Below are 57,671 nucleotides of genomic sequence, written 5' to 3'. Positions count from 1 at the left end.
CCTTCGCGCAGTAGATAAATGATATTGCGAACTAACAATGCGGGCAGGTTAAAATAGGGCGTACAAATAGTGAGGCGTTCATCAGCGGAAGCCATTAAATGATGAATAGTTTTGTTGAGTTGACTTTTTTTACCTAGCCCAACTAACGGAGTGACCGCTAATTCATCATTGCCAGCTTGTGCTGGAAATTGATAACCGATATCTCGCAGTGATGATCGAAACTGCCGAGTTTCATTTTTGATCTCAGGATTGGTGGGGCGATCAATGCGATCGAGGCGCTGAACGGCACCTGCACTCAGAACTCGTTGCTTCACATAATCAACCATAATATCGGCTAATGATTGATTTGTGATTAATTGATAACGGTCATAACGATATTTGTCGTTTTGATAGAGATAGACATCATTGATGCTGGCACCACTGTAAATCACGGTGTCATCAATGATAAAACCTTTCAGATGCAATACACCAAGGGCTTCACGGGTATTCACCGGGACACCATAAACCGGAACACAGATATCCGGATGCTTGTTTGCCATCTCACAATACCAATCTGCATTAGTATTAACAGCGGCGGCCCCGATGCGGCCACGTTGGGCGCGATGCCAATCTACTAATACACAAATTTCCAGCTCAGTATGCCGCTGTTTGGCCTGATAGAGCGCGCTCATCACATCATGGCCTGCATCATCCTGCTCAAGGTAAAGCGCCACCAGATAGATACGTTTGGTCGCCTGGCCTATTAATTCCAGCAGAGTAGAGCGGAAAACCTTGGGGCAATAAAGCGTTTGGACATCATCAACTGACTGGGGGAGTTTGGGCAGTTGTGCAAGGTGTTGTTGATGTTTGCTACGTTTGAATTTTGACAACATCACAGTGCGCTTCTTCTCTTGTTATTTGATGGCAGAACCGCCATATCCAAAAAAAACACTAATCCATAGAGTCGGGCGATAATACCACTACTTTTCCGGATTGTGCGCAAGTTTTGCCAACCGTAGACTGAATCACTTATCTATGTGGCCTATATCACAGCGATTCAGGTGATTGAAATCAAAGTGTCAGCTCCAGATTAACGATGCCATCTTCCATTTGTACATCAATACTAAAACCCAGTTTTTTCGCCAACCCAATCATGCCTCGGTTATTGGGCATGGTGACCGCTGTTAGCCGAGTTAACCCGTGGCTGCGGGTGTACTGGATCATTTTCTCGAGCAACTCCCGCCCCAGCCCCAGCCCTTTTAAATCTGAGCGCACCAAGACGGCGAACTCTGCATCAATATTGTCAGGGTCAGATAGCGCGCGCGTGACACCAATAATTTCCGGGCCAGTTGTATTTTGACGGACTGCCACAAAGGCCATTTCCCGATCATAGTCAATCTGCGTCATGTTCGCCAAATCGTCGTGACTGAATTCGTTGATTTCACTGAAGTAGCGATAGTAGAGATCTTCTTTAGTGACTTGATCAATAAACAGTTTTAGCAGCGGCTCATCCTCTGGCAAGATAGGGCGGAATAAGCAATGAGAGCCGTCTTTTAGTATCACGGTTTGTTCCAATTCGTGCGGGTAAGGGCGGATAGCCAGCCGCGCTTGTGGGTCGCCAGTGACGGGGGCCAACTGCATTGATACATCCAGCAGCGTGAACTCACTGCCAGAAGCAAGCACAGGGTGAATATCTAAACGCGAGATTTCAGGGCAATCAAGAATCAGGTTGGAAACTTGTACTAGCAAACGGCTCAGACCAGGGATGTCGAGAGGTTGCAGTGAGCCGCGGCTGCGGATTTTTCCACCTTTGACCGCCTGGATTATCAGATAGCGGGCTAACGCCATATTGAGTGGTGGTAATGCAACTGCGGCCTGGGTTTCATGGTGCCATTCAATACCGCCTTCCCCTAGCATAATGAGTGGGCCAAAGATGGCATCTTGTTCCACAGCAATCCGTAGCTCCTGCGCTCCGGCGCGGTTTGCCATACTTTGCACCAATAAACCGTCAATACGGGCTTGGGGATAAGTGCGTTTCACGCGATCAAGAATATCGTCCGCTGCCCGTTGCACTTCCATTGCAGTACGCAGGTATAACATGACCCCCTGAACTTCGGATTTATGCGCAATATCTGGCGAGCGCAATTTGATGGCAACCGGATAACCCAACCGCTCAGCAATGTGTACTGCTTCAACACTGTCACTGGCAATCCAGGTTGGCAACATGCTGAGGCCATAGGCTTCAAGGATCGGCTGCACTTCATGGGTATCAAGTTGGGTCGTACCTTCTGCCAGGGCCTGGCGAATTAACTGGTGGACATGGGCGGTATTGGCAGTGAGGCCGACAGGCAAGGCCGGCGTTTCTTTTAACTGCTTTTGGTTGCGGCGATATTCAACCATGTGCATAAAGGCGGTTATCGCGCCTTCTGGCGTGCGATAAGTCGGGATACCGGCCTCGGTGAATAAACGGCGGGCATCTTGTGATGAATATTCACCGCACCAGTTAGTTAGCAAAGTAATGCGCTTGCCGCGCGGGTGCTGGCGGATAGCGGATATTAATAACTCAGCGGTTTTACTGCCCGGTGCCGCTGCGCTCGGTGAATGGATAAGCAACAGCGCGTCGTAATCGGTGCTGTCCAATAAGGGTTTAAGCGCTGCTAAATAGCGCTCAGCGCTGGCATCATCCCGCAGGTCAATCGGGTTTCGTAAGGAAACAAAAGGCGGTAGTGCCGCGCTCAGGGCGGATTGCGTGGTATCAGACAGTGTTGCCAGCTTGCCATTACGGCTAATCAACTCATCCAAGGCCATTGCCGCCGGGGCTGCACCATTGCTGACAATCAGTAACCGCTCTCCGCGCAATGGGTGCATATGGCTTAGTGTTTCGACTGCCGAAAATAGCTCGTGAGTATCTTGAACCCGCAACAGACCCGCGCGCTGAATGGCTGCATCATAGGCGGCATCTAACCCTTGCTGGCCATTGAGTAATTGTTGAGCTCGTTGGCTGCGGCCACTTTTGACCACCAGAATGGGTTTATTGCGCGAGGCACTGCGGGAGGCGGATAAGAAGCGACGCGCATCACTGATATGCTCGATATACAACATGATAGCGCTGGTTTTCCCGTCTCTGGCAAGGAAGTCGAGCAAGTCATCGACATCAATATCCAGGCTATCACCGAGAGCAATGAAGTAAGAGAATCCCACTTCGCGTTGCTGCGCCCAGTCCAAAATGGTGTTGGCGACAGCTGCTGACTGGGAGATAAACGCCAGCCGCCCTTTTTTGATAGGCACTGGCGAGAAGCTGGCATTTAACCCTTGCCACGGAGCCAGTAAACCCAGGCTGTTTGGGCCAAGTAGGCGCATATGGTGGCGCTGCGCACAAGCTTTCAGTTCAGGGAATTGTTCAGTTGCTGCCGACAGGATAATCACCGCCTTACAGCCACGAGTCCCTAAGTCTTCCAGCAGTGACAGGTTACGGCGGTCATGGGTGCACAAGATGGCCAGGTCGGGGGTAATGGGTAGGCTGGCGATGTTTGCATAAGCCAACACCCCACAAACGGCTTTATGAGTAGGAGTAACAGGTAGAATCGGGCCATTAAAGCCGCCATCGAGCAAATTGCGCATCATTAGAAAACCTGCGCGCTCCGGTTTTTCAGATGCGCCAATGACCGCAATAGACTTGGGGCGTAGTAGGGCTTCTAATCCACGTTGGCTCATATAATCCCCGTCATCTTTCAAGTTGCAGGTATGTTGATTGCTTCCGGTTACTCAGCCCATTCATGGGCCTCGGCTCTACGAGATTGCCGCAAACAGCGTTCAAATTTGCTCCCAGCAGATTTGTCACCCGAATCATTGACTGGTGTCAACTCATCGGGATTTTCTCAATTGCCGCTTTCCTGCCCCCCCTTAAATTTATTGGGGTAAGTCAAAAACATGGGGTAAGTCAACGACAGCTTTATTGATTTTATGCGATTTTTTCGGTATTTGCTGTGACTCGACCCACTGGATGGTGAGGTTTTCCTGCTAAATATTGTTGGCGGAAATAATGAAAATGGGCTGTTAATCCATCCGCTGCTTGAATATCACCAGCTTGCTGGAGTAGGGCTGCGGCAACTTCGACGGTGCAATGTTGTTCCGGGCGTGCTGCTTCTCGCAACATATAATCCGAGGTATTGCTGACATTCAGCGACAATAGCGGTAGTCCGGTAAGATACGGGCTTCTACGAAACATTTTTTTAGCTTCAGTCCAGGTACCGTCCAGCAGAATAAATAACGGTGGTTTATCGCTGACAGGTAATTGATTGAAGACTTGCCGCTCGGGGTCGGCATATTTTTCCGGGAAGACCACATAAGGTTGGCGCAGAGGGTCGCGTATCGCGGCTAACAGCTCAGGAGAAACTTCTGTCCGCGCCCAGAGAAAAGCTTGAGTGTTTGGCAGAATATCAGCAATTAAGCGGCCAGTATTACTGGGCTTAAGGGGTTCAGTATCAAACATAATCAGGCAAAATCGGCTGTTGGCCGGTTGTTGTTTGATGGTGTCACACAAGCAAAATCGCTCAGTTAACAGGCAGCCTTGGCAGCGAATGGCACGGCAACCACGGGCGCGATAAAGGCGAGTGGATGCGGATAACCGCTGCTGACGCAAACGCAGTACTGCATTTTCCGTCGTTATGACTGTTGGTAAAACATGTTCGGTGGTGGATGATCCAGTCACGACGGACTCCTGAAGAAATAGCGCTATTCTAATCAACCCAGGTGCCCAGTCATACCATAAAAGAAAAAACAACACCCCAACAGAAAACTGTCAGGGTGCTGTTTTGGATTATAACCAAACTTTATCGGGCACTTGAGTGGCCCCGAAGGGGGATAAATGAGTTAAACTAGCTTAGCGGGCGGCGGATTCCCCTGATAATTGCTCATTTAACCAATTATCAAAAGGTGCTTTTGGCAGTGCGCCGCTAAGCATGTCGACCATTTTGCCGTTCCGATACAGCATAATGGTGGGAATGCTGCGGATACGGAAACGCGTGCTGAGTGCGGGTTCTGCTTCAGTATTGACTTTAACGAAGCGAACTTTTCCGGCACGCTCTGCGGCAACATCTTCAAAAATGGGCGCGAAGCTGCGGCAAGGCCCACACCATGGTGCCCAGAAGTCTATAATCACCGGCAAGTCATCTTGCAGCAGTTTATCCAGTGTTTCGGCGGTGGCGTTAATGACTTCGCCATCAAATAAAGAGTGGCCGCAGCGCCCACATTTAGCGCCGTCATCAATACGTGCTTCCGGTAGGCGATTGGTCGCCATACAAGCTGTACATACCGTATTCATAAATTAGCCTTTATTGAGTATCTGAGTAGATTAAGGGAAACCATACAGTCAATGTGACCTGAATTGTTTCGTTGTTGTTATCTATTATGGATATAAATGAAGTCAGTGCCAAAATGGTTTATTCGATGAATACGATAGTTGCTAGCTTTTAGCGCTTGCTTATGGCTAACCGAGCAGACATCAGGTAATCTTCGCGCCCTGCGCGTTGGTGGAGAAGACAATGAACGATTCATTTAGTGGCAAAAACGGCAAAGTTAAAGTGATGTACGTCCGCAGTGACGAAAACAGCAGCGACGACCGTAGTAACAACAACCGTGGTAAAAACCCGCGTCCGGCAGGCAAAGGCCGCCCGGGTGATAGTGCCGGTCGCGGCAGCTCATCGCGTAATAATGACTCACGTCGTAATGATTCAGGCCGTAATGAACGCACGAGTCCTAGCCGTCCGGCGCGTTCTGACAGCAGTGGCCCTTACGATTCACCGTGGAAAACTGTGTCTCGCGCCCCCTCTGAAGAACCCGAGTTTGATCACGGCGGTATCAGCGGTAAAAGCCATGTAGACCCAGCGCAATTGCGCCGTCAGCGGGCTGAAGAAACACGAGTTTATGGCGAAAATGCTTGTAAAGCGCTGTTTGAAAGCCGCCCTGATGCTATTGTGCGCGCCTGGTTTGTGCAGTCAGTTACCCCACGTTTCCGTGAAGCGTTGAAATGGATGGCGGCTAACCGCAAGGCTTACCATGTGGTTGAAGAAGATGAGCTGGCGAAAGCCTCTGGCACTGAACACCATGGTGGCGTGTGCTTCCTGATTAAAAAACGTCAGGGTTTGGATGCAGAAACTTATCTGCAACAACAGACTCAGGCGAAAGATTGCGTGTTGGCACTGGAAGATGTGGGTAACCCACATAATCTGGGCGGCATTATGCGGACCTGTGCACATTTTGGTATCAATGGCGTGTTGCTGCAAGACCCCGCAGTGTTGGAGTCTGGTGCCGCTGTTCGTACAGCTGAAGGCGGTGCGGAGCATATCAAAGCAATCAATGCAGATGATTTCCTTTCTGTGTTGGATACTTTCCGTAAAGCGGGTTACACCATAGTGACCACCTCAAGCCATAAAGGTGTCAGTCTGGCGAAAGCTGAGCTACCAGCCAAAATGGTGTTGGTCTTAGGGCAAGAGAGTGATGGCCTGACTGACAGCGCTTGGCAGCAGGGCGATGTGAGTGTCTCTATTGGCGGTACTGGCAAAGTTGAAAGTTTGAATGTGTCAGTGGCGACCGGGATTTTGCTGGCAGAATGGTGGCGTCAAAATCACGCTTAATTCATTCGTCGTTGCAATAGCTAAAACATAAAGTAACAAGTTGATAAGCGGGGAAATGTGCCGAATGGGTCGTAACGGCGTAAGCCGCCGGAGCGCCCATCGGTGCAGTCGCCCTGCTAATCTCCGAACTATAAAATAGCTTTGTCAATAACCTCAAAGGACGCTGATGATAAGTCAGCGCCCTTTTTTTATGAGTCAGTTTTTGCTGCTAGTGCGTGCCACCGCCACCGCCTCCGCCGCCGGAGGTAAATGGCGGTTTAGCAAACCACACCAGTGCCAGTAGCAGTAGGAACACGCCCGCCGAGAGCCAGAAAATCTCATTAGCCGAGATAATCAGCCCTTGATTGGTAATTTCCCGTGCCAGATAAGCCGATGCTTGCTGCTGATTCATGCCCAGTTTCTCGAGATCCTGATACATTTGCGTGGCATTCGGGTTAAACGGGTTAACAAATTCCGTCAGCTGCGAATGGTGCATCGATTCTCTTTGCGTCCACAACGTGGTGGTGATTGAAGTACCAATCGACCCCGCCAGTGTTCGCAGGAAGTTAGACAAACTGGATGCCGCCGCCATACGCTCTGGCGGTAAGCCGGACAAAGTAATCGCCGTCAGTGGCATAAAGAAGCAGGCAATAGCAAAACCTTGCACAAACTGCGGCCATGCCGAGGCACCGAAGTCCATTCCCGGTTCGAATGTATATGCTCGCCAGTAGAAACAAACCGCATACATAATGAAGCTGAATGTGACTAACTGGCGCATATCAATTCGATGTGAGAAGCGCCCAATGATTGGCGACAGCAGCACCGGCAAGATACCTACCGGTGCTGATGCTAAGCCGGCCCAGGTGGCGGTATAGCCATACACCTCCTGTAATAGCTGCGGCAGCAAGACAATCGCACCGAAGTACAACATATAGGCCAGGCTGATACACAAACAACCAATGGTAAAGTTTCTCGATTTGAATAATGACAAATCGATCACCGGATGGTCGTCAGTTAGCTCCCACACTATCAGGAAGATAATGGCAATCACGGCAATAACCGTCAGGACGATTATCTCGGTCGAGTTAAACCAGTCCAGCTCCTTACCTTGGTCAAGCATGATTTGTAAGGCACCAATACCCACCACCAATAATACCAACCCCACGGTATCAATAGGTTTGATTTCGGTTTTGGTCTCTCGCCCTTTCAAGGTGCTGCCCGCGACTAAAATGACCACCACCCCGATAGGAATGTTGATAAAGAAAATCCAGCCCCAGTGATAGTTATCACTGATATAACCGCCAAGGATCGGCCCAAAGATTGGGGCGACAACAATCGTCATCGACCACAATGCCAGGGCCATACTTCGCTTCGCGGGCGGGTAGTTATTCAGTAGCAAGCTTTGTGACAACGGGATCAATGGGCCAGCGACCAGCCCTTGAATAACCCGGAAGAAGATAAGCATCCCCAAGCTATTTGACACGCCGCACAGCCATGAGGCCAGTGCGAATAACCCCGTCGACCACAGGAACAATCTGACTTCACCGATGCGTTTTGCCAACCAACCAGTGATAGGGATGGAAATTGCATTTGCCACACCGAATGAGGTGATAACCCATGTGCCTTGGGAGTTGGACGAGCCAAGATCCCCGGCAATAGTCGGAATAGCCACGTTAGCAATAGTGGAGTCCAGCACCTGCATGAAAGTCGCTAATGATAGCGCGACCGTCATCCAGGCAAGTTGGGCACCTTCAAGCGGTTTTTGTGCCACGGTGGCCCCCGGTGCGCTTAACTTGCATTTGCATCAATATTAACCCGCATTCGCATGAACAATATCGCTAATCATTTGATTAACCGGCGCTAAATCCAAGGACAGCGCGTTGGTGACAAATGCAGGTTCTTTGCGCACGTTTTGCGCTAACACTTGGCCTTCAACATCGGCGGTATCTACCCGCACTGTGGTCGATAAGCCAATGCGCAGCGGATGCTCAGCCAGCTGTTTGGCATCAAGCTGAATACGCACCGGCAAGCGCTGAACCACTTTGATCCAGTTACCAGTGGCATTTTGCGCAGGGAGCAGTGAGAAGGCGCTGCCCGTCCCCATATCCAGGCCAATAACTTTTCCTTGGAAAACCACATCATCGCCATAGAAATCAGTCACCACCGTGGCGGGTTGGCCGATACGCATATTGGCTAACTGGGTTTCTTTGAAGTTGGCGTCAATCCACATTTCGTTAGCTGGAATGACCGCCATCAGTGGCGCACCATTGGCAATTTCTGCGCCCACTTGCACACTGCGGCGTGACACAAAACCGGTGATTGGGCTAACCACTTTGGTGCGTTGCAGGGCAAGCCAGGCATCGCGCAACTTGGCAGCCGCTTGCTCGACGGCCGGTTGTTTCTCCAACGGAGTGTTCAGCACCAGCGCCTGATTGGCGTTATATTGTGCAATCGCCACGTCCAATGAAGCTTGTGCAGCATCCACGGCATCACGGGCGTGTTGCAATTCTTCGCGGCCAATGGCATCAACAGAACCCAGCACCACACGGCGTTTTAGGTCATTTTGTGCTTTACTTAGCTCGGTTTTTTTCAGCGCAATATTGGCTTGATATTGCTTGCTGTTAATCATGAGCTGGTGGGTTTGGCGCACACTGTTTGCCAGTGCGGTTTTTGCCTGCTCATAAGCTTGTTCGGCATCCGTTGGGTCAAGTGTCAGAAGAATATCGCCACTTTTGACCAAGTCAGTATTTTCAAAATTAACACTGACGACACTGCCGGGAACCTGCGACATTATCTGTACCTGATTGCCCGAAACATAGGCATTATCAGTCTCTTGGTGATGACGCAGCACCAGGAACCAATAAATAAAGTAAGCCACCCCGATAATAATAAAAATACCCGTCAGTAATAGCAGCACGCGTTTACGTTGCTTCTTTTTATTCTGCGGTTGTTGCGGCACTTGAGCTTCCGCGCTTGCACTCATGGTCTTCCCCACATTTTATATTGTTTTATTTTGTGAACCATCACTGGCGGGCGCTTGATAGCCACCGCCGAGTGAACGGATCAAACCAATCTTGGCCTGCAATAAATTGTTGCTGGCACTGAGTTCTGCTTGCTGCTGTTGTAGATATTGTGACTGGCTAATCAACAGTTCATCGCGCCCAATAACCCCAGCCTTGTAGCGGGCATCGGCGACGCTATAAACTTTCTGCATAGATTGCGATGCTGATATGGCTTGCTGTAATTGGCGTTGGCTGCTTTGTTGGATGGTGATGGCATCCGCAGTTTCCCGCACGGCATTGAGGATAGTCTGGTTGTAAGACTCAACTGCTTCGTCATAAAGGGCTGATTCTTCGCCTAACTTACTGCGCAACGCGCCAGCGTGGAAAATAGGCAGTGAAATTGCCGGAGCAAAATTCCATGCTTGGCTGGCGGCTTCCAACAGATTGGGGTTAGTGCCCTGGAAGTTCGTGGTAGAGAAACCGGCAAATCCAGTAATGGATAAGCTGGGATAAAACTCTTTGCGTGCTGCTTTAACTCGTTGGTCATAAGATTCAACCAGTTGGCGCTGGGCGGTGATATCTGGCCGCTGACCCAGTAAATCCGTGGTTAATTCGCCTTTGGGGGCCAGGCGAGTTAGCTCTGGCAAAGGAACCGGGCGCAAGTTTTGTGTGGTACTCGGGCCTTGGCCTGTCAGGGCTGCCAACTGATGTTTCAGTTGTTCGCCTTGTGATTGCAGTTGGATAATTTGCTGTTTGGCTGTATCCGCCTGAACTTGTGTTTGCTGTGGAACTTCAATGCTATAGATACCCGCCTGATATTGCCTGGTGCGCAGCTCAGCCAGGCTGTCATTATTATCGACTGCCTGTTGCAATACATTTTGCAGAGCAAAATTGCTCTGTAACTGGTAATAAACCGATGCCACTGAGCTGGTCAGTGTCAGTGTGGCCTGCTGCTGTTCTGCGCGGGCAGCATTAACCTGCGCATTGGCGGCATTGACCCGATTGCGATATTTACCCCACCAATCAAACTCGTAGCTAAGATTCAGGCCAAGAGTATTCGCGGTTTCATACAAAGGTTTGTCGGGATAAGACTGCAAAAAGGGTTGCAGTGTATTCTGCGAGATTTTTTCCCGATTACTGCTGCCGTAGAGATCCAAGTTTGGGCCATTAGCCGCATCGGCTTGGCCCATCACACTTTGTGCTTCACGTACCCGCGCCGCCGCCTGTTTTAGCGAAGGTGAGGTTTGCAAGCTTTGGGTCATCAAAGCATCAAGTTGGGGATCTTCCAGTACCCGCCACCACTGAGAACTTAGCGCCAACGAACTGACTTTAGGTTGCGCCAATTGGAGTTGTTGGTTATCCAGCATTTGAGACTGAGGCGCAATATTATCGCTTGAGGCACAGCCCGCCAGTACTAAAACGGCGAACAAGGGCGTGAGTCTCCAGCTATGTGGGGATAGCATATTATGTACCTGGATATACCCTTCATACTTCAAGCTGCATTGGCCGCTCTCTTCCTCATCATTGACTGGCGTCAAATCATCGGAATTTATTCGCTGCCGCCTTCCTGCAACTCGAATTATTTAGGGTGTAGATATATTGGAATTACTGTTCCGATATTTCCATTTGGTCTAAACGCGTCAGTAACTTGCGCGTCAGCGTTTCAAGCTGTTGCTGCTCGTCGGCGTCGAGTGTTGACCAAAGAAAATGCAGACACTTATGTTGTGGGGGCAGTAATTGATTTAAAAACTCAACGCCCGCTTCGGTGAGATGCAAATGCAAACAACGGCGGTCATTGTGGCTTTCACGGCGTTCAATCCAGCCTTTCTTTTCCAACTCGTCAGCAATGCGGGTGGCATTGGTACGTGAAGACCCCAATGCAGCACTTAATTCTGACGGCTGAATACTGTGGCTCGCTTGTGCTTCCAGCGTAATTAGCGCCATAAACAGGGTTTCGTTAATTCCTTGCGCTTTCAGCATTTTGTTGCGGTTTTCCAACAATTTACTGTGCATATGCATACATAATCGCGTCAGTAGGATTTCTTGATAAGGGAAATCTTTCTGGCGTTTGGCACGAGAATTAAGCATCTGTTCTATGGGACTAAAGGAACTTTCCATTATAAGGAGCCTCATTAATTTCAAGTGGTACAGTAACGGTAGTGACTAATAATGTAAACGGGTTAATAAGAGAAAAATTTAGCAATTAGTGTTATTCAGTCACTGTGTGTGAATCATTAGTCTTATTGATTGTAAGGATATTATGTTTCAGTTAAGAAATCAGGCAAATTGTTACGCTAAAACCATCAGTAACTTAAATGTCAGACCGTAGCTGATTGCCCCCAGTAAGGTGGCAAAGATAATACTGTTAGTTTTATAAAAGCATCCGCAGATAACCAAAAAACCAATAAGTGTAGGAACTAATTTCTGTGGGTTATGCATAATTTCCGGCGTACTGGATACCACCAACAATGCACAAATCGAGGCGATCCCGATGCTGTCGAGCAACAGTGACACTTTACCGCGTTGCAGACCCGCTTGTTTGCGTGCTGGCCCCAGGCGCAACGGCAAATAGCGAAACAGATAATTTACCGTTCCCACCACCAGGCCAATAATCAGTACATCCATATTCACGGTTTCTGCTCCTGTTTATCACTCTCGCCATATTCTACGGCCGCTTCTGGCGCGGGTTGGAGTAAGGCCGCCAGACATCCGCCGCCAATTCCGGCCAAAATAGCCACTGGAATAGAGAACAACAACACACCGAGCAATGCGCCGGTCAAAGAGGCCATAACCGTGAGGCTGTATTGGTGTTTAAATGACGCTAATAGGAAACTAAGAAACAGCGCTGGCAACATAAAGGAAAGAGAAGCTTCAATGGCCGGATAATTTTCCAGCGGGCCATTACCAAACATCGCGCCGATGGCGGTGCCCGCCACCCAAGACAACCAAGAGGTGAACGCGATGCCGAGCATCCAATTTTCACTCCAGCGCCGTTGGTCTTTCATTAATTTGGTGGTGGCGGCGGCAAACACTTCATCCGTCAGGCCAAAGGCCCACAGGGCGGTTTTTTTACCGGATAATTTTGCCACAATGCGGTGTTTCAGTGCGGGGCCGTACAAGATATGGCGGATATCCATTGCCATTACAGTTAATGCGGAAACCCACAATGACATCCCGGCACTGAGCAGGGCGGTGATGACGAATTGGCTGGCTCCGGCATAAATGATGCAAGAAAAGAAAATACCTTCCCACGGGGTGAAGCCAAGTTTTACTGAACTCAAACCAAAGGCGAAAGCCACGGGTAAATAACCAATAACAATGGGGAGGCTATCGGTTATTCCTTCAGTGAATGTAGCTGTTGACTGATCCGTCGAGGGGGCGTCGGTGATTTGGCTTGGCATAGAGTTGGCTATCAATAATTGAGATTACAGGGTAAAAGTTAAGTCACATTACCAGAGTAGTAATTTTCTTAATACCCTATAACCCAATTTTATATCTCAATTGATTATTAGTTAGCTAACTAATTAAGGTCACTCCACAGGTTGATTGGCCGGGGGATCAAATCTTTTACCGGCTAACCAGGTGGCAATATTCAAGACACACAGCACTAACCCGGCGGTGGCGACACCATACCAGCCCGCATGTTGATAGGCGGCGGCGGAAATCAGTGAACCTAAAGCCCCACCAATAAAATAAGTGGTCATATATCCCGCAGTTAAGCGATTTCTGGCTTCCGGCATCATGCGGTAGATCACACTCTGGTTGGTGACATGCACCCCTTGAACGGCCAGGTCTAACACGATAATCCCGATAATCAGCGCGATGATTGAATGTTGCCCCAAGGCTATGGGTATCCATGACAATAACAATAATACCAAGCCGACGCTGGTGGTGATGCGGGCTTTTCCTTTATCTGCCAATTGGCCTGCTCTGGTGGCCATTAATGCCCCCGCCGCTCCGACTAAACCAAACAACCCGATAGTGGCCTCTGAATAACCAAAAGGCGGCGAAGCCAGTAGGAAAGCCATTGAGGTCCACAAGACGCTGAAGTTGGCAAATGACAGTGCGCCAAGCAAGGCGCGGGTGCGCAGTACCGGAGTGTGGATAAATAAAGAAAATATTGAGCTGAGCAACTGACCATAATTCAGGCCACTATGATACTTATAGCGCGGCAGATAGCGCCATAAAATCAACGCCATAATTATCATCAAGATACTGGCAACCCAATAAATGGTGCGCCAACCGCCAATCGAGGCCAATGCGCCCGCCACGGTTCGTGCCAGTAAAATACCCAGCAACAGGCCGCTCATGATAATGCCGACGACTTTGCCGCGTTTTTCGGGTGCAGCCAGTGTGGCGGCTAATGGCACCAGTAATTGTGCTACCACAGAGAACAAGCCGGTGAGGGCGGTGCCGACAATCATCATGGTGAGATTTTGCGACATGGCGGTAATCAACATCCCACCCGCCGCCAACAGGGTCATGCTGACAATCAGCCCGCGCCGTTCAAACATATCCCCCAGCGGCACCAGGAACATTAGCCCCACCGCATAGCCCAGTTGGGCGGCGGTCACGATAAAACCGGCCTGATTGACGGAAAGATTAAAGGCTTGCGCGATAGTTTCCAGCAATGGCTGGGCATAATAGTTGCTGGCAACGGCCAGTCCGGTGGCGACCGACATTAGCGCGATCAAGGCCGGACTCAGCCCCGTTTTTTCAGTTTTTTGTATCATGAGGAATTATTCGAAATTGAGAAGAGAGACAGTATTAGATAAATAAGTGGGATAAACCAAGTTATTATTTTTAGCTGATGAATATTTGGTAAGGACATTGTGGCAGCAAGCACTGCGCCAATCCAGCAGGGTTAAGCGCAGTTGCAGCTAATCTTTATAACAATAAAAAATCGTCAGCATCGCGCCACGCCGGGAATGTTTTTCGGTAACTCAGCAACGTTTCCAAAGATAATTCAGCATCCAGTTGCGCCGCTTGCCCCGCTTCTGCTTGGGTCAGAATCTCACCTTGGGCATCTAAAATGACACTATCACCCTGATAATAATGGCCATTGTCATCATCACCGACCCTATTGCAACCCGCGACATAAGCTTGATTTTCTATCGCCCGCGCCGCCAGCAAGGTTTGCCAATGTTTGGCGCGCGCCGCTGGCCAGTTAGCCACATACAGTGCTAAATCATAATCTTGCTGATTGCGTGACCACAGTGGAAAGCGCAGGTCATAACAAACTTGCGGCAGAATTCGCCAGCCGCGCCACTCGACAATTTTGCGCTCGCCCCCCGCCAGATAGTGATGGTGCTCACCGGCCATGCGGAATAAGTGGCGCTTGTCATAGTGATGGATTTTCCCATCCGGCTGCGCCAACAGAAAACGGTTAACGGCGCCGTTGGCTGTTTTTAGCGCCACACTGCCGCCAATCAGGGCATAGGTACGCGCCGACCAAGAGCGCAGCCAGCCGATAACCTCAGCTTCTGGCAGGGCATTTTCCGCCGCATTCATCGCAAAACCTGTGGTAAACATTTCTGGCAGCACGATGACATCACGCTGCTGTATGGATTCCAGCAGCATCTCAAAGTGACGCAGATTCGCCGCTGCATCCAGCCACACCAGCGGCTGTTGCAGCAAAGTCAGTTTTAAAGTTGACACAATCGCTCCGCGGCGGCGTCCAGCGTGGCATCCTGTTTGGCGAAGCACAGCCGGATCAGTTTATGGGGGAAGGGGCCTGCGCAGAATACGGATAAAGGTATCGCGGCCACACCCACGTGCTCGGTCAGCCATTTGCAGAAATCAACATCGTCGAGATCTGAAATAGCACTGTAATCGGCCAGCAGGAAGTAGGTTCCTTCACTGGGCAGAATTTTGAAACGGCTGGTGGAGAGCGCATTGACGAAGCGATCGCGGCGAGCGCGATAGAATTCCGGCAATTGTTGCCAGTGCTCCGGCTCGCTATTCAACATGTCAGCCAGTGCAAACTGTACTGGAGTACAGACTGAAAATGTCAAATATTGATGAATCTTGCGCACTTCTGCACTGATCGCGGCGGGTGCGATGCAATAGCCCGCTTTCCAACCGGTCATATGAAAAGTTTTGCCAAAAGAGGAAACCGCAATGGCCCGCTGGCGTAATTGTGGGTGTGCCAATACGCTGGCATGGCCCGCTGGGCTGAAACAGATATGTTCATAAACTTCATCACTGAGGACATAAATATTGCGCTCAGCAATCACTTGCCACAGTTGCTCAAAATCTTCTGCGCACCAAACCGTCGCCGATGGATTATGCGGCGTATTCACAATCACCAGCCGGGTGCGTTCAGAAATTAGGTCGGCAAACTCCGCCCAGTCGGTGGCGAATGCCGGAGGTTTGAGCGCAATGCGCTTGAGGATGCCGCCAGCCAATTTAACCACTGGAGCATAACTGTCATAGCTGGGATCAAAGCAAATCACTTCGTCGCCAGGGCGCACCAGCGCAGTAATGGCCGCAAATAAGGCCTCACTGGCACCGGTGGTGACAGTGACTTCGCTGTCGGCATCGGGCTGCCAGCCGTAGATTTTAGCTGTTTTCGCCGCGATAGCCGTGCGCAGCGGAGCCACGCCGGTCATCGGCGCATATTGGTTAGCGCCCTGACTCACATGGTAGGCTAATCGTTGCTTTAAATAATCTGGGCCATCGAAATCCGGGAAGCCCTGCGACAGGTTAATAGCTTGATGCTTTTGCGCTAACGCACTCATTTGCGTAAAAATTGTGGTGCCCTGTGCGGGTAATTTACTGTCTGGAATAAAAGATAAAGAGCTCATGGCAGGTGAATACTCCGGGCGCTGTATGTTGCCGTAAATATATCACGATGTTAATATTTGGCAATCAAGACGTTTGGATGTTTAAACGGCTAAATGACTTAATTGGCTAAGTATAGATAAATTTGTGCTAAGGGTAATCGTCAGGCCGGTTGCCATGGCAATATGTTCTGATACCAACATCACCTCAGCCAATACCACCTCAGCCAATACCACTACAGCCAATACCACTACAGCCAATACCACTACAGGGATATACAATGACCGAAAATGTACAACTTGGCGCGCTGTTAGCCGCCTGCCACTGGATTGGTGAGAAAGGCTGGTGCCCGGCGACTGGCGGCAATATGTCCCTGCGATTGGATTCAGCCCAATGTTTGGTGACAGAGTCGGGCAAAGATAAAGGGAGTTTGACCGCCGATGATTTTTTGCTGGTGGAGACGGCGACGAACCATGTCCCTGGCGGGCGTACCCCGTCGGCGGAAACCGGCCTGCATACTTTACTTTATCGCCTGTATCCGGAAATCAATGCGGTCTTACATACTCACTCGGTGAATGCTACGGTGCTATCACGGGTCGAGCGCAGCCATGAGTTGGTATTGCAAGGCTATGAGATGCAGAAATCTCTCGCGGGGCAGCGCAGCCATCTGGACAGCGTGGCTATCCCTATTTTTGATAATGATCAGGATATTCCGGCGTTGGCACAGAGGGTTGCTGCGCTGGCGGATAATCATCCATTGCGTTACGGTTTTTTGGTGCGCGGGCACGGTTTGTATTGCTGGGGCAATAGCGTGTCTGAAGCCCGCCGTCATTTGGAAGGGTTGGAGTTTTTGTTCCAGTGTGAACTGCAACGCCGCTTGTTGGACACAAATTATAAAACGGAGGAAAAATGATTCAGGCCATAGTGACCGACATTGAAGGCACCACCACTGACATCCGTTTTGTCCACCAAGTGCTGTTCCCCTATGCCCGTGAGCGGCTGACACCTTTTTTACAAGAACATCAACAGGATGAAGAGGTTGCCGCCGCATTGACCCGTTTGCGGCACGAGATTGAACAGCCGGATGCGGATATTGAAACGCTGACCACCACATTGCATGGTTTTATGGATGAAGACCGCAAATCCACCGCACTAAAAGCCATTCAGGGCATCATTTGGCGCAGCGGTTATCTGCAAGGGGATTTTCGCGGTCACTTGTATTCAGATGTTGCCCCGCAACTGGCGGACTGGCAGCAGCAAGGGCTGAAACTGTATGTTTATTCATCCGGCTCAGTTGCTGCGCAGAGATTATTGTTTGGTTACAGTGATGCGGGGGATTTACAGCCATTATTCAGTGGTTATTTTGACACCCATGTTGGGGCGAAGCGCGAAGTGAGCGCTTACCAGAATATTGCCAATCAGTTGGCCATTGCCCCGCAAGCATTGCTGTTTTTATCTGATATTCGCCAGGAATTGGACGCCGCACAGCTTGCCGGATGGCAAACTTGTCAGTTAATTCGAGATCTTCCCGACAGCGAAAGCCGTCATCCCCAAGTCAGCCGTTTTGATGAGATAGATATAGAGGGTTTTACAGCATGAGCGGATTAACCATTTTTAGTGATGAACAGCCAGAACAGCCGCTGTGGCAAAGCCGCAATGCTGAGGAAATTCAACAGCAATTGACCGCTATTGGCGTAAGGTTTGAGCGCTGGCAGGCGGATCGCGAACTGGGCGAAAACCCACAACCGGGAGCGGTGATTGCCGCTTATCAGCATGAAATTGACCGGCTGGTGGCGGAAAAAGGCTATCAGAGTTGGGATGTGATCAGCATGCGCCCTGATAATGAGCAGCGCGAAGTATTGCGCGAGAAATTTTTATCAGAACATACTCACGGTGAAGATGAAGTGCGTTTCTTCGTCGAGGGGAGCGGGTTATTTTGTTTGCATCTGAATGGCAAAATTTATCAAATTTTGTGTGAGAAGAATGATTTGCTATCAGTGCCAGCAGATACTCGCCATTGGTTTGATATGGGGTCAGCACCGAATTTCACTGCTATTCGAGTATTTGATAATCCTGAGGGTTGGATAGCGCGTTTTACCGGCGATAAGATAGCTGACTCGTATCCGCGCCTGGATTAATCCCCGTCGTCCTTGAAGCCGCAGGGGTGTTAGCTACGCTCACTTACCCGAATCACTTACTAATGTAAGCTCATCGGGATGTTTTCGCTTGCTGCCTTCCTGCGGCTCCAATGAGTTTGGGGACAAAATTTTCTTACCATGCTAATTCTTCGGCTGGAAGAAGCCCGCTGCGACTTGCTCTGGCGTGATGACGCCGCTGTCTAATACCCAGCCGCTGATTAATGCGGCTGGGGTGACATCAAATGCGGGGTTGTACACCGGTGCATTCTCTGGTGCCCATTGGCAATGACCAAACCCCCCAGACACGCCTTTGACTTCGCTGGCATCACGTTGCTCAATGGGGATTGCTGCACCATTCGGGCAGTCCGGATCATGAGTGGTATGCGGAGCCGCCACATAGAATGGAATTCGGTGATAATGCGCCAATACCGCCAAACTATAGGTGCCAATTTTATTCGCGACATCACCGTTGGCAGCAATGCGATCAGCGCCAACCCAGATAGCATCTACTTTGCCCTGAGCCATCAGACTGGCCGCCATCGAATCACAAATTAATTGATATGGAATACCCAACTCGCCCAGTTCCCAGGCGGTTAAGCGGCCACCCTGCAGCAAAGGTCGGGTTTCATCGACCCACACCTGGCGGATTTTGCCTTGCTGATGGGCGCGCAGTAATACGCCGATAGCCGTGCCAATACCCGCCGTGGCGAGGCCGCCGGTGTTACAGTGGGTGAGTAAGTGACTGCCGGGTTTGACTAATTGTGCGCCATGCTGGGCAATGCGTTCACATAACTCGCGGTCTTCTTCGACCAGACGCCGTGCCTCGTGAGCCATGGCTTCAACCCAATTGGCTTGCAATAACGCCTGCTGCATCCGCGCCAGATTATTCATTAGATTGACCGCCGTTGGGCGTGATTCCCGCAATGCGATCAGCGCCTGCTCAAGCTGAGCTTGCGGTAAACCGCGATCGGCCAACAAAGCCAACAGTAAGCTGGCTGATAAGCCGATCAATGGTGCACCACGCACTCGCAGCGCTTGAATATGCTCAATCAGTAATTCCACGGTATCGGCGGACAGCCATTCCTGGCGCTGTGGCAAAGCCTGTTGGTCAAGTATCCAAAGCTGATTATCTCTAATTTTTAAGCTGGTGGTCTGTAAATCAAAACTGTTAAGCGTCTGCATTGTCAGTTAAATCCATGTTGCGTTATTGCATCTGGTTTCTTATTCTGCCAACATATATTTCGGAAGTATAGACGTCTATATGGTTTTACGCTTAAATACGGATTTTTTTGCTCGAGCAGGGAATAATTTCACGGCTAAGCAAATGGTTAGCGGTGAGTGAATTAGAATCTGATAAAGAATAATGGGGTTGAAGATGTCGCGCTACCATACATTTACTGCTACGGATGCCGTTGAATATGCTCGCCAATTTGGTCAGGTGGCCGATCCACAGGCTTTGGTGTCAGCGGATGAAATTGGCGATGGGAATCTCAATCTGGTGTTTAAAATTCGCGATGCTACCGGAATTAGCCGAGTGATTGTGAAACAGGCACTGCCTTATGTGCGTTGTGTGGGGGAATCCTGGCCGCTGACCTTGGATCGCGCCAGAATTGAAGCTGAAACCTTGCTGACACACCGCCAATTCTGCCCACAACATACGGTTAATGTCCTGCACCACGATGCAGAACTGGCGGTGATGGTGCAGGAAGATTTATCTGACCACCAAATCTGGCGCAGTGAATTGGTTAAGGGAAAATATTATCCACAGGCTGCGGGGCAATTGGCTGAGTATTTAGCGCAAACCCTATTTCATACCTCCGATTTTTATCAGTCGGCTCAAGCTAAAAAGGCCGCAGTGAGCCGCTATACCAACCCGGAATTGTGCCAAATTACCGAAGATTTATTCTTTACTGACCCCTATATTGACCATGAGCGTAATAATTTCGATCCGGCGCTATTGGCGGATGTGTTGGTTTTACGTCAGGATAATGCACTCAAGTTAGCCGTGGCTTCGCTAAAGCACCGTTTCCTGAGCAAAGCCGAGGCATTGTTGCATGGCGATATTCACAGCGGCTCCATTTTTGTTGCTGAGGGTCGGCTGAAAGCCATCGATGCCGAGTTTGGTTTCTATGGCCCAGTAGGTTTTGATGTCGGTACCGCACTGGGTAATTTACTGCTTAATTATTGTGGTTTGCCGGGATTAGCTGGCCCGCGTGATGCGGCGGCTGCCCGTGAACAGCGGTTGAAAGATATTCATCTTCTGTGGAATACCTTCGCCAGCCGTTTTCTGGCCTTAAGTGAGGAAAAAACCCAAGACTCAACACTGGCAACCGCAGGTTATGCACAACTGTTTTTACAGCAGGTTTGGCTAGATGCTGTGGGGTATTGTGGCAGTGAATTGATCCGCCGCACCATTGGACTGGCCCATGTGGCTGATCTTGATAGTATTGTTGATGATGAGATGCGCAGGGCATGCCAACGCCAAGTTTTGAGTTTGGGACGTACTTTGATATTGGCCGCACCACATATTAATAGTGTTGATGAGTTTATTGCCCGCATTCGGCAGAATGGGTAATGAAATTGCTCGAGTCAATACGATAGATTAATGATATCTAAATATAATGACCCTGCATAATAATGCGGGGTTTTATTTTTTAAAATGACAATTTAATTTGATGTTTATCACTCATTTATTAAAATGAAATCAATTTTTATCACGATTTATTATAGTTAATGTTATTTATAATAAAATATCATTATATTAAGCTGATTTGTTTTTTTGCAAAATATCGGGAAATATTTTTTATGCTTCATGTTTTTCAGTGCATTATGTCGTTTTGCGGTAATTAATATAAGAATATTATATTTACACATAATATAAAGTATGAACTAATTATTATTTCATTTGGATAAAAGAATATCTAACGCAAATAACTGTTTGTGATAAATATGTTTGGCCTATTAGTCTGAAACAACAAAGAGTAAATTGGTTTTTGGTGATGAACTTATTATTTATTCTGGTTTTGTTGATTTAAATGTTGGCGAGTAAGGTTTTTTAATTATCAACTTAAAAGTTACTAACCATACGGGTCAGTATTGAATAATGATGGCTATTATTGTTTCGGTTGGCACATTCCTATTTAAAATGGGTGTATTTGTATGCGATATTTTTATTGTCAAGCAGATTTATGGTACCAATTAAAATGTAGAAAAGTATTCTTTCTCCTCTTATTTTGTTCACAATTATTTTTTAGCTTATGCGTAGTCTCGGCTCCTCAAGTAAGAAATGTGCCTAATGCTGGTGCTATCGGCAATGAAATTCGGCAATCGACCATAGAGTCACTGCTGGCCCCACGTGAAGCAGATATCGCCCTCCCGCCATTGGCTCCGCCACCGCCCTCAGGCAGTACGGCTACAGCGAATCATATTGAGCTACGTGAAGTCCGTTTTGAGGGTGATACAGGGTTATTGTCTTCGGGCAGCACTGATTTGGATGGGCGTAATAAAACTTTGCAAGCTGTGGTTGCCCCTTGGTTAGGCCGGTCATTAACATTTTCTGATTTACAGGCTATGACATTGGCGGTAACTCGCTTTTATCGACGACAAGGATGGGTTGCTGCTCAGGCAATATTACCCCCACAAACTGTTCATGACGGTATTGTTATAGTGCGTGTTGTTGCTGGCAGATTAGATAAACCGGAAGTCAATAATCAGAGCCGGTTGAATACTGACTTTGTTGTTGCAGTGATTGAAAGTAATAGTTGCAGTAAAAAAGTGGTTTTTTGGGGCAATAAAAATTGCGCCGCTTCTCCGGTTGAATTATCTCGCCTTGAGCGCGCCGCATTTATTCTTAATGAAATACCCGGAGTTGATGCTGCTTTAGCATTGAAACCTGGAACCCAATCTGGAATGACGAGAATTTATGCTGATATTACTCCCAGCCAAAATGCGATGGGATATATCGGTGCCGATAATCAGGGTAATGATTATTCCGGTCACAATCGGTTATTAGTGGGCGGTACGTTGAATAATATGACGGGTTGGGGGGATCAATTACGCGCAGATTTAATTTTATCCAGTTCGGCGGATGTATTCAATGGCCTGTTGGACTACAATTTCCCCATTAATACTTATGGTACCCGTGCCGCGTTTAATTATAGCCACCTGGATTATACGCTTAAGGGGCCTTTCGCTATATTGGATGCTAGCGGTAATTCTAATACTTGGGGTATGGATTTACGCCATCCGTGGATCCGTAATTCAGCAGCCAGAATTGATGTGAATACCGGTTATTATCAGGGCAGAATGCGAGATTCATTGATAATGCTACCGGAACAAAAACGCAATTTAGATGCTGGCGAGTTGGGTATTAATGGTCGGTTTACCGCCTCTCGTGGGCTCAGCAATTTTAATTTACTGACCACGGCAGGCCATCTATCACTGGATGATGAATTCAGTCAGAGCATAAATTCTTTGACCAATATTAGCGGTACTTTTGCCCGTTTTAATTATCGTGTCGGTCATGATCAGGGTTTTGGCCCTAATTTTTCTTTCTTCAATCAATTTACCGGCCAGATGGCCAGTAAGAATCTTGATAGCTCACAAAAGCTATTGTTCGGTGGGCCACTGGCGGTTCGCGCTTATGGTATTGGTGAAGGGGCGGTGGATAAAGGTACTATTTTCACCACCGAATTACGTGCCTACTGGCAACCTTCTCTCCCTGCTTGGGCTGAAGCGGGAAATCAAATCACCTTTGCGGCATTCTTTGATCAAGGATGGGGGTCTTATTATCGCCAGCCTGTCGAGGGCCTGACAGGGAATAATATCAACCTGTCTGGCATTGGTGCCTATATCACTCTCTCCCGTACGGCAGATTATTCTTTGAATCTGGCCTGGGCACATCGTACCGGCCAGGCTGTAACCCCTCAACCGGATAACGACCAATTTTGGCTTAGCGCTTATAAGATGTTTTAGCGCTTATCGGCATATTTGTCAGATTTAATGGACGCGAATAATGAACAGTAAATTATACAAACTTGTTTTTTGTCGTCGGTTGGGATGTTTGGTTGCTGTCGGAGAATTGACTCGAGCTTATGGGCGGTCGTTTTCGTTTCTTGGAGGAAAATTAATTAATGATAATAATACGAAGGTCGGAATATTAAGTTATCTGGCTATATTGACAGGATTAGCGCTCGGTACCTTGCCTCTACTGGTATTTGCTCATTCCTCACTGCCGGTTAACGGCAAGGTTGTTATTGGTCAAGGCGTGTTGGATGTTAATAACAATACCCTTACCGTGACTCAGCAAAGCGACAAGCTGGGGATCAATTGGGGCAGTTTTGATATTGCGCAGGGGAACAGTGTTATTTATAACCAGCCGGGGCCGCAGAGTATCGCGCTGAACCGAGTGTTGGGCCGCGATGCATCGCAAATATATGGCAACTTAAAAGCCAATGGTCAGGTCTTTTTACTTAATCCAAATGGCATTCTATTTGGTAAAGGCGCACAAGTTAATGTCGGCGGTTTAGTCGCCAGTACTAAATCTATGTCTAATCAAGATTTTATTAGCGGATGCTATACGCTGACCAGCCGTGGCCATGAAGGCCAAGTGATTAATCAGGCCAATCTGCGTACCACTTCGGGCGGCTATATCGCGCTAATTGGTCAGCAGGTGGATAATCAGGCGTCTGGTGTTATTAACGCGCCGCAAGGGAAAGTGGCATTAGCGAGCGGAAGTCGCGTCACCCTTTATTTGGATCACGGCAGCTTGCTCGGAGTGCAAATTCAAGGTGAGCAGGTCAGCACTTTGCTAAAAAACGGGGGGTTGATTCAGGCTGACGGCGGAGTTATCCAACTGACTGCTCGTGGTAAAGAGATGTTGATGAATACTGTGATTGATAATACCGGTATTTTGCAGGCGCAGGGTTTATCTGAAAAGAATGGCGTTATTTATCTCAATGGCGGCAGTAATGGGGTGGTGCGCCAGCAGGGAATCATCGATGTCAGTAGCCCGCAGGGCCGTGGCGGGAATGTTATCCTGCAAGGTGAAAATATTCATTTGGTTGCCGCGAGCAAAATTGATGCACATGGAGCCACTGGCGGTGGCAAAGTGCTGGTCGGCGGTGGCTGGCAAGGCAAAAACAAACTGATAAAAAATGCTCGTGCAGTTGTGATGGATAAAGGCGCGAAGATTAATGTTTCCTCCTCACAGTCAGGGGCGGGTGGCACTGCGGTGTTGTGGTCTGAACATTACACTGGCTTCTATGGCGATATTGATGCCCGTGGTGGGTTACAGTCAGGTAATGGTGGGCAGGTAGAAACATCCAGTAAGCGCAATTTACAAGCTTTTGGTCAGGTTGATACGAGTGCGATGGTCGGAAGCAAGGGCAGTTGGTTGCTCGATCCGGCCGAGGTAAATATTGTTGGCAGTGGTGCTGAGAGCGGGGCTGCGGTTCAGACGGGGGATATCCCTACTGGATATATGAAAAATGCACAGGTTTTCACGCCAACCGCCAATGTTGCACAAATACTGAATAGCAGTATCAATACTCAACTCGATCGTGGCACTAATGTGACGATAACCACCAGTAATAGCCGTTTAACCAACTGCCGCTGGTGCAATATTACGGTAAATGCGGATATCAATAAAACCGCCGGAGGCGATGCTACGCTAACCTTGCATGCTGACGGTAATATTATCGTTACCAATAATATTTCGTCCAATGCTGGGAGGTTGAATCTTAATTTATTAGCGGGCAATTCCACCGCAGACTCTGTTATTACATTAAATAGTAGCAATGTTTTATTAAATAAAGGGGATTTCCTGGCAAAACATGCCGATGATAACAGTGCGACGCGTATTATTATTGCGGGCGGGCAATATGAGGTCGGTAACCTCACTCTGGAAGGCAATACTGGAGTTGCATCTCTAATAGGGGTGAATATCATTAACTCGGCTAATTTTTCCGTGGCGGGTGAAACGCGTATAACGGGTGAAAGTAGTAATGTTAATGAGCGAGGGTGGCGTGGTATTGATATATCTGAGGATTCAGTCCTAACCGGTTCGGGTAATATGTCATTTATTATGAAATCTAATTCTAACCGTTCGTTGATGGGAACATTCACTAATGCAACCATTACCAGTGATAAAGATATTATATTCCAGGCCAATGCCAATGGTGGTGTGTCAGGAGGCGTAGAATTTACTAATGGGAGTGTTTCTTCTAAGTCAGGAAATATTTCATTTGACATCAATGGTGAAATTCTCACTCAGTCTAATTATGGGCTGGGGATCCTGGATTCAAATGTCAGTGGCAATAATGTTAACTTTAATATTAATGTCTCCGGGGTTAATGGTTTCTTATCCAGAAATAGTAATCTTACGGCCACTGCTGGCGATATTAATGCTAATGCCACTACCACAGCTAAAGGGCTTTGGTTTTCAGATGAGACCAATGTAAGCGCCAGTGGCAATATCAATTTGAAAGGCGTGACCAGTAACGCTACTGTTGCGGGTGCTGACGCAATAAAGATAGGCGGTAACGCCAGTAGTGTTCTGGTTAATATAACGGCTGGCGGTAATATATCGATGGTGGCGGTTAATAACGGAACAGAAACCGGTAGCACTGTTGCTGCCGATTTTGTCAATATAAATGCGCAGGGGGACTTTAATTTAAATATCAGTGGTATCAAAGGTAGCTCTATCAATAATGTCAACATTAGTGCCAATAATATCTTATTGAATGGTAATATTAGTGCTAATGATGCCTTGGTGATGACTAATACAGTTCTTACGGCTAAAAATGATATTAAAACCAATTTAAGTGCTCCCAATAACAAAGCATTCTATTTGAAAGGTAAGAGTGGAATGGCCGCAGGCCAGAATATAGCATTGTTTGCCAATACTTCAGTACAGTCTGTGGAGGCAATAACAATTCTTGGGGACTCATCTAATAGAATCAATGTTACTGCGGGGAAAGATATATCATTAATAGCCAATAATTATGACAATATCACAGGTGGAGGTGTTGGTATTGCTGGTGCTAATATTGAAACTAAAAATGGAAATTTTACAGTAAATAATAATGGTTCAAAAAGTCTGGCGTTTGCCAATGTCAATCTTACAGCAAATGAGATTGACTTTATCTCTACTACTAATGGTGGTGATGGGTTGATATTGGACAGCACTAATATCACAGCAACAATAGGTGGTATTAACGCTAATGTAAGTGCAACCAATAACAAAGGAATTTATATTAAGGCTAATAGCACATTAAATGCCCAAAAAGATATTACATTGAATGGCGCGTCGCTTGTTTCATCTGAAGGGATTTATATTAAAGGTTCTTCGGATGACTCCCGTAATAATATTATTGCGCAGGGGAATATTACTATTACAGGGAAGAATGGTAACGGAGCTGTTCAAGGAACATCTATTGATTTGGATAATGTTAATCTGACATCAGCTAATAAAAACATTAATATTGATGGGTCTTCTTATGGGTCAGGTAATGTTTATTTTAATAACATTAATCTTAATGCCACGCTAGGTAATGTTGCTGTTTATTCTGAGTCGGTGACTCCATTAATGGCTGGCAAAAGTGGCACCTTAAGCTTTGGTGGTAATAATGCCATAGTGGCTAGTAATGGGTCATTTGTCGGCAAAGCACTGAATACTACGCAGGGTGCGGCACTTATTTTTAGAGCCAATAGTACCTTGTCGGTTGAAGGGAATATCGCCTTTAAAGGCGAGACAGAGGGCACCGGTGCGACCCGTAAAGGGATTGAATTTAGTGGTGCTAATACACTCAATATTGCCAAGGGTAGCCAATTATCTCTTCTCGGTGAAAATAAAGGCGTACAAACTACCGCGGGTGGCAATGGCATAATCTATACCAGCCCCAAAAAATTAACGATTAATAATAATGGTTCTCTAATAATGGAGGGGCGCGCCACCAACGGCGTCGGCATTAATTTCCCTACCAGTAATAAAACAGTCGTATTAAATGGTGACGGTGACACGCTAATTAAAGGTAGCAGTGTTACTGGCAGCGGAGTGGCTATTTCCGGCGTGGTTAATAACGCTAGCGGCCGGGTCACTATTGAAGGTACCAGTACCGATGGCACTGGTGTTCACCTCTTCAGTGCAGAACATCAAATTAATCGTATTAATGTCACTGGCAGTTCAATCAATGCCGAAGCTCTGCGCATTAGCGGTAATGCCAACATCACTGATACTGCACTGACCGGGAGATCAATTAATAGCAGCGGCATCAAAGTTGATTCACTACCGGGTTCCAGTATTGTCACCCATGTGATGCTGGATAATGCCTCGCTCAATGGCAGCAGTACTAATGGCAACGGGGTGGAAGTTACCGGTGATATAAAAGGTGTTCATCAGAGTTTTATTAATGGCACCACCGATGGTATCGGTTATGGCATTGATATTGGTGAGAATTTAAATGTTACTGGCACCAGTGAAGCGGATTTACTGACGTTAAATGGCGTGGCGATAAGTGATTTCAGTACTGGAATAAAACTCAATGGCAACAACGATTTAAGTAATACCAGCTTAAATGGCTCGGCTGTAGATGGTGTTGCACTGGATATCACTGGCCCACTTACCAACCAAGGTCATACGCGATTGAATGGCACCGCGTCCGGCACCGGTATTGGTGTGCAGGTTAATGGCCTGCTGAGTGCCAGTGTGGTGAATGGGACTGCGACCAGCGGCATCGGTGTGAAAGTGATGAATGGCGTGCTTGACGATAGTCGCATAAATGGCATCTCAGCGACGGGGAGCGGGGTGAGCGTTGATGGCAGCACTGTGCTTAACAATGCCGCGCTGGTCGGCAATAGCAACGATGGCAAGGGGATAGAAATCGTTGGAAACCTGTCCGGCAGCCACGGCAGCTCAGTACAGGGTGAGGTGGTCAATGGCATTGGTGTGCATATCGATAGAAATGTCATTCTCACGGGGGGCAGCTCGGACGATCTGTTAGTTATCAACGGTAATGCAACTGGCGATAAAGGCGCGGGTATTCAGTTAGAGGGCAATAACACCCTTGTTAACACAACCTTAAATGGTAGCGCCACCGATGGTATTGGTATCAATATTACCGGCCCGCTGACGAGCAATGGAGCCACCACACTGACCGGTCAGGTGGCTAGCGGTAGTGGCGTGCGGTTGGATGGTGCGATTAATGGCAGCATTATCAATGGGATATCCACTAATGGTAGTGGGGTTAAAGTCGGTGGGGAAACGACGCTAGATAACAGCACCCTCAATGGTAATAGCAGCGAGGGTAAAGGGATTTTTATCACCGCAGACGTGATTGGCAGGAACGGCAGTTCCGTACAGGGTGACACGGTCAACGGAATGGGTGTTGATGTGGTCAAAAATGCCAACCTCACGGGGGCAGGAATAGGTAATTTGCTGACGGTGGCTGGCAATGCCACGGGGGATCAAGGCACTGGCGTGCAGTTGGGCGGTAATCACATCCTCGATAACACAACCTTAACCGGTAATGCCACTGGCGGTACCGGGGTGGATATTGATGGCCTGCTGACCAACAAGGGCAATACCACAATTGGCGGCAAGGCGGATACGGGAGAGGGCGTTGAACTGGATGGCACGATTGCGGGCGGCACGGTCAATGGCACCTCAGATACGGGTTCTGGCATCAAAATTGATGACGATAGCCAACTGGATAACGCCACGCTGAACGGCAACAGCCCTGACGGCAAAGGGGTGGAGATCGCGGGTGATCTGACCGGCAATCATGGCAGTGCGGTGCACGGCGACACCGCCAACGGCAGCGGGGTGGATGTGGCCCCGAATGTCGCGCTCACTGGCGGTGGGGAGAATGATCCACTTAATGTCACCGGCAACGCCACCGGTGAGACCGGCACCGGGGTGCAGTTGGACGGCAATAACACCCTCGAAAACATTGCTATAAAAGGTAACTCTACCCATGGGCATGGTGTGGAGATCAACGGCTCGATAACCAATAACGGTAATACCACCATTGAGGGGGATGCTTCTAACAATGGCCATGGAGTACATGTGGATGGCATCGTTAACGGTGGCGTAATAAACGGTAATTCAGGTAATAACCACGGTGTTTTCCTCGACGATGATGCGTTGATAACTGACATTGCGGTTAGCGGGAATACCGGCTTAGGTCAGCCACCAGTGTTTATCACCATGCCGGAAAACATTGGTGAAAATGTGACAATCAATAGCAAACCGATTGATAAAAATACAACCGGGGGGAGAATTAGACCTGACCCGACCACGCCGATTTCAAAAGAGAAAACAACCTCAGAGCCAACAGCGCAACCTCAGATAGGGGATAAATCTGGCAGTTTACTGAAGACACTAAGCCAGACTCTCAGCTCCCTCGAAGTGCAGCAGTTACCTCCCGCTATCGTGACCGAATCTGAGCATGATATCGCTGAAAATATCAGTATCAGGGCCTGTATCCCTGAGGGCCTAACCACCCAAGCTTCAGATTATGTCACCACCAAACAGGAAATTTGTGACGAGCATGTTTTGGGCCGCTGGAAACCACTACCTTGGCTATCAGATCGGGAATAACGGAGTTTTTAGCTCGCTAAATTCGTTAGATAAGTCGTGATGTCGGAGTGACAAGGAGGACTGATAATGGTGAACAAAACAGATGAAATAACACAAATGGTGGAGAACTCGACAGCCTTTTCATTACCTTATTTCGAGTTTTTAGTTTGTGTGCGGCGCTATGAGGAGGCGGGGCGGGTCTTGATATTGATGCTGGAACAATTGGATACCCACTATGGCCGCTGGGAGGTTTTCTCTCTTAATAAACAGCCATTACAGCAGCAGGAGTATTATTGTAATCGGTTAGCGGCGGCCATTGGCCACCTATTTTCTGATCCCGGATTTGTCTTATCAGATAAAGGTTTTTTACAACTGATTAATTTCCACCGCTGGATTGCATTAATTTTCGCCGCCTCCCCGTTTGGTCATGCGGATCATGTTATTACTAATCTTAATCAAGCGGGGGAGGGGTGTGCTCATCCTCTGCGATTTGAGAAAAATAATTTCCTGAAATTTTGTCTGGCGTATTTACCTGAATCGGGCGTTCCGCTTCAGCCAGACACATTGTGGCAATTTAACCCGCATGCAGCAGCAGCTCTATTTTTGGCATTATTATCACCGCGCATTTTACCCAGTGTGGCCGGGCATGCAAAACGTGAACTTCTGTTGGACTGGCTACCTGAAAAACTCTTAACCCTGGAGAGTCTTGAGCATCTGCCTGAACGTATTTTGCACGATGTTTACATGCATTGCAGTTATGCTGATATGGCACAAAAGCACGCCATAAAACGCAGCATTAATTTTCATTTGCGTAATACACTGCTTCACAAAGGGCTATCTGATAATGAGTTGTCACCGCCATCACGCACTAAGCCCTTAATGTTGGTTGTTTTAGAATGGTTTAACAGCGGCCATTCAATTTATCGTACTCATTCCAGTACCTTACGCGCAGCTCGTGAGCAGTTTTCGACTCACGGAGTCACCATTGTTGAAGCTACTGATGCCATCACTCGGGAGGTCTTTGATGACTTCACTGAGGTGAGTCGAGCGGGGGCGGTGGAGACCATTGTGGCATTGGCGCAGAAACTGCGACCGGACGTTATTTATTTCCCCAGTGTCGGTATGTTCCCACTGACTATTGCACTGACTAACTTGCGGTTGGCCCCCTTGCAAGTGATGGCGTTGGGGCACCCCGCGACCACCCATTCTGATTATATTGATGCGGTCTTAGTCGAAGAGGATTATCTGGGAGATATAGCGTGTTTCTCAGAGAAAGTTGTCTCATTACCCAAAGATTGCCTGCCTTACGTGCCACCTGCCAATATCAATCAGCCGGAACCCATATCGCATTTTGATGAGCGGCCAGCAGTGCATATTGCTGTTTGTGCCTCCGCGATGAAAATTAATCCTCGATTTTTAGCGACTTGCGCTGAAATTGCTCAGCAAACATCAACGCCGGTGGTATTTCATTTTCTAGTGGGTTTTTGTTGGGGTATCACCCATCGAGTGATGGAAAAGGCGATTAATGAGATTGTTCCTCAAGCTAAAATCTATGAACACTTGGGGTATTTGGATTATTTGCAGGTGATTAATCAGTGTGACCTGTTTATCAATCCATTTCCTTTTGGCAACACCAATGGCATCGTCGATACCGTGCGTCAGGGGTTGCCCGGAGTGTGTCTGAGCGGGGCCGAAGTTCACGAACATATAGATGAGGGGCTATTCCGCCGGCTGGGATTGGATGAAAAGTTAATTGCCCATGATTTGGCTGAATATATCGCGGTGACGGTTCGGCTAATTACTGATAAAAAATGGCGGAATGATTTACGCCAACGGCTGTTGCAGATTCAGCCCGATAATGTGTTATTTACCGGCAAACCCGAGCAGTTCGGGGTGATTGTCCGTGATCTACTGGATGATTGTTCGTGATTTATATCATTGTTTTGCTGAATGATGATGATAAAAAAGCCTCCAATGACTGGAGGCTTAGTTTTAAGAGCGAGACACTCACATCAATAAGGCTAATACCCTTATGCAGCTTCAGTCTGCCGTTGTTTCGTGGGCTGCTTTACCACCGGCTTGGCGGCCAGCTCATCAGCCTCGAATTCATCGACATTAATAGAGCGCAGGCGGCTAGCTTCTGCTTTGGTCAGTATTGCGGCTTCCTCAGCATTAATTTTCCCTTCAGCCAATGCGCGTTTAGCCAGTTTATCCAGTTGGGTAAATGGCAGGCTCTTACCCGCTTCTTTACTCAGGCGCTTATGAATTGGCTCTGCTGCAATGACATCCAGTAATGCTGCTTCCAGCAAACCGACCGGGTTAAACTCGCTCGGTGTCAGATATTGACCACGACCAATCCGGCTGCGGGTGGCTGACGGAACTTGCAGCAACTGCGCCAACTGGTGATCCAGACGGTCTGATGGCGCTTGATGTACACGACCAAATGGGAAGACAACCAAGCGCATGACCCCAGCAATAAAGCCATTCGGGAAGTTACGCAGTAAATCATCCAGCGCTTGTTCCGCCTGATTCAGGGCATCTTGCACCCCCCAGTGCACCAGCGGCAAATCTTCTTTCTGGCGGCCTTCATCTTCATAGCGTTTCAAGGTAGCCGACGCCAAATACATTTGGCTAAGAATATCCCCCAAGCGGGCAGAAATACGTTCGCGGCGTTTCAGACTGCCCCCCAGTACCCCCATCGAGACATCAGATAACAATGCCAGATTGGCGCTCAGCCGGTTGAGATGCTGATAATAGCGGCGAGTGCTGTCTTTGGTTGGCGTGGCACTGGTGCGGCCATGGGTCAGCCCCAGCCAGAAACTGCGGACTTTGCTGCTCCCCACATGGCCCAGATGACCAAACAGCGCTTTATCAAAGGCGGCAACATCGTTAGATTGCGCGGCGGCCATTTCATCAAGCACGAATGGATGGCAACGGATAGCGCCCTGACCGAAGATAATCATGCTGCGGGTCAGTATGTTAGCGCCCTCCACGGTGATACCGATAGGCGCGCCCTGATAACCGCGAGCAATAAAGTTGGCCGGGCCAAGGCAGATGCCTTTACCGCCAGCAATATCCATTGCATCCATGACCGCGCGTTGGCCACGATGAGTACAATGGTATTTTACGATGGCGGACAATACCGCCGGTTTCTCGCCCAGCATAATGCCGCTGGTAATTAAGGTGGCGGCGGCATCCATCACATAAGTGTTACCGGCAATGCGCGCCAATGGCTCTTCGATTCCTTCCATTTTGCCGATTGAGACTTTGAACTGACGGCGGATATAGGAATAAGCGCCAATTCCCATCGCCACACTTTTCAAGCTACCCGTGGCGTTGGACGGCAAGGTAATTCCGCGCCCAACTGACAGACATTCTACCAGCATCCGCCAGCCCTGACCGGCCATTTGAGGCCCGCCAATAATGTAGTCAATGGGCACAAAGATATCATTACCGCGCGTCGGGCCATTTTGGAATGGCACATTCAACGGGAAGTGGCGATGACCAATTTCCACCCCTGGGGTATTGGTCGGGATAAGCGCGCAGGTAATCCCCAAATCAACTGTCTCACCCAGCAAATGCTCAGGGTCAGATAATTTGAAAGCCAGCCCGAGTACCGTGGCGATAGGTGCGAGGGTAATATAGCGTTTGTTCCAGGTCAGGCGCATGCCCAGCACCTGTTTACCTTGCCATTCACCCCTACAAACTATCCCGGTATCTGGGATGGCACCGGCATCTGAACCTGCTTCCGGACTGGTCAGAGCGAAACAAGGAATTTCGTCGCCACGGGCCAAACCCGGTAAATAATGATTTTTTTGCTCTTCAGTCCCATAGTGTTGCAGTAATTCACCGGGGCCGAGGGAGTTAGGTACGCCGACGGTGATGGCCAAAATCCCCGATACACCAGACAATTTTTGCAATACCCGGGCTTGAGCATAGGCTGAGAAATCAAGGCCGCCGTACTCTTTCTTAATGATCATCGCAAAGAAGCGATTTTCTTTCAAATAAGCCCATAGTTCTGGCGGTAAATCAGCTAATTCATGGGTAATCTGGAAATCATTCGCCATACGACAGGCTTCTTCAACCGGCCCATCGATAAAAGCTTGCTCTTCTGCGGTTAATTGCGGTTTGGGATAATTGTGCAGTTTCTTCCAGTCAGGTTGGCCCTGGAACAAATCCCCTTCCCACCAAGTGGTACCCGCATCAATCGCTTCTTTTTCAGTTCGTGACATGGCTGGCATGACTTTACGGAACATGCGCAATGCACGGGCTGAAAATAGGGATTGGCGCAGTGGCGTGAGGGTCAGAGGCAACAGAACAATCACCAGCGGCAATAATACCCAGTATGACCATAACTGCGCAGCACCCATAGCGGCGGTGTAAACCACCAGAACCAAACTACTGAGGTACAGGTTCACCCGGTGATAGAACAGCACACCAATAAGAACCAGCAAGGCAACAATGCTAAGAACCATCATAATGAAGCTCCTGAGATGTAGGAGGTCTGACCTGTTGAGTGATACATTTGTTGTAGTTCATCTCATTGTTTTTATCAATACCATTACATATTATTTACAACTCACTTCACAAATTGGCAGCACTAACCGCTAAAACGGTACTGGCTCATCCAAAACTCCATTGGCAAGTTCATTACAGTGCTTCTCGCAGTTTATGCTATCCGGTACACTGATGGCGGACGAATATTTAGGTATAGAACGATAAAGAGGCTCCCATGTACCAGGATTTAATCCGCAGTGAACTGAACGAAGCCGCAGACACACTGGCAAACTTTCTGAAAGATGATGCCAATATTGATGCCATCCAGCGCGCAGCCGTATTATTGGCTGATTCTTTTAAAGCTGGCGGTAAAGTATTGTCATGCGGTAATGGTGGCTCCCATTGTGACGCCATGCATTTTGCCGAAGAACTAACCGGCCGTTACCGTGAGAACCGCCCTGGTTATCCGGCTATTGCGATTTCAGATGTCAGCCATATCTCTTGTGTCAGTAACGATTTTGGCTATGACTATGTTTTCTCTCGCTATGTTGAAGCTGTAGGCCGTGAAGGGGATGTGCTGCTCGGTATTTCCACTTCAGGTAATTCAGGTAATATCATTAAAGCAATTGAAGCTGCACGTGCTAAAGGCATGAAAGTCATTACCCTGACAGGTAAAGATGGCGGCAAAATGGCCGGCTCTGCGGATATCGAAATTCGTGTTCCTCATTTCGGCTATGCAGATCGTATTCAGGAAATTCATATTAAAGTGATTCACATCTTGATTCAGTTGATTGAAAAAGAGATGGTAAAAGCCTGATTTTCTGGGGTGATCAACGGTCGGTTGATCACCTTGTGTCTGAGTGAACAATATGGTGCTTGAAGCCCTATTCGGTGCGCGGAGGAATATATGTGCGAATTGCTCGGAATGAGCGCAAATGTTCCGACGGATATTTGCTTTAGCTTTACGGGTTTAGTGCAGCGGGGCGGGGGAACTGGCCCACATAAAGATGGCTGGGGAATTACTTTCTATGAAGGTAATGGTTGCCGCACGTTTAAAGATCCCCAACCCAGTTTTAATTCGCCCATTGCTCGATTGGTGCAAGATTATCCGATCAAATCCTGTGCGGTGGTTTCCCATATCCGTCAGGCAAATCGGGGTGAAGTGGCATTAGAAAATACTCATCCTTTTACCCGCGAAATGTGGGGGCGAAACTGGACTTATGCTCATAATGGCCAACTTAAAGGCTATCGCCAATTGGATACCGGAACTTTCCGGCCTATTGGCCAAACAGACAGTGAATATGCTTTCTGCTGGCTACTGAATCAACTGGCAAAACGCTACCCCCGCACGCCGAGTCACTGGCCCGCGGTATTTCGCTATATTGGCACCTTGTGTGAGCAATTACGTGCTAAAGGGGTGTTTAATATGTTGCTTTCGGATGGGCGTTTTGTCATGGCGTTCTGTTCGACCAATTTATATTGGATAACGCGCCGCGCCCCTTTCGGTAAAGCGACTTTGCTGGATCAAGATGTTGAAATCGATTTCCAGCGCCAGACCACACCCAATGATGTGGTCACAGTGATTGCTACGCAGCCCTTAACCGGTAATGAAACTTGGCACAAAATTGCACCAGGTGAATTTGCATTATTCTGTTTTGGTGAGCGCATTGGTTTTGGTCAGAGCATCTGATTTTATCAGGGCGTATTGCGATTCTGGCGCACTGGAGGTTGGCGGGCGGCTAAGCACATACTGCCCGTTGACCACAGAAACTGACGGTGGTATGCGGTTTTTGGCAAAATACTCGTAACCCGGCTGTAATTGACGCCAGAAGTTATAATCCGAAGAGTTGCGGTGACGTTGCATATTTTGCTCAGTCATGCGGAAAGGATAGATATTGATGTCCACTTTTTCCTGACCAAAGATAAATGCCGTTTGCACGTAGTTAAATATCTCGTCCATATAGGCGTCGGTCATTGCATAACAGCCGATTGATTTGCAAGCGCCATGAATCATCAGATATTTGCCTGAATAACCTTGCGACTTATCATAATCATTTGGGAAGCCAATATTGATTGCCCGATAAAACTTACTGTCAGGTTTCAAATGGCGCATATCAATAGTGTAAAAACCTTCCGGACTTTTAAAATCCCCTTCACGGCGCTTTGGGCCAAGTCCACCTGAGAATTCACAAATACGGTAGCTTTGTACCAAACGATATTCGCCTTGTAACCGGGCATATAATTCCAGGGTACGTTCTTCTTTAAAGATTTGAATATAGACTGAGGACCCGAGTAATTGCTGTTTTAGCTCTTTGGATACTGCCACCGGCTCGCTGGCTGAGCTGGTGAAAGATACCGCAGGCAAACAAATTATCGCTGCAAACGTTATGGTTGCAAAGAGTCTCATCGCAAACATTCTCGTCGTAAACAACGGCGCGATTTTGCCCATTTATTATTCCTACTTATATTATGTAAATTATGCCACTGCATTCTTTGATTTATAGGCGCAGATTATCAGTCAGAAAATTTTTAGCAATATATGTTTTGTATAAAATAAATACAAAGTCGGTAAAGGTGAATTGACAATACGATTTTACCGAATACATATACAATTTTGCAGTAAATTATTTGTATTTGCTTGACTCAAGTCACTGCATTTGTCAGACAGCCCCAAAAGGAAATGCTAAAATTGCCCACTGCTGATGACCTGCTCAATTAATGGTTATTTTCTATTCATTAACACATTGTATGGATGTCAGCATTAATTTCTGAGGCTCTTTCAGTCAATATTCATGTTTGTCTAATTGACTCAGTATTAAAGTGCCATTTAACTGAACTATGAAAGAATCTTCTCTTTGTGTGGCTGTACATTCTGGGCTCAGTGCAGCATTTGATATAACTAATAAAGTAGTTCAACTCTATGATTAAAATAAAGAAAGGACTAGATCTTCCCATCGCTGGAGCACCCGCACAGATAATAGAAGAGGGGCCAAAAATTCATCATGTGGCCTTGCTCGGTGAAGAATATGTGGGAATGCGCCCCTCAATGTTGGTAGAGGAAGGTGATTGGGTTAAGAAAGGTCAGGCGCTATTTGAAGATAAAAAAAATCCAGGCGTGATATTTACCGCCCCTGCTAGTGGCAAAGTGAGCACCATCAATCGCGGTGAGCGCCGGGTTTTACAATCTGTGGTGATTGATATTGACGGTGATGAGCAAATCCCGTTCGAGCATTATGATGAATTATCTCTCGGCCAACTGAGTGCAGAACAAGTGCAGCGGCTTTTGCAGGTATCCGGCTTATGGACAGCATTGCGAACCCGCCCTTTCAGCAAAACCCCGGCCCTTGATAGCCGTCCACGAGCTATTTTTGTTAGCGCCATGGATACCCAACCGCTGGCTGCTGACCCGCAGGTGATTATTGCCACCGAGTCTGATGCTTTCAATCACGGCTTAACAGTATTGGCCCGTCTGACGGAGGGCAAAGTGCATGTCTGTCATGCGCCGGGGCAAATAGTGGCCAGCCATCCTAATACGCAGGTGACTTACAATGAGTTCTCCGGCCCGCATCCCGCCGGACTGGTGGGGACTCACATCCACTTCCTTGAGCCGGTCAGTCTGAATAAGATTGTCTGGCATGTGGGTTATCAGGATGTCATTGCTATTGGCAAACTATTTACCCGTGGTGAGCTATGGACTGACCGTATCGTCGCCGTCGCCGGCCCACAAGTGAATCAACCGGTTTTGCTGCGCACTCGCCTCGGGGCCAGTTTATCTGAATTGACCGCTGGTCGGCTGAAAGAGGGGGATAACCGCATTATCTCCGGTTCGGTGCTCAGCGGCACCGCTTTCTCTGCCACTCATGGTTATCTGGGGCGTTTCCATCAGCAAGTATCTGTCATCCGCGAAGGGCGAGAAAAAGAGCTATTCGGCTGGGTGATGCCTGGGCGTGATAAATATTCCATTACTCGCACCACATTGGGCCATTTCTTCAAACGCAAATTGTTTGCTTTCTCCACTGACATGCACGGTGGGGAGCGCGCTATGGTGCCAATTGGCAACTATGAGCGCGTTATGCCACTGGATATTCTGGCCACTCATTTACTACGCGACCTGTTATCTGGCGATACCGACAGCGCTGCAGCTCTGGGATGTCTGGAATTGGATGAAGAAGATTTGGCTCTGTGTACATTTGTCTGCCCCGGTAAATATGAATATGGGCCGGTATTGCGCGACATACTGACCAAGATTGAGCAGGAAGGATAACCGATGGGCCTGAAAAGTTTTCTTGAAAAAATAGAGCACCATTTTGAAGCCGGTGGGAAGCTCGAGAAGTATTACCCGCTGTATGAAGCTGCCGCCACTATTTTTTATACGCAAGGTAAAGTGACACCGGGTGCCTCTCACGTTCGCGATGCTATCGATCTGAAACGAATGATGATTTTAGTGTGGCTGGCGGTATTCCCGGCGATGTTCTGGGGGATGTATAACGTCGGCGGGCAGGCGATTCCGGCCTTGAACCAACTCTACCATGGCGCGGAGCTGCAACAGATCATTGCCAGCGATTGGCATTACCGATTGGCACAAATGCTGGGTGCCTCATTGGCGTCAGATGCCGGTTGGGTAAGTAAAATGGTGCTGGGGGCGGTCTACTTCCTGCCTATTTATGCCGTCGTGTTTGTGGTGGGCGGCTTCTGGGAAGTGGTGTTCTCTATCATTCGCAAGCATGAAATCAACGAAGGTTTCTTTGTCACCTCGATTCTGTTTTCCCTGATAGTTCCGCCGACATTGCCATTATGGCAGGCGGCGCTGGGGATCTCATTTGGGGTGGTGATGGGTAAAGAGATCTTCGGTGGCACAGGGCGCAACTTCCTCAACCCGGCGCTGGCTGGGCGCGCTTTCCTGTTCTTTGCTTATCCGGCACAAATATCCGGTGACTTGGTATGGACTGCCGCCGATGGTTTTTCTGGTGCGACGCCTTTATCACAATGGAGTGTTAATGGTAGCCACAGTTTGGTCAATACGATTAGCGGACAACCTATTACCTGGATGGATGCTTTCCTTGGCAATATTCCCGGTTCTATTGGTGAAGTCTCCACGCTAATGATCTTGATTGGCGGTGCCATTATCATCTTCGGCCGCGTAGCGTCCTGGCGAATTGTAGCCGGGGTTATGATTGGCATGGTGGCGACGGCCTACCTGTTTAACTGGGTCGGCTCAGCCACCAACCCATTGTTCGCTATGCCGTGGTATTGGCATTTGGTGCTCGGCGGTTTTGCTTTCGGCATGATTTTTATGGCGACCGATCCGGTGTCCGCTTCCTTTACCAATAAAGGCAAGTGGTGGTATGGCGGCTTGATTGGCGCGATGTGTGTCTTGATCCGCGTGGCTAATCCGGCGTATCCGGAGGGAATGATGCTGGCGATTCTGTTCGCTAACCTGTTTGCGCCACTGTTCGATTATGTGGTTGTTCAGGCCAATATCAAGCGGAGGAAAGCCCGTGGCGAATGATAAACCAAGAAATAATGACAGCATCGGCAAAACACTGCTGGTGGTGATTGTGCTGTGTTTGGTGTGTTCAGTCATCGTGGCTGGCGCGGCGGTAGGTTTGAAAGCCAAGCAACAAGAACAGCGCTTGTTGGATAAGCAGCGCAATATTTTGGCAGTGGCCGGTTTACTGCAACCGAGAATGTCAGCAGAAAAAGTGCAGAGTGAGTTTGCACAGCGGATTGAACCGCGCCTGCTCGATTTGCAAAGCGGTGAGTTTATTCAACAAGATCCTGCGGCGTTTGATCGCGTGCAGGCACTACGTGATAACCAAATGAGCATCGCGCTGACACCTGCACAGGATATTGCGGGCATCCGCCGCCGGGCTAATGTGGTTGAGATTTATCTGGTACGTAGTGAAAACGGGCAGATAAACAAAATCGTGTTACCGATTTACGGCTCTGGTTTGTGGTCAATGATGTATGCCTTTGTTGCCATTGATACTGACGGTAAAACAGTCCGTGGCATCACCTATTACGATCAGGGCGAAACACCGGGACTAGGGGGCGAAATTGAGAACCCTATCTGGCGTAACCAATGGATTGGTAAGCGATTGTTTGATGATCAAGGGCAACCGGCTATTCGTATTGTTAAAGGGCGAGCGCCTGCTAACGATCCTCATGCTATAGATGGTTTGTCCGGCGCAACGCTGACCTCCAATGGAGTACAAAACAGCTTTGATTTTTGGCTCGGTGAAAACGGCTTTGGCCCGTTCCTGAAAAAAGTGCGCGAAGGGGCGTTAAAAAATGGCTGATAGCAAAGAAATTAAACGGGTTTTATTGGGGCCGTTATTTGATAACAACCCCATTGCGCTGCAAATTCTGGGCGTGTGTTCAGCGCTGGCAGTCACCACCAAACTGGAAACCGCTTTAGTGATGACACTGGCGGTGACCTTGGTTACGGCATTCTCCAGCTTCTTCATCTCACTGATTCGCAACCATATTCCAAACAGTGTGCGCATCATTGTTCAAATGGTGATTATTGCTTCGCTAGTGATTGTGGTGGATCAGATCCTACGGGCCTATGCCTATGAGATATCTAAACAGCTCTCAGTATTTGTTGGCCTGATTATCACTAACTGCATTGTAATGGGGCGCGCTGAAGCTTATGCAATGAAATCCCCGCCAATCGAAAGCTTTATGGATGGCATCGGCAATGGCTTGGGTTATGGCGTGGTGCTAGTGCTGGTGGGCTTTGTCCGTGAGTTGATTGGCTCGGGTAAATTATTTGGCGTAACAGTGTTAGAAACTGTCCAGAATGGTGGTTGGTATCAGCCTAATGGATTATTCCTGCTGGCACCTAGCGCATTTTTTATCATTGGTTTGCTGATTTGGGGCTTACGAACCCTGAAACCTGCGCAGATTGAGAAGGAGTAATTGACGATGGAACATTACATCAGTCTGTTCGTCCGCGCAGTGTTTGTCGAGAATATGGCGTTAGCGTTTTTCTTGGGGATGTGTACTTTCCTCGCGGTTTCCAAGAAAGTCTCGACGGCTTTTGGCTTGGGCATTGCAGTAACAGTGGTTTTGGGCATCTCCGTACCTGCTAACAATCTGGTTTATAACCTGGTTCTGCGGGATGGGGCATTGGTTGAAGGTGTTGACCTCAGCTTCCTGAATTTCATCACTTTTATTGGCGTAATTGCTGCCATTGTACAGGTTTTGGAGATGATTCTTGATCGCTATTTCCCCGCACTGTACAACGCTCTGGGTATTTTCCTGCCACTGATTACGGTGAACTGCGCCATTTTCGGCGGAGTGTCATTTATGGCCCAGCGTGATTACAACTTCCCTGAATCCATTGTGTATGGCTTTGGTTCTGGTATCGGTTGGATGCTGGCGATTGTCGCGTTAGCGGGTATTCGCGAAAAGATGAAATATGCCAATGTACCCGCGGGTTTACAGGGCTTAGGGATCACCTTTATCACCACCGGATTGATGGCCTTAGGGTTTATGTCTTTCTCCGGCGTAAACCTATAAAGGTAGGAATAATTCATGGAAATAATTCTGGGCGTAGTCATGTTCACCCTCATTGTGCTGGCATTGACGGTGATGATTTTGTTTGCCAAGTCAAAGTTGGTGAATACCGGTGATATCACAGTTGATATTAATGAAGATACGGATAAAAGTTTTACTGCTCCGGCAGGGGATAAGCTGCTCAACATGCTTTCCAGCCATGGCATTTTCGTTTCCTCAGCGTGTGGCGGTGGCGGTTCCTGTGGGCAGTGCCGGGTAACCATCAAAGAAGGCGGCGGGGATATTTTGCCGACCGAGCTTTCTCATATCTCCAAGCGGGAAGCAAAAGAAGGTTGCCGGTTAGCATGTCAGGTTAGTGTGAAGCAAAACCTGAAAATTGAATTGCCGGAAGAAATCTTTGGGGTGAAAAAGTGGGAATGCGAAGTTATCTCTAATGATAATAAAGCGACATTTATCAAAGAGCTGAAACTTAAAATTCCTGATGGTGAGGTTGTGCCATTCCGTGCAGGGGGCTTTATTCAAATTGAGGCCGAGCCTCATACAATAAAATATGCGGATTTTGATGTGCCAGCGGAATATCGCGGCGATTGGGATAAATTCAATTTGTTCCGGTTTGAGTCAGTGGTTACCGAGCCGACGGTGCGTGCTTATTCCATGGCAAACTACCCAGAAGAGCGCGGTATTATCATGCTGAACGTGCGTATCGCCACGCCACCACCCTCAGTTCCGGATGCCCCTCCGGGGATTATGTCTTCCTACATCTGGTCACTGAAACCGGGTGATAAAGTGGTTATTTCTGGACCATTTGGTGAGTTTTTTGCTAAAGATACTGATGCCGAAATGGTCTTTATTGGCGGTGGTGCGGGTATGGCGCCTATGCGCTCGCATATTTTTGATCAGCTTAAACGGCTGCATTCTAAGCGCAAGATTAGCTTCTGGTATGGCGCGCGTTCACGGCGCGAGATGTTCTATGAAGAAGATTTTGATCAGTTACAGGCTGAGAATGATAATTTCCGTTGGCATGTTGCTTTGTCTGATCCGCAACCAGAAGACAATTGGACGGGTTATACCGGCTTCATTCATAACGTGTTATTAGAAAATTATCTTAAAAATCATCCGGCACCTGAAGATTGTGAATTCTATATGTGTGGCCCACCAATGATGAACGCGGCAGTCATTAAGATGTTAAAAGACCTTGGTGTGGAAGATGAAAACATTATGCTCGATGACTTTGGTGGCTGACTTGCCGCCACTCGAGTTTTTTACTGCCATTACTATATGCCCAAAGAAATTAGAGTTGCAGGTAGGTGCAAACAAACGAGTCCCGATGAGCTTACTCAGGTAAGTGATTCGGGTGAGTGGGAGCAGCTAACACCCCTGAAGCTTCAAGTACGAAGGGCAAATTGGGGATATTGTGCGAAGACATATAGCGCGAAGACATATAATGCATTGGTTGATGGTTGCGGTGGGCGTTTTGCTGCTAACGGGGTGTGGCCCTGAGCAAATCAATCTTGAAGGTAAAACCATGGGCACCTCATATTCAATTAAGTATATGGGTGACTCAACCACTCTCAGCCCGGAACAGCTACAGCAGGAAATAGACCGCGAGCTGGAACAGGTTAATGATCAAATGTCGACATATCGGCCAAACTCTGAATTGAGCCGTTTCAACAAACGTCAGAAAGTGGATACACCCTTTCCTGTTTCAGCCGCGACAGCCAAAGTGGTACGGGAGGCTATCCGTATTAACCGTTTGACTGATGGGGCGCTGGATGTGACGGTCGGGCCATTGGTTAATCTATGGGGTTTTGGCCCTGAAGGGCGGCCAAACGTGGTGCCGACAGATGCTGAAATTGCTAAACGCCAGGAATGGGTTGGCATTGATAATTTAGCAGTAGAAAATGGTGCCTTGGTAAAACGTATTCCCGAGCTGTATGTCGATCTTTCTGCTATAGCTAAAGGATATGGCGTAGATGTGGTTGCCGAATATTTGGAAGCGCAGAATATCGATAACTATATGGTCGATATTGGCGGGGAAGTCCGGACTCGTGGTAATAATGGGGAAAATAAACCTTGGCGCATCGCAATTGAAAAACCAATTGCAGGCTCGACACAAAGTACTCAAGAAATTATCGAACCCGGTCGTATGGCGATAGCTACCTCTGGTGATTATCGTAATTATTTTGAGCAAAATGGTGTGCGTTACTCACATACCATTGATCCCGAAACAGGTCGGCCAATTAACCATCGTTTAGTCTCAATTACTGTTTTAGATCCGAGTTGTATGACGGCCGACGGACTTTCGACGGGTTTAGGTGTCCTTGGGCCAGAACGCGGGATGGCATTGGCTAATTTGCTGGGTATTCCGGTGTTTATGATAGTCAAAACTGATGAAGGCTTTGAGGAGCACTCTTCTGAGTCATTCAAACCGTATCTACAAAAGCGGCTTTGATAGGAGAAGATTATGTTGACTGTTTTTATCGCGTCTTTTGTTTTTTTTCTCTTAGCCATCGCGGGGTTGTCGCTGGGTTATATCGTAAAACGTAAAACCTTGCAGGGCAGTTGCGGAGGTCTTGGGGCTTTAGGAATGGAAAAAGTGTGTGATTGCCCCGAGCCTTGTGATTCGCGCAAAAAACGGTTAGCTAAAGAGGCGGCGCGCCAGAAAGCATTGGAGCAATATCGCATTCTCTAGTTAGGATTTGAATTGTTTTACTGTATATAAAAGAGATGTTTTGATCCCCCATTCAATGAATATTGAATGGGGGATATTAATTTCTCGCTGGCTTTCTAATTATTTATTGCCATGAACTATCTTCTTAAACATCGCTGGAGAATCTACCATCACTCCATTGGCACCTAATTCTTTCGCTTTCTGGTAATCTTCTGGAGTATTAATTCCGAAGAAAATAATATGTGCGTTAGCGTTTTTACGGAAACAGTCAACGGCTTCTTTATCCCAACTTAATATAGCGTTAGAGCGGCCTTCTCCCGACGTGTATTTTTCTACAACTTCAACCTTGCGATGTAACTCCAGACCATACCAACGCTCTTCATTATCTGTTGGCAAATTACACTTATGATCCATGGTAATGTTGGCTAATTGCGTTCGCGTAAAGGCGCGGCTTTCAAAGCGTTGAATTTCATCTGCAGCTTCGTTTTTCCCATTGAGTACATTCTGTTTTTTCTGTTTTTTATTGAGTACACCCAGCGCATCTAAATAACGGTCTTCTGTGGAGTAAACACGGGTGCGAGCCAGTCGGTTATCTTCGCCTTTAGGTGTTGTTTTAAGTATTGTTTGCAGTGCCTTAGCAAATTTTTCCGGGTCTGCATCTGGGGATTTAATGTCGAGATAGAATGTCGTGGTAGGAAAGGTTTTCAATACCTCATCAAGTGTAGGAATGCCAATGTGTGAGCCAGATTTTGGTTGAATATTATGCTTTTTATTATAATTAAAGCTGGCGTCGACTTGGGCGAGTTGCTGTGCGGTATAGTCAGAAACCTTACCTGATTTATCGGTTAATTCATTGAGATAAACTGGGCGATACAAAACCGGAATATTGTCCTTTGATAACTGTAATGTTATCCAGATGGCATCCGCACCATTAGCCAAGGCTTTTTTAATCGCTGGAATGGTATTCTCAGGGGCATCGGCAGTCCCACCCCGGTGAGCAATAATTTGTGGTGCTTGTTGGGGGGCCATTGAAGAAGCTGAATTAGCATTTGTGACAAAACTAGCAGAGAGTAATAAAGTTGCCATTATATAATTTCGCATAATATTTAGTTTCCATCCATTGACTGATAATGAATTTTTCAAGGAGATGTTAATCATATAGCCAATATTCTTCGGCTTTGTCGAATTTAATGATTTTTCATTAAAAATAAATGACAAAAAGAATAAAAACACCAATAACAGAATTCAATTCTGTTATTTTCTAAAATGGTTGTCATATTGATTAGGATAATTATGAATATCACCGATGGCGATTTAATTTGTGATGTTCTTGAAGGTGAGTGGGTGCTAAATTCCTCTCTAAGACGACAGGGTTCATCCCACAGTATAATGAGAAAATTCTTGATAAATCTTAAAAAACATTAGTTAGGCAGCTAAAAGTTGTATTAGTGTTATACCCATCATATTTCAAGCTGCATGTGCGTTGGCTGCTTTCGTTACTCGGCCCGTCCATGGGCCTCGCCTCTGCGAGGCCGCTGCAAGCAGCGTTCAAATCTGCTCCAGGCAGATTTGTCACCCCAGTCACTTACTGGTGTAAGCTCCTGGGGACTCGCTCAATTGCTGCCTTCCTGCAACTCGAATTATTTAGGGTATACGTTTGATTTTAATGGGTGGTCGCGCCCCTAAGTGCCAAGTCTTAAAGAGGAATGTAGTGTGTCGAGATTGCGAGTTGGTGTGATTTTTGGCGGTAAATCGGCTGAACATGAAGTGTCATTGCAGTCTGCCAAGAATATCGTGGATGCGATTGATAAAGAAAAGTTTGAAGTAACACTGTTGGGCATTGATAAACAGGGTAAATGGCATATTAACGATGCATCCAGTTACTTGTTAAATGCAGAAAATCCGGCGTTGATTTCCCTGAATCATTCAAACAAAAATGTGGCGCTGATCCTTGGCCAAGAGAGTCAGCAACTCATTACTGCGGATAATGCGGCTGCATTGGCTCAGTTGGATGTCATTTTCCCTATTGTACACGGGACGTTAGGTGAGGACGGTTCCTTGCAAGGCCTGTTGCGCATGGCCAATATTCCTTTTGTCGGCTCAGGTGTCGTGGGGTCTGCGGTCAGTATGGATAAAGACATCACTAAGCGGTTATTGCGTGATGCTGGGTTGAATATCGCCCCTTTTATTACACTGACACGCGGCAATAAAGACAGCTACGATTTTGAAAAGGTTTCGGAAAAACTCGGATTACCGTTATTTATTAAACCGGCGAATCAGGGCTCCTCGGTGGGTGTGAGTAAAGTGCGCAATGCGGCCGAATATCAACAGGCGGTGGCGTTAGCCTTTGATTTTGACCATAAAGTGTTGGTGGAGTCGGCTATTATTGGGCGGGAGATCGAATGTGCCGTCATGGGCAATGACAACCCGCAAGCCAGTTTGTGTGGCGAGGTAGTCATCAGTGATGAGTTTTATTCTTATGAGACTAAATACATAAATGAAGCGGGTGCTCAAGTCCTCATCCCTGCGCTAATAGACAGTGCTACCAGTGACCATATTCGCGCGGTAGCTTTAGCGGCATTTCGAGCGCTCGAATGCTGTGGTATGGCGCGGGTTGATGTCTTTTTAACCCCAGATAACCGCGTAATTATCAATGAAATAAATACCTTACCTGGATTTACTAATATCAGTATGTATCCTAAATTGTGGCGCGCCACTGGTGTTGGCTCGACAGAATTGATCACCACACTGATTGAGTTGGCTTTAGAGCGCCATCAGCAAGATAAATCACTGAAAAGCTCCATCCTGAAATAAGACTGACTACCGCTATCCCCTGGAAAAGAGCTGCCTCGCGCAGCTTTCTTATTGCTAATATAATTAATTTGACAAATTGTCAGTAAATGACAATACTTCATTTATGAAACTTACAGAAGATCAACTCCTGTTGCGGGAGAGCAAAAAAATCGTTGAGGCACTGGGCAAAACATTTGCACCCTTAGTGGAATTTGTCTTGCACGACCTGACTCAACCTGAACATGCCATTGCGGCGATTTCAAACAATTTATCCGGTCGTGAAGTCGGTGAGCCAGCGACTGAACTGGGGCTGAGTCGCATTGCCGACCCTAATTTTCCTGAAGTTATTCTTAATTATCCGAATCAATTTCCTGATGGTCGCCCGGCAAAAAGCACATCAATTGGCTTGAAAAATAGTAAAGGGGAATTCATCGGGGCACTTTGTCTAAATATGGATATCTCGCTGTTTTCCGCCGTCAGCACCAGTTTATCTCAACTGACCCAAACGACACCGGCAGAGGTTCAGGAGTCTCTGGTATCACCTCGCCTTGAGATGCTGCGCAATCAACTGGAACAATTTGCTGCTGCGCACAATACCACGCCACGCGCGCTGAACCCGGCACAGCGGCGTGAAATTGTCCGTCAACTGGCGCAAGCGGGTTTGATGGATTTAAAAAATGCCCAGACCGTGGTTGCCAATAATCTGGGTGTCGCCCGCTCTACTGTCTATACCTACCTCCCCACTGAAGGAAGTTGAAGATGGCCCCATTAGTCATTAGTTACGAAGATATTATTCAAGCACATCAACGGATTGCTGGTTTTGCACTCAAAACCCCAGTGTTGACTTCTTCCACCGCTAATGAGCAGACCGGTGCGCAGTTGTTTTTTAAATGCGAAAATTTCCAGCATATGGGGGCGTTTAAATTCCGTGGCGCTTATAACGCGTTAGTGAAATTATCGCCGGAACAGCAAGCAAAAGGGGTTATTGCTTTCTCGTCGGGGAATCATGCGCAGGCTATTGCTTTGTCTGCGCGTAAATTAGGTATTCGCGCGGTTATTGTCATGCCTAAAGATGCGCCAGCAGCTAAAATCGCGGCGACACGGGGTTATGGCGGCGAAGTGGTGCTATATGACCGCTATCTTGAAGACCGTGAAGACATTAGCCGTAAACTGGCACAAGATCAGGGACTAACCTTGATCCCACCTTATGACCATCCAGATGTGATGGCCGGGCAGGGGACGGCGGCAAAAGAGTTATTTGAAGAAGTGGGTGAGCTGGATGTGCTGCTGGTGCCATTGGGCGGCGGCGGGCTGTTGTCCGGCTGTGCCACGGTTGCCAAAGCGCTCTATCCCAATTGCCAGGTATTTGGGGTGGAACCCGCCGCCGGTAATGATGGGCAGCAGAGTTTCCGCAGCGGAAAAATTGTTAAAATTGATACGCCAGTGACTATTGCGGACGGCGCGCAAACTCCGGCTTTGGGGCATTATACTTTCCCGATTATTCAGGAGCGGGTTGATAATATTCTGACTGCCACCGATGACCAATTGATCTCGGCAATGAAGTTTTTCGCCAGCCGAATGAAGATTGTGGTTGAACCCACAGGTTGCTTAGGGGCGGCTGTCGCTTTTGGTGATGAGCTGGATTTACGTGGCAAACGCGTCGGGGTGATTATTTCGGGCGGCAATGTCGATTTAGCGCGTCTGGCCCACTTTATTGATAAGCCTTGATGATGTCCGAGCCTATCTTAATAAATTCCACACAGGGCTTGCCGCCAGCGGGCCATTATAGCCATGCTGTCTGTGCGGGCGGTATGGTCTATCTTTCCGGCCAACTGCCCGTCACGGCGCAGGGCGTGGCATTATCAAACCAACCTTTTGATATTCAGGTTATGCAGGTTTTTGCCAATATTGAGGGGATACTTGCGGATTGTCATTGCAGCATAAATAGCTTGGTTCAGGTGCGAATTTATCTGTGTGATATCGCCCTATGGCCACATTTCAATGCGCTTTATGCTGATTGGTTGGGGCCACACAAACCCGCGCGCTGTGTGGTGCCAGTGCCCGTTTTACATCATGATTTGGCCTTAGAAATTGAAGCGGTTGCTCTGCTTCCTGGCTAGTTTTTCGCTATCACGAAATTTGCGTGGTCAGGATCTAGGATAATCTTGAATTTCTCCGATTTAACTGTATTCTTATACAGTGGTTTGGTCGGGGGATAAACATGCGGAAAATTATTCATGTCGATATGGATTGCTTCTTCGCGGCAGTCGAAATGCGCGATGACCCCAATTTGCGTGATATTCCTATTGCGATTGGCGGCAGTAAAGACAGACGCGGTGTGATTAGCACCGCCAATTATCCTGCCCGGCGCTATGGGGTTCGCAGCGCGATGCCGACCGCGATGGCACTGAAACTCTGCCCACAACTGAAAGTGATCCCCGGCAGAATGGCGGCGTATAAAGAAGCTTCACAACATATCCGTGAGATTTTTGCTCGCTACACCCCTTTGATTGAGCCGCTTTCACTGGATGAAGCCTATTTGGATGTCTCTGATTGCCAGGTATGCAGCGGTTCCGCCACATTAATTGCACAAGAAATTCGCCAGTCTATTGCGATGGAGCTTAATCTCACGGCATCTGCGGGCATTGCTCCCATCAAGTTTTTAGCCAAGATCGCGTCTGATTTAAATAAACCCAATGGTCAGTATGTGATAACCCCAGATAAAGTATTGCCTTTCTTGCATGATTTGCCGCTGAGTAAAATTCCGGGAGTGGGCAAAGTGACCGCGAAACGTCTGCAAGATCTGGGGCTGATAACCTGTAGTGATGTACAAAACTATTCGCAGGCTGAATTATTAAAGCGCTTTGGTAAGTTTGGTCATGTGCTATGGGAGCGCAGCCACGGTATTGATGAGCGCGAAGTTTCTCCCGATCGCTTGCGCAAATCGGTTGGGGTTGAGCGGACTCTGGCAGAGGATATTCATGATTGGGAAAGCTGTGAGTTATTGATTGAAAAGCTTTATATTGAGCTGGAAACCCGCCTTCGCAAGGTTAGGCCGGATCTGCATATCGCCCGACAAGGGGTGAAATTGAAGTTTCATGATTTTCAGCAAACTACGCAAGAGCATGTTTGGCCGGAGTTGAATAAAGCGGATTTATTGCAAGTCGCGCGGGCAGCATGGAATGAGCGGCGGGCGGAGCGGGGGGTGCGTTTGGTGGGGTTACATGTCACTTTATTGGATCCGCAACTCGAGCGACAATTACTGTTGAGTTGGGAGTAATCCTGACTAAAAAAACAGCGGGCCTAAGCACCGCCGTTATCATATAAAACAAACCGATTTTCTTATGCGCGCTCAGGAATCGCTTTCAGCAGCGCCGTCAGTAATTGCCAATATTGACCCACACTTTCGATATGAACTTGTTCATCCGGTGAATGTGGCCCCGTCATCGTTGGCCCAATCGACACCATATCCATATCTGGGTAAGGTTTTTTAAATAAACCACATTCCAGACCGGCATGGATAACCATGATATTGGGGGTTTTGTTAAACAGTTTTTGGTAGGTTTCCCGCACCAACGCCATCACCGGTGAGGTTGGGTCAGGTTGCCAGCCAGGGTAGCCGCCTTTTGGCGAGGTTTCTGCGCCAGCCAACTGACCAATCGCGGTCAACATGCTCACCACGTAATCTTTGCCGCTGTCGATCAAAGAACGAATCAGGCAGATGATTTCTGCTTCGTTCTCATTCATGGTCACCACACCCACATTCAGTGAGGTTTCAACCACCCCTTTTACTGCATCACTCATACGAATGACACCGTTTGGCGTGGCATTCAATAAGGCGATCAGGCGCTGTTGGGTATCTTTTGTCAGAGCCTTAGCATTATCAATAGATAGCGGCTCAAGCAATACAGTCAGATTTTTTTCAACTGCGGCCAGCTCATTTTTCAAGGTTGCCAGATACTCCTGGCTCAGGTTTTTCAGCTGATCGACTTTATCTGCGGCAATCGCCAAGGTCACAGAGCCTTCACGTGGAATAGCATTACGCAGTGTGCCGCCATTCAAATCCAATATCCGCAGGTCTAAATCTTTGGCCTGGTCGAACAGGAATCGGGCCAGCAGTTTATTGGCATTGCCTAGCCCTAAATGGATGTCAGCGCCTGAGTGACCGCCTTTCAAACCTTTAATGGTCAACTTCAAAGTCTGGTAACCAGCAGGAACTGCTTCGCGCTTTAGTGCTAAAGTGGTAATAAAATCAATACCACCGGCGCAACCCATATAGATTTCACCTTCCTGCTCGGAATCGGTATTAATCAGAATATCGGCTTTCAACCAGTTAGGTTGCAGACCAAATGCGCCATCCATACCGGCTTCTTCGGTCATGGTCAGCAGCACTTCCAGTGGGCCGTGCTCGACGCTATCGTCAGATAGCACCGCCAATGCGGAGGCCATACCAATGCCATTATCCGCACCTAATGTGGTACCTCGGGCTTTAACCCATTCACCGTCGATATAGGGTTGGATAGGGTCTTTGGTAAAGTCATGTACCGTATCATTATTCTTTTGTGGCACCATATCCAAGTGAGCTTGTAGCGCAACCGGCTTACGGTTCTCCATCCCTTTGGTAGCGGGCTTACGCAGCAGGATATTACCGACCTTATCACGTTCCGCATGTAGGCCTTTTTCCTTGGCCCACGTCATAATATGTTGTGCCAGTGCTTCTTCATGGTAAGACGGATGGGGAATCGAGCAGATTTTTGCGAAAATATCCCACAACGGCTGAGGCGAAAGTTGAGACAGTTCAGACACTGTAAGTCTCCTGTAACAGCATTCTCATATCGGCAACCTCACAGTAGAGATGTCAGAGATGCTATTGGGTTGATGACTAAAGATTTTAAGGGTGGTGATACACCGCCATTAAGATGGCGAGATAGTTTGAGAATATCACTTTCATTGGTATTACGCGCGTATCGCCGCACAATAACTGTAACTAACCTGATTAATTAGCCGGATAATTGCTGGTTTTTATTCGGCTGGCTCTCTATAATCTCGCGCAACCTTTTTTCCCCTTCTGAATCATAGTAAGCCACTTTTATACTGGCTGGGATTACACTTTATGAGCGAAAAATACGTCGTTACTTGGGATATGTTGCAAATTCATGCCCGCAAATTGGCACAGCGCTTACTGCCTGCTGAGCAATGGAAAGGTATCATCGCGGTTAGCCGTGGTGGGTTAGTGCCAGCGGGTATTCTGGCGCGTGAGCTGGGTATTCGTTATGTCGACACCGTGTGCATCGCCAGCTATCATCATGATAATCAAGGTGAACTTAAAGTTTTGAAACGCGCAGAAGGCAACGGTGAAGGCTTTATCGTGATTGATGACTTGGTTGATACCGGCGGTACGGCGAAAGCTATCCGTGAAATGTATCCTAAAGCACATTTTGTGACCATCTTTGCCAAACCCGCGGGCCGCCCATTAGTTGATGACTATGAGGTTGATATTCCTCAAGGTACCTGGATTGAGCAGCCGTGGGATATGGCGGTAACTTTCGTCGCTCCTTTGAGCGGTAAATAATTTAGTGTAATTTAAATGCCCGGTGCCTACCGGGCGTTTCATTTTCCGCGCAGTATGAGTACACTGACCCCATCTGACCAGCCCTTAACGGGCCTGAATCACGGCTTATGGAGGCTATTGTTACTATGGCACAAGCCAACCTTTCTGAAATTCTGTTCAAACCAAAATTCAAGCATCCTGAAACCTCTACTTTAGTGCGGCATGCTCACTGCAACAATACGGTGACGGTTCACTCGGCACTGGATGGCGATACTGCCCATCATTGGTACCGCATGATTAACCGCCTTATCTGGACTTGGCGTGGCGTTGATCCTCTGGAAATCGAAGAGGTATTATCACGAATTGCCTGTTCGAAAGCGGAGCACAGTGATAATGACCTGCTGGACACCGTGGTGGGTTATCGTAACGGTAACTGGATTTATGAATGGGCCCATCAGGGAATGCAGTGGCAGCAAAAAGCCATGGATGAAGCGGACCCAATGAATGCCGGCCAGTATTGGCTAAATGCGGCTAATTTATACAGTATCGCCGGTTATCCGCATTTGAAAGGTGACGAGCTGGCCGAGCAAGTCGAGGTGCTGTCTAACCGCGCTTATGAAGAAGCCGCCAAGCATCTGCCTTACACTTTGAAAGAACTCAGTTTTGATATTTCAGATGGCGGCACTCTTAATGGGTTCCTGCATATGCCGACCATCGGCAGCGCGCCATTCCCGACGGTGCTGATGTGCGGCGGGCTGGATACATTGCAAAGTGATTATCATCGCCTGTTCCGCGACTATCTGGCTCCCAAAGGGATTGCGATGTTGACCATCGACATGCCATCCGTCGGGGCTTCGTCAAAGTGGAAACTCACTCAGGACACCAGTTTCCTACACCAACAAGTGTTACAGGCATTGCCAAAAATTCCGTGGATTGATCACCAGCGCGTCAGTGTTTTTGGTTTCCGTTTTGGTGCCAATGTGGCGGTTCGTTTGGGGTATCTAGAACCGCAACGTGTGCGCGCTGTGGCGTGCCTCGGCCCGATTGTGCACCATCTTCTGTGTAATGCCGATAGCCAGCGCAAAGTGCCCGACATGTATATGGATGTGATGGCCAGCCGCTTGGGAATGGCAGATGCTGCGGATGAAATACTCAGAGCAGAAATGAACCGCTATTCTTTGAAAACGCAGGGGTTATTGGGGCGACGCTGCCAAACACCTATGTTGGCAGGCTTCTGGGAAAACGACCCTTTCAGCCCGAAAGAGGAAGCTAAACTGATTTGTTCTTCTTCTGCTGATGGCAAATTATTACCCATATCATCAACACCAGTGTATGACAATTTCCATCGCGCATTATTGCAAACCAGTCAATGGTTAGAAGATAAAATGCGTTAATGAGTTGCTAATTTTTAACAGTTTGTTAAAAAGGTGGGCCTACATAAGGAGATTTAAGAATGACGTCAACCAGTGCTCATCCTAAAAGTAAGCTTATGAAACGTTTTGCCGCTTTAGGGCCATACCTACGTGAAGGGCAGTGCCAGAATGACCGATTTTTCTTTGATTGCTTAGCTGTGTGCATCAATGTGAAGCTTGCTCCAGAGAAGCGTGAGTTCTGGGGATGGTGGATAGAACTGGAACCGGCGGCTGACCATTTTACCTATGTTTACCAGTTTGGCCTGTTTAATAAAGATGGCAACTGGAAAGCGGAAAAGATTAAAGATCCTGAAGTACAAGAGAAACTGGAGACCACGCTGCGTAGTTTCCATAAACGCCTCGCCGAGATGCTGACTTCCATTGAAATGAGATTGGAGCCGGCGCAAGATTTCAGCGAGCAGCCGGTTAAGTTGTCGGCGTAAAAATAGACCTGTTTAACGGGCATTGCAGGCTTGTACCCAACCTGCAATGCCAATTAAGACGCTGATACGCAAAGTACTTGGCATAACGGCTTCCGCCTGTTAAAAAGACTCCTATACCCTTTCTTTTATTCTTCATCCCAACGGCAGAAAAATTATGAGTGGCAGCCAGACTTTGGTTGTGAAATTGGGGACGAGTGTTCTGACTGGCGGCTCCCGTCGTCTCAACCGTGCCCATATTGTTGAATTGGTGCGCCAATGTGCTCAGCAACACGCAAAAGGTCATCGTATTGTTATTGTCACTTCCGGAGCTATTGCGGCCGGGCGTGAACACTTGGGTTATCCGGAATTACCCGCCACTATTGCCTCGAAGCAATTATTAGCCGCGGTCGGGCAAAGTCGGCTTATTCAACTCTGGGAACAGTTGTTCTCAATCTACGGTATCCATATCGGCCAGATGTTGCTGACTCGGGCTGATTTAGAAGATCGCGAGCGCTTCTTAAATGCCCGTGACACCATGAATGCTTTGCTGGATAACCGTATCGTGCCGGTAATCAATGAAAACGATGCCGTGGCGACTGCTGAAATCAAAGTAGGCGATAATGATAATCTCTCGGCACTGGCCGCAATTTTGGCCGGTGCTGACAAGCTACTGTTACTGACTGATCAGGCCGGGCTGTACACCGCCGATCCGCGCAATAATCCAGCAGCTGAATTAATCCGTGAAGTGCATGGCATCGACGATACTTTGCGCGGGGTGGCGGGCGATAGTGTCTCTGGCCTGGGCACCGGCGGCATGGCAACCAAATTACAGGCGGCAGATGTTGCGTGTCGTGCCGGTATTGATGTGGTGATTGCGGCGGGCAGTCAGGTGGGTGTCATTGCTGACGTGATTGAAGGGACGCCGGTTGGCACCCGATTCCATGCGCTGGAAACGCCATTGGAAAATCGTAAACGTTGGATTTTTGGCGCACCGCCAGCGGGTGAAATCACCGTCGATGATGGTGCTGTTACTGCGATTATGGAACGGGGCAGTTCGCTACTGCCAAAAGGCATTCGCAGTGTGTTGGGGAATTTCTCGCGCGGCGAAGTTATTCGTATCCGCAATCTCAGTGGACGCGATTTGGCTCACGGTGTATCGCGCTACAACAGTGATGCTTTACGCATGTTAGCGGGGCACCATTCGCAACAAATCAGTGAAATTCTCGGGTATGAATACGGCCCGGTGGCTGTTCATCGTGACGATATGATTGTCAGCTAAGGAGCAAGTATGAGCATGCTGGAACAAATGGGGAAAGCCGCTAAACAGGCTTCCTGGCAATTGGCAATGCTGAGTACGGCAAAGAAAAATCAAGCTTTGGCCGTGATAGCCAATCTGCTTGAATCTGAAAGTCAGGCCATTTTACAGGCTAATGAACAAGATATGGCGGCTGCACGTGACAGCGGTATGAGTGAGGCGCTGTTGGATAGGTTGCTGCTCAGCCCCGCCCGTTTAGCCGCCATTGCGAATGATGTGCGCCAGGTATGCCGGCTGAATGACCCTGTAGGCCGGATTATTGACGGCAGTTTGCTCGACAGTGGCTTGAAACTGGAGCGCCGCCGCGTACCTCTGGGTGTCATCGGTGTCATTTATGAAGCTCGTCCTAATGTGACGATTGATGTGGCTAGCTTATGTTTGAAGACGGGCAACGCGGTTATTTTGCGTGGCGGTAAAGAAACTCACCATACTAATCAGGCGACAGTGAAAGTTATCCAGCAAGCGCTAGAGCAATGTGGCTTACCGCCCGCAGCGGTACAGGCGATCGAAAGTCCGGATCGCGAGTTGGTCACTCAATTGCTGCGCATGGATAACTATATTGATATGTTGATTCCACGTGGGGGGGCGGGCTTACATAAACTGTGCCGCGAGCAATCAACTATTCCGGTTATCACCGGCGGTATTGGTGTTTGCCATACTTTTGTCGATGAAAGTGCCGATTTTGAAAAAGCATTGCGGGTCATTGAAAATGCTAAAATTCAGCGCCCAAGTGCGTGTAACTCATTGGAAACCTTGCTGGTTCATCAGGCAATCGCCGAGCGCTTCCTGCCGGTGTTAAGTGCCAGAATGCATGCATTGGGTGTGACACTGCATGCCAGCTCGCAAGCTATGCCGTATCTGGCGGAAGGTAAAGCCAAGGTTGTGCCTGTGAAAGCCGCTGATTACGACGATGAATGGTTATCTCTGGATCTCAATGTGGATATTGTGGCTGATATCGATGCTGCCATCGACCATATCCGTGAACATGGCACTAGTCATTCTGATGCTATTTTGACCCGCTCATTGAGCAGCGCCGAACATTTTGTTCGTGCGGTTGATTCTTCCGCTGTTTATGTTAATGCCAGTACGCGTTTCACTGATGGCGGCCAGTTTGGTTTGGGTGCAGAAGTAGCCGTCAGTACGCAAAAACTTCATGCTCGTGGCCCAATGGGATTAGATGCACTGACGACTTATAAGTGGATTGGTTATGGTGATGATTTAGTCCGTATCTAAGATACCTGGTATTTTTAATCACTTTAAAGCGACATTTGGCACCTGCCGATGTCGCTTTATTTTTATCCTGCCACTTTCCACTTCGAAAACCTGAGATAATAAATCCGCTATATTGTGAAATAGATCATTATTCGATGAAATACAGTTATAGCTATTCATAAC

General features: G+C 48.0%; 47 protein-coding genes (1 of these 47 running past the window's edge). 28 read left to right on the top strand and 19 right to left on the bottom strand.

Annotated elements, in window-relative coordinates; genetic code table 11:
- From pssA to trxC, 4 genes are all read right to left on the bottom strand, one after another.
- Positions 1-869, bottom strand: the 5' portion of a protein-coding gene (pssA, locus tag FTA91_RS03470; RefSeq protein ID WP_408065642.1) for a CDP-diacylglycerol--serine O-phosphatidyltransferase. The gene continues 484 nt to the left of window position 1, outside the view; only the first 869 of its 1,353 coding nucleotides appear in the window; the start codon lies at positions 867-869; its stop codon lies beyond the left edge, outside the window.
- Positions 870-1,050: 181 nt separating this feature from the next.
- Positions 1,051-3,693, bottom strand: coding sequence for a bifunctional acetate--CoA ligase family protein/GNAT family N-acetyltransferase (locus tag FTA91_RS03465; protein ID WP_050116514.1), 2,643 nt, complete (start codon positions 3,691-3,693; stop codon positions 1,051-1,053).
- A gap of 247 nt (positions 3,694-3,940) precedes the next feature.
- Positions 3,941-4,690, bottom strand: a complete 750-nt coding sequence (locus FTA91_RS03460; RefSeq protein WP_050116515.1) for a tRNA-uridine aminocarboxypropyltransferase — start codon at positions 4,688-4,690, stop codon at positions 3,941-3,943.
- A 171-nt stretch (positions 4,691-4,861) separates the two neighbouring features.
- Positions 4,862-5,302: a thioredoxin TrxC gene (gene trxC, locus FTA91_RS03455; RefSeq protein WP_050116516.1), complete on the bottom strand. Its 441-nt coding sequence runs from the start codon at positions 5,300-5,302 to the stop codon at positions 4,862-4,864.
- A gap of 220 nt (positions 5,303-5,522) precedes the next feature.
- Here trxC and FTA91_RS03450 point away from each other — a divergent pair, with 220 nt between their 5' ends.
- On the top strand, positions 5,523-6,614 hold the full coding sequence (locus tag FTA91_RS03450; RefSeq protein ID WP_050116517.1) for a tRNA/rRNA methyltransferase: 1,092 nt from the start codon (positions 5,523-5,525) through the stop codon (positions 6,612-6,614).
- 208 nt (positions 6,615-6,822) lie between these two features.
- Here FTA91_RS03450 and emrB read toward each other — a convergent pair whose 3' ends face one another.
- From emrB to FTA91_RS20025, 10 genes are all read right to left on the bottom strand, one after another.
- A complete protein-coding gene (gene emrB / locus FTA91_RS03445; RefSeq protein WP_145535419.1) occupies positions 6,823-8,364 on the bottom strand; it encodes a multidrug efflux MFS transporter permease subunit EmrB in 1,542 nt (513 codons plus the stop codon).
- A gap of 39 nt (positions 8,365-8,403) precedes the next feature.
- Positions 8,404-9,576: a multidrug efflux MFS transporter periplasmic adaptor subunit EmrA gene (emrA, locus tag FTA91_RS03440; protein WP_145535421.1), complete on the bottom strand. Its 1,173-nt coding sequence runs from the start codon at positions 9,574-9,576 to the stop codon at positions 8,404-8,406.
- Positions 9,577-9,591: 15 nt separating this feature from the next.
- Complete coding sequence (locus FTA91_RS03435) at positions 9,592-11,058, bottom strand: efflux transporter outer membrane subunit (RefSeq protein ID WP_145535424.1); 1,467 nt, start codon at positions 11,056-11,058, stop codon at positions 9,592-9,594.
- 142 nt (positions 11,059-11,200) lie between these two features.
- Positions 11,201-11,713: a transcriptional repressor MprA gene (gene mprA, locus FTA91_RS03430; RefSeq protein WP_050113168.1), complete on the bottom strand. Its 513-nt coding sequence runs from the start codon at positions 11,711-11,713 to the stop codon at positions 11,201-11,203.
- Positions 11,714-11,884: 171 nt separating this feature from the next.
- A complete protein-coding gene (gene ygaH / locus FTA91_RS03425; RefSeq protein WP_050113169.1) occupies positions 11,885-12,226 on the bottom strand; it encodes an L-valine transporter subunit YgaH in 342 nt (113 codons plus the stop codon).
- Positions 12,223-12,996 carry an AzlC family ABC transporter permease gene (locus FTA91_RS03420; RefSeq protein WP_050113171.1) on the bottom strand — a complete coding sequence of 258 codons (774 nt, stop codon included), beginning with the start codon at positions 12,994-12,996 and terminating at the stop codon, positions 12,223-12,225. Before FTA91_RS03420 ends, ygaH begins: the two co-directional genes overlap by 4 nt.
- Positions 12,997-13,125: 129 nt before the next feature.
- Entirely contained in the window at positions 13,126-14,325 is a 1,200-nt protein-coding gene (locus tag FTA91_RS03415) for an MFS transporter (RefSeq protein ID WP_408065629.1), read from the bottom strand.
- A 157-nt stretch (positions 14,326-14,482) separates the two neighbouring features.
- Positions 14,483-15,253 (bottom strand): amidohydrolase, encoded by a 771-nt coding sequence (locus tag FTA91_RS03410; protein ID WP_050113174.1) that lies wholly within the window; start codon positions 15,251-15,253, stop codon positions 14,483-14,485.
- Positions 15,241-16,401, bottom strand: coding sequence for a pyridoxal phosphate-dependent aminotransferase (locus FTA91_RS03405; RefSeq protein ID WP_145582955.1), 1,161 nt, complete (start codon positions 16,399-16,401; stop codon positions 15,241-15,243). The genes FTA91_RS03410 and FTA91_RS03405 overlap by 13 nt, the downstream gene beginning before the upstream one ends.
- 81 nt (positions 16,402-16,482) lie before the next feature.
- A complete protein-coding gene (locus tag FTA91_RS20025; RefSeq protein WP_186377339.1) occupies positions 16,483-16,644 on the bottom strand; it encodes a hypothetical protein in 162 nt (53 codons plus the stop codon).
- Between the two features lie 14 nt (positions 16,645-16,658).
- On the opposite strand from FTA91_RS20025, the gene FTA91_RS03400 reads away from it, so the two are divergent.
- The 3 genes from FTA91_RS03400 to FTA91_RS03390 are packed head-to-tail and all read left to right on the top strand — an operon-like array spanning position 16,659 to position 18,516.
- Positions 16,659-17,291 carry a methylthioribulose 1-phosphate dehydratase gene (locus FTA91_RS03400; protein WP_050113177.1) on the top strand — a complete coding sequence of 211 codons (633 nt, stop codon included), beginning with the start codon at positions 16,659-16,661 and terminating at the stop codon, positions 17,289-17,291.
- On the top strand, positions 17,288-17,977 hold the full coding sequence (gene mtnC, locus FTA91_RS03395; RefSeq protein ID WP_050113179.1) for an acireductone synthase: 690 nt from the start codon (positions 17,288-17,290) through the stop codon (positions 17,975-17,977). Before FTA91_RS03400 ends, mtnC begins: the two co-directional genes overlap by 4 nt.
- Complete coding sequence (locus FTA91_RS03390; RefSeq protein WP_050113181.1) at positions 17,974-18,516, top strand: 1,2-dihydroxy-3-keto-5-methylthiopentene dioxygenase; 543 nt, start codon at positions 17,974-17,976, stop codon at positions 18,514-18,516. Before mtnC ends, FTA91_RS03390 begins: the two co-directional genes overlap by 4 nt.
- Before the next feature lie 141 nt (positions 18,517-18,657).
- On the opposite strand, the gene mtnA is transcribed toward FTA91_RS03390, so the two are convergent.
- Positions 18,658-19,698 carry an S-methyl-5-thioribose-1-phosphate isomerase gene (mtnA, locus tag FTA91_RS03385; protein WP_050113183.1) on the bottom strand — a complete coding sequence of 347 codons (1,041 nt, stop codon included), beginning with the start codon at positions 19,696-19,698 and terminating at the stop codon, positions 18,658-18,660.
- 193 nt (positions 19,699-19,891) lie between these two features.
- On the opposite strand from mtnA, the gene mtnK reads away from it, so the two are divergent.
- The 4 genes from mtnK (at position 19,892) to FTA91_RS03365 (ending at position 32,023) form a co-directional block, all read left to right on the top strand.
- Positions 19,892-21,091 carry an S-methyl-5-thioribose kinase gene (gene mtnK / locus FTA91_RS03380; protein ID WP_050113185.1) on the top strand — a complete coding sequence of 400 codons (1,200 nt, stop codon included), beginning with the start codon at positions 19,892-19,894 and terminating at the stop codon, positions 21,089-21,091.
- A gap of 584 nt (positions 21,092-21,675) precedes the next feature.
- The gene (locus FTA91_RS03375; protein WP_145582954.1) at positions 21,676-23,490 is read left to right on the top strand and encodes a ShlB/FhaC/HecB family hemolysin secretion/activation protein; all 1,815 of its coding nucleotides are present in this window, start codon (positions 21,676-21,678) and stop codon (positions 23,488-23,490) included.
- Positions 23,491-23,530: 40 nt separating this feature from the next.
- The gene (locus FTA91_RS03370; RefSeq protein WP_145582952.1) at positions 23,531-30,115 is read left to right on the top strand and encodes a two-partner secretion domain-containing protein; all 6,585 of its coding nucleotides are present in this window, start codon (positions 23,531-23,533) and stop codon (positions 30,113-30,115) included.
- Between the two features lie 66 nt (positions 30,116-30,181).
- Positions 30,182-32,023: a hypothetical protein gene (locus FTA91_RS03365; RefSeq protein ID WP_050113188.1), complete on the top strand. Its 1,842-nt coding sequence runs from the start codon at positions 30,182-30,184 to the stop codon at positions 32,021-32,023.
- 101 nt (positions 32,024-32,124) lie between these two features.
- Here FTA91_RS03365 and fadE read toward each other — a convergent pair whose 3' ends face one another.
- Entirely contained in the window at positions 32,125-34,572 is a 2,448-nt protein-coding gene (gene fadE / locus FTA91_RS03360; protein ID WP_050113190.1) for an acyl-CoA dehydrogenase FadE, read from the bottom strand.
- 254 nt (positions 34,573-34,826) lie between these two features.
- Here fadE and lpcA point away from each other — a divergent pair, with 254 nt between their 5' ends.
- Both lpcA and FTA91_RS03350 read left to right on the top strand, forming a co-directional pair.
- Positions 34,827-35,408, top strand: a complete 582-nt coding sequence (gene lpcA / locus FTA91_RS03355) for a D-sedoheptulose 7-phosphate isomerase (protein WP_050113192.1) — start codon at positions 34,827-34,829, stop codon at positions 35,406-35,408.
- A 90-nt stretch (positions 35,409-35,498) separates the two neighbouring features.
- Positions 35,499-36,281 (top strand): class II glutamine amidotransferase, encoded by a 783-nt coding sequence (locus FTA91_RS03350; RefSeq protein WP_050113194.1) that lies wholly within the window; start codon positions 35,499-35,501, stop codon positions 36,279-36,281.
- Here the strand turns inward: FTA91_RS03350 and dpaA are convergent.
- Positions 36,237-37,040, bottom strand: a complete 804-nt coding sequence (gene dpaA, locus FTA91_RS03345) for a peptidoglycan meso-diaminopimelic acid protein amidase (RefSeq protein ID WP_050113196.1) — start codon at positions 37,038-37,040, stop codon at positions 36,237-36,239. The genes FTA91_RS03350 and dpaA overlap by 45 nt on opposite strands.
- Positions 37,041-37,511: 471 nt before the next feature.
- Between dpaA and FTA91_RS03335 the strand changes: the two genes are divergently transcribed.
- From FTA91_RS03335 to nqrM, 8 genes are all read left to right on the top strand, one after another.
- The gene (locus FTA91_RS03335) at positions 37,512-38,855 is read left to right on the top strand and encodes a Na(+)-translocating NADH-quinone reductase subunit A (RefSeq protein ID WP_050113197.1); all 1,344 of its coding nucleotides are present in this window, start codon (positions 37,512-37,514) and stop codon (positions 38,853-38,855) included.
- 3 nt (positions 38,856-38,858) lie between these two features.
- The gene (locus tag FTA91_RS03330; protein WP_145582950.1) at positions 38,859-40,100 is read left to right on the top strand and encodes an NADH:ubiquinone reductase (Na(+)-transporting) subunit B; all 1,242 of its coding nucleotides are present in this window, start codon (positions 38,859-38,861) and stop codon (positions 40,098-40,100) included.
- Entirely contained in the window at positions 40,090-40,890 is an 801-nt protein-coding gene (locus FTA91_RS03325; RefSeq protein ID WP_050113200.1) for a Na(+)-translocating NADH-quinone reductase subunit C, read from the top strand. Before FTA91_RS03330 ends, FTA91_RS03325 begins: the two co-directional genes overlap by 11 nt.
- On the top strand, positions 40,883-41,512 hold the full coding sequence (locus FTA91_RS03320; protein WP_005160493.1) for an NADH:ubiquinone reductase (Na(+)-transporting) subunit D: 630 nt from the start codon (positions 40,883-40,885) through the stop codon (positions 41,510-41,512). Before FTA91_RS03325 ends, FTA91_RS03320 begins: the two co-directional genes overlap by 8 nt.
- A gap of 6 nt (positions 41,513-41,518) precedes the next feature.
- Positions 41,519-42,115 (top strand): NADH:ubiquinone reductase (Na(+)-transporting) subunit E, encoded by a 597-nt coding sequence (gene nqrE, locus FTA91_RS03315; protein WP_004392325.1) that lies wholly within the window; start codon positions 41,519-41,521, stop codon positions 42,113-42,115.
- A 15-nt stretch (positions 42,116-42,130) separates the two neighbouring features.
- Positions 42,131-43,354, top strand: a complete 1,224-nt coding sequence (gene nqrF, locus FTA91_RS03310) for an NADH:ubiquinone reductase (Na(+)-transporting) subunit F (RefSeq protein WP_050113204.1) — start codon at positions 42,131-42,133, stop codon at positions 43,352-43,354.
- Between the two features lie 202 nt (positions 43,355-43,556).
- Entirely contained in the window at positions 43,557-44,564 is a 1,008-nt protein-coding gene (locus tag FTA91_RS03305; protein WP_050113206.1) for an FAD:protein FMN transferase, read from the top strand.
- A 12-nt stretch (positions 44,565-44,576) separates the two neighbouring features.
- Positions 44,577-44,804 (top strand): (Na+)-NQR maturation NqrM, encoded by a 228-nt coding sequence (gene nqrM, locus FTA91_RS03300; protein WP_050113208.1) that lies wholly within the window; start codon positions 44,577-44,579, stop codon positions 44,802-44,804.
- A 99-nt stretch (positions 44,805-44,903) separates the two neighbouring features.
- On the opposite strand, the gene FTA91_RS03295 is transcribed toward nqrM, so the two are convergent.
- A complete protein-coding gene (locus FTA91_RS03295) occupies positions 44,904-45,884 on the bottom strand; it encodes a glycerophosphodiester phosphodiesterase family protein (protein ID WP_050113388.1) in 981 nt (326 codons plus the stop codon).
- 612 nt (positions 45,885-46,496) lie between these two features.
- On the opposite strand from FTA91_RS03295, the gene ddlA reads away from it, so the two are divergent.
- The 5 genes from ddlA to dinB all read left to right on the top strand — a co-directional run bounded on the left by ddlA (position 46,497) and on the right by dinB (position 50,856).
- Complete coding sequence (ddlA, locus tag FTA91_RS03290) at positions 46,497-47,597, top strand: D-alanine--D-alanine ligase (protein ID WP_145582948.1); 1,101 nt, start codon at positions 46,497-46,499, stop codon at positions 47,595-47,597.
- A gap of 103 nt (positions 47,598-47,700) precedes the next feature.
- Positions 47,701-48,333: a helix-turn-helix transcriptional regulator gene (locus FTA91_RS03285; protein ID WP_145535145.1), complete on the top strand. Its 633-nt coding sequence runs from the start codon at positions 47,701-47,703 to the stop codon at positions 48,331-48,333.
- A gap of 2 nt (positions 48,334-48,335) precedes the next feature.
- Entirely contained in the window at positions 48,336-49,304 is a 969-nt protein-coding gene (locus tag FTA91_RS03280; protein WP_145582946.1) for a threo-3-hydroxy-L-aspartate ammonia-lyase, read from the top strand.
- Positions 49,304-49,696 (top strand): RidA family protein, encoded by a 393-nt coding sequence (locus FTA91_RS03275; RefSeq protein ID WP_050113216.1) that lies wholly within the window; start codon positions 49,304-49,306, stop codon positions 49,694-49,696. Before FTA91_RS03280 ends, FTA91_RS03275 begins: the two co-directional genes overlap by 1 nt.
- A 101-nt stretch (positions 49,697-49,797) precedes the next feature.
- Entirely contained in the window at positions 49,798-50,856 is a 1,059-nt protein-coding gene (dinB, locus tag FTA91_RS03270; RefSeq protein ID WP_050113218.1) for a DNA polymerase IV, read from the top strand.
- A gap of 62 nt (positions 50,857-50,918) precedes the next feature.
- Here the strand turns inward: dinB and pepD are convergent, their stop codons facing one another.
- Positions 50,919-52,382 carry a beta-Ala-His dipeptidase gene (gene pepD, locus FTA91_RS03265; protein WP_050113220.1) on the bottom strand — a complete coding sequence of 488 codons (1,464 nt, stop codon included), beginning with the start codon at positions 52,380-52,382 and terminating at the stop codon, positions 50,919-50,921.
- Positions 52,383-52,689: 307 nt separating this feature from the next.
- Between pepD and gpt the strand changes: the two genes are divergently transcribed.
- The 5 genes from gpt to proA all read left to right on the top strand — a co-directional run bounded on the left by gpt (position 52,690) and on the right by proA (position 57,509).
- On the top strand, positions 52,690-53,148 hold the full coding sequence (gene gpt, locus FTA91_RS03260) for a xanthine phosphoribosyltransferase (RefSeq protein WP_145535139.1): 459 nt from the start codon (positions 52,690-52,692) through the stop codon (positions 53,146-53,148).
- A gap of 125 nt (positions 53,149-53,273) precedes the next feature.
- Positions 53,274-54,521: an esterase FrsA gene (gene frsA, locus FTA91_RS03255; protein WP_050113223.1), complete on the top strand. Its 1,248-nt coding sequence runs from the start codon at positions 53,274-53,276 to the stop codon at positions 54,519-54,521.
- A gap of 59 nt (positions 54,522-54,580) precedes the next feature.
- Positions 54,581-54,982, top strand: coding sequence for a sigma factor-binding protein Crl (gene crl, locus FTA91_RS03250; protein ID WP_050113224.1), 402 nt, complete (start codon positions 54,581-54,583; stop codon positions 54,980-54,982).
- Positions 54,983-55,136: 154 nt separating this feature from the next.
- On the top strand, positions 55,137-56,240 hold the full coding sequence (gene proB, locus FTA91_RS03245; protein ID WP_050113225.1) for a glutamate 5-kinase: 1,104 nt from the start codon (positions 55,137-55,139) through the stop codon (positions 56,238-56,240).
- Between the two features lie 15 nt (positions 56,241-56,255).
- On the top strand, positions 56,256-57,509 hold the full coding sequence (gene proA, locus FTA91_RS03240; protein WP_050113389.1) for a glutamate-5-semialdehyde dehydrogenase: 1,254 nt from the start codon (positions 56,256-56,258) through the stop codon (positions 57,507-57,509).
- Positions 57,510-57,671: the final 162 nt, after the last annotated feature.

It is taken from the genome of Yersinia thracica, assembly GCF_902170565.1.
In the GTDB taxonomy this organism is placed as follows: domain Bacteria; phylum Pseudomonadota; class Gammaproteobacteria; order Enterobacterales; family Enterobacteriaceae; genus Yersinia; species Yersinia thracica.
This window is presented reverse-complemented; position numbering and strand designations above follow the sequence as displayed.

What these genes read in the sequence shown, in the direction of transcription:
- crl (WP_050113224.1), top strand. Translation starts at nt 54,581, where the DNA reads ATGACGTCAACCAGTGCTCATCCTAAAAGTAAGCTTATGAAACGTTTT.
- FTA91_RS03390 (WP_050113181.1), top strand. Translation starts at nt 17,974, where the DNA reads ATGAGCGGATTAACCATTTTTAGTGATGAACAGCCAGAACAGCCGCTG.
- FTA91_RS03450 (WP_050116517.1), top strand. Translation starts at nt 5,523, where the DNA reads ATGAACGATTCATTTAGTGGCAAAAACGGCAAAGTTAAAGTGATGTAC.
- mtnA (WP_050113183.1), bottom strand. Translation starts at nt 19,698, where the DNA reads ATGCAGACGCTTAACAGTTTTGATTTACAGACCACCAGCTTAAAAATT.
- dinB (WP_050113218.1), top strand. Translation starts at nt 49,798, where the DNA reads ATGCGGAAAATTATTCATGTCGATATGGATTGCTTCTTCGCGGCAGTC.
- emrA (WP_145535421.1), bottom strand. Translation starts at nt 9,576, where the DNA reads ATGAGTGCAAGCGCGGAAGCTCAAGTGCCGCAACAACCGCAGAATAAA.
- FTA91_RS03375 (WP_145582954.1), top strand. Translation starts at nt 21,676, where the DNA reads ATGCGATATTTTTATTGTCAAGCAGATTTATGGTACCAATTAAAATGT.
- FTA91_RS03400 (WP_050113177.1), top strand. Translation starts at nt 16,659, where the DNA reads ATGACCGAAAATGTACAACTTGGCGCGCTGTTAGCCGCCTGCCACTGG.
- FTA91_RS03275 (WP_050113216.1), top strand. Translation starts at nt 49,304, where the DNA reads ATGATGTCCGAGCCTATCTTAATAAATTCCACACAGGGCTTGCCGCCA.
- FTA91_RS03305 (WP_050113206.1), top strand. Translation starts at nt 43,557, where the DNA reads ATGCATTGGTTGATGGTTGCGGTGGGCGTTTTGCTGCTAACGGGGTGT.
- FTA91_RS03405 (WP_145582955.1), bottom strand. Translation starts at nt 16,401, where the DNA reads ATGAGCTCTTTATCTTTTATTCCAGACAGTAAATTACCCGCACAGGGC.
- proB (WP_050113225.1), top strand. Translation starts at nt 55,137, where the DNA reads ATGAGTGGCAGCCAGACTTTGGTTGTGAAATTGGGGACGAGTGTTCTG.
- lpcA (WP_050113192.1), top strand. Translation starts at nt 34,827, where the DNA reads ATGTACCAGGATTTAATCCGCAGTGAACTGAACGAAGCCGCAGACACA.
- FTA91_RS03330 (WP_145582950.1), top strand. Translation starts at nt 38,859, where the DNA reads ATGGGCCTGAAAAGTTTTCTTGAAAAAATAGAGCACCATTTTGAAGCC.
- gpt (WP_145535139.1), top strand. Translation starts at nt 52,690, where the DNA reads ATGAGCGAAAAATACGTCGTTACTTGGGATATGTTGCAAATTCATGCC.
- nqrF (WP_050113204.1), top strand. Translation starts at nt 42,131, where the DNA reads ATGGAAATAATTCTGGGCGTAGTCATGTTCACCCTCATTGTGCTGGCA.
- FTA91_RS03320 (WP_005160493.1), top strand. Translation starts at nt 40,883, where the DNA reads ATGGCTGATAGCAAAGAAATTAAACGGGTTTTATTGGGGCCGTTATTT.
- FTA91_RS03350 (WP_050113194.1), top strand. Translation starts at nt 35,499, where the DNA reads ATGTGCGAATTGCTCGGAATGAGCGCAAATGTTCCGACGGATATTTGC.
- FTA91_RS03285 (WP_145535145.1), top strand. Translation starts at nt 47,701, where the DNA reads ATGAAACTTACAGAAGATCAACTCCTGTTGCGGGAGAGCAAAAAAATC.
- mtnC (WP_050113179.1), top strand. Translation starts at nt 17,288, where the DNA reads ATGATTCAGGCCATAGTGACCGACATTGAAGGCACCACCACTGACATC.
- FTA91_RS03435 (WP_145535424.1), bottom strand. Translation starts at nt 11,058, where the DNA reads ATGCTATCCCCACATAGCTGGAGACTCACGCCCTTGTTCGCCGTTTTA.
- FTA91_RS03280 (WP_145582946.1), top strand. Translation starts at nt 48,336, where the DNA reads ATGGCCCCATTAGTCATTAGTTACGAAGATATTATTCAAGCACATCAA.
- proA (WP_050113389.1), top strand. Translation starts at nt 56,256, where the DNA reads ATGCTGGAACAAATGGGGAAAGCCGCTAAACAGGCTTCCTGGCAATTG.
- trxC (WP_050116516.1), bottom strand. Translation starts at nt 5,302, where the DNA reads ATGAATACGGTATGTACAGCTTGTATGGCGACCAATCGCCTACCGGAA.
- FTA91_RS03465 (WP_050116514.1), bottom strand. Translation starts at nt 3,693, where the DNA reads ATGAGCCAACGTGGATTAGAAGCCCTACTACGCCCCAAGTCTATTGCG.
- nqrM (WP_050113208.1), top strand. Translation starts at nt 44,577, where the DNA reads ATGTTGACTGTTTTTATCGCGTCTTTTGTTTTTTTTCTCTTAGCCATC.
- frsA (WP_050113223.1), top strand. Translation starts at nt 53,274, where the DNA reads ATGGCACAAGCCAACCTTTCTGAAATTCTGTTCAAACCAAAATTCAAG.
- mprA (WP_050113168.1), bottom strand. Translation starts at nt 11,713, where the DNA reads ATGGAAAGTTCCTTTAGTCCCATAGAACAGATGCTTAATTCTCGTGCC.
- FTA91_RS03370 (WP_145582952.1), top strand. Translation starts at nt 23,531, where the DNA reads ATGAACAGTAAATTATACAAACTTGTTTTTTGTCGTCGGTTGGGATGT.
- FTA91_RS03365 (WP_050113188.1), top strand. Translation starts at nt 30,182, where the DNA reads ATGGTGAACAAAACAGATGAAATAACACAAATGGTGGAGAACTCGACA.
- FTA91_RS03335 (WP_050113197.1), top strand. Translation starts at nt 37,512, where the DNA reads ATGATTAAAATAAAGAAAGGACTAGATCTTCCCATCGCTGGAGCACCC.
- nqrE (WP_004392325.1), top strand. Translation starts at nt 41,519, where the DNA reads ATGGAACATTACATCAGTCTGTTCGTCCGCGCAGTGTTTGTCGAGAAT.
- FTA91_RS03420 (WP_050113171.1), bottom strand. Translation starts at nt 12,996, where the DNA reads ATGCCAAGCCAAATCACCGACGCCCCCTCGACGGATCAGTCAACAGCT.
- FTA91_RS03295 (WP_050113388.1), bottom strand. Translation starts at nt 45,884, where the DNA reads ATGCGAAATTATATAATGGCAACTTTATTACTCTCTGCTAGTTTTGTC.
- dpaA (WP_050113196.1), bottom strand. Translation starts at nt 37,040, where the DNA reads ATGGGCAAAATCGCGCCGTTGTTTACGACGAGAATGTTTGCGATGAGA.
- mtnK (WP_050113185.1), top strand. Translation starts at nt 19,892, where the DNA reads ATGTCGCGCTACCATACATTTACTGCTACGGATGCCGTTGAATATGCT.
- fadE (WP_050113190.1), bottom strand. Translation starts at nt 34,572, where the DNA reads ATGATGGTTCTTAGCATTGTTGCCTTGCTGGTTCTTATTGGTGTGCTG.